Below are 57,671 nucleotides of genomic sequence, written 5' to 3'. Positions count from 1 at the left end.
GATGTTTGATATTTGCAGTTTTTGGTGCACCTCTCAAAATGGCAATTTTGTACTACTGTTTTTAGACCTGTCAGGTTTTGAAAACCTGACAGGTCTGGCTCTTAAGAGAAAAATTATTAAAAACAGCTCAGTTTTAGCCCGATAATTGGCAAATTTCACACGACACTTTAAAACAGGAGCTTATTAACCTTATTGATCTCATCCATCGTAATGGTATGAGGGCGGTCAGGGTAGATTTCCATTTGCACGGAGGCTCCCATTTTCTCTAATATTTCTTTAGATTCCTTGATCCTGGATAACGGAACGTGAGGATCTTTATCTCCCGATCCTATAAAAACTTTCGTTCCGTTAAAATTGCCATTATAGCGTTCGGTTTTTAATTCTTTGCCTATAAGTCCGCCGGTAAAAGCTACAATTCCTCCGTATTCATTGGCATACCTGGTGGCAACTTCCAAAGTAAGACAGGCACCTTGTGAAAAACCCATAACGTAAATCTTGTTAAGCGGAATATGTTCAGCAGTTTCGTCAATAAGCCGTTTTACAACATCTACCGCTGAAGATAACCACGGCTCGTTTGCTTCTTCTTCAGCCATGAAACTTGTGGGATACCATGTGCTATGAGTGGCTTGCGGCGCAGCCAAATAGCAATTTTTAATGCTGAATTCCTTCGCGAGTGGAAGAATATCTTCTGCACTGGCACCCCGACCATGAAGCAGAATTATTGCATGCTCTGCTTCCTGAAGAGCAACTCCTCGTTCTGTAATATTATAGTCGTGCATTAGTCTCTGAATTTTTCGATATTAGCTTCAATAGGATCGAGTCCGTTTTCTATCGCGGCTCTATTTTTCTCTTCCCAGGAAGGCAATTTCAATTCTGTACCCAGTTCTTCTTCAGTTTCGTCTATAGTAAAACCAATATCATTGGTCGCTACTTCAAATAATACTCCGCCCGGCTCCCGAAAATAGATCGAATGGAAATACTGCCTGTCGAGTACAGGAGTAGGTTCTAAGATTCCGTTTTTCAGCAATTTTTCCCTGAATTCAAGCTGCGTAGCGTCATTCGGCGTGGCAAAAGCTACGTGATGCACAGTTCCCGCACCACCTAAACCTCTGGGTGCAGTGGCATCTGTAACAATATCTACATAACTTCCGGCTCTATCTGTAGTTGTGAGTCGTATCCTGTTGTCCTGTTCCAGGATTTGTTTGTGCTCCATTTCTTCAGTTAAAAGTGCTAATGTTGCTTTGGGATTACTTTGCCCAATCGTCACCCCGTAAAATCCCTTTACTGCAAATTCCTGCGGAATTTGTCCGTAGGAAAATCCCGGACGATTATCGTTATTATTAGCAACAAGTTCGATTCCCATCCCGTCATTATCTTCAAAATATATAGAAGTTTCCTTGTTGAAATATTGAACAGGTTTATGATAGGAAACTTTGAATTTGTCAAGACGACGCATCCAGTATTCCAGCGAATTTTCAGGGATAGAGAAGGAGGTAACCGTCACCTGTCCATTCCCTTTGCGGCCTTTGCCAATCCCATTATAAGGAAAAAATGTGAGGATAGTTCCCGGCTGCCCAAGTTCATCGCCATAGTAGAGGTGATAAATATGGGGAGCATCAAAGTTCACTGTTTTTTTAACCATTCGAAGTCCGAGTATGCCGGCGTAAAAATCCACGTTCTTCTGCGGATTGGATGCAAAGGAGGTAACGTGGTGCAATCCTGTAAGTAAATTTCCCATAAAATGAAGTATTTGAATTACGAATATAGTTCATGTTTAAACAATATTTGTATATACAAATGTTATTCTTTTTCTAATTTTTTCTGAAGAATCTTACCACATAAGAATTGGCTAACAGAGTTTAATTTTCACTCCTTAATCCAGGTCTTTGCTGTTTGCTTTTCGTTAATTTCGAAAAATCTAACCTCGGCTTTGGCAAAGGGTTTCATCAATTGGGTAAGGCCTTTTTCCCATTCATCAGCTCCCACCATGGCGATTTTTTCCATATTCTCGTTATACTCAAAATCGAATTTTGCGTCCCGCCACATAGCACTCAAAGACCAACCTTCAAAATCCTGCATCTCAAAGTACCAACGTATTTTCCCAAATGACCTGATTTTTTCCTGAAGAAAAGGAATGATCTTATTGTAATCCTCATCGGTTAATTTTTCTTCTGCAATCGTGTATACTACGTTCTCTTCTGCTGAAAGTTGAATCATTTTTATTGGCTTTTAATTAAACTTCTTTTCTTCAATTTCGTGATAATCCCTCAGGTTCACAAAAAGATACTCTGAAGCTTTCTATAACAACATGTTAATTTTGGTATGCTTCTGGACTTTTAGTAATGTTATTTTGAGGTTTTAATAATTCCTGAGCAAAGTGTTTCTATTTTTTTATTCCTTAGCATTGTAAAAAATGAAAATGAATATCTCATGTGGGAGAAGGCAATTGAAGCCATAAAAACTTCAGATAAAAAATGGATAAAGGACAATCAGCATGCGTTTTCCTTTTTCTTCCGAAGGGAAAATGAAAAACCCCAGGGTAAATTAAATGCTGAAGCTTTAGCGGCACATTACCGTGCCGATTTATTTAAAATGTTCCTGGGGAAACCCTATAACGGACTCGCCCTTCCTTTACCTGAAGGCAGCAAATGGATAGAAAATGCTGCTGCTTTGGACGGAAACTGGGGATGGCTGCTGGCAATAGGAGTGGGAGGGGCGTATTTTGCAGATTACATGCATCCTGAAACTGCCGAAAAATATTTTAGTCCGAAAAATGCGCTGGTTGCGGGTAGCGGAAAACCAGTCGGAAAAGCTTTTAAGATGGATAACAACACCTACAAAGTGAGCGGCAAATGGAGTTATTGTAGCGGCAGTGAACAGGCATCGATGTACACCGGAGTAACAAAGAAGGACGGTGAGATTTCAGCTTTTGTTGTAGCCCGAAAATTGGCAAATATCGACCCCGACTGGAATGCAGTGGGATTGCCGCTTACCTGCAGTCATTCTATAATCCTTGAAGAGGCTGAAATTCCTTATTCAGATTTTTTCAATCTTGCTGAAAATCCGCGACAATCAGGTTACCCCTTGGCTTCTTATCCTTTTTTACTTTTTGCGAGGGCATGTTTTGTGCCGGTGGTTTGTGGGATAAGTGAGGCGGTGTGGAATTCAATTTCAGGATTACTCGAAGAGAAAAAGGAGCTTTGGCAACAGTTTCAGCCGGATCGCTATAAATATGTAGCAAGAAAAATAGGAGAATTTTCAGAACAGAAATCGGGATTAACCGAAGCTTTTTATCAAAAACTGGAAAAAAGCTGGGAGAATCATCTCGACGGAAAAGATCCTTTAGAAAAAGAGGTAAGTAGCATTGGCTTACAACTTTCAGAATTTTGCTATCACTCTGTAGCGGCAATTATTCCGAAGTTGGGTATGAAGGTTCTGGAAAAAGGTGAGCCACTTCAGCAAAAATGGCAAAATTTACAGACGGCTTATCAGCATATGTCTTTTCACGAATACTAATCTTTTCTTCTTTTTCTAAACTGTTTAACTTTTTTAATTGGCCTGCTTTTTTGAATTGCAGCAAGGCCTGCAGAAACTAAAACGGAAATACAGGCAGTTGTTCCCAAAGCGCCTCCAAAACCGGCGAAAAACTGACCTGAATTTAGGTAAATTAAAGAAAAAATAATTCCCGAAATAACCAGTAGTACAATATTTTCCATCACTTTTCTTGAAACCATTCCTATAAAACTACTGCCCATAAATACCAGGGGAATATGTGTTGTAAGATAGGAAGAAAGAAGGTTGGGAAATACATAGAAAATTAAAGCCACCACCAGGGATAGCAGGGCAGAAGCTCTTACCGCACCCATCCTGAAGCGGTGATTTGCCAGGTATGTTAATGTGGCCCCGGCGGCTCCTGTTAGTAGTATAGTGAAGGTGTTCATGCGGAAAAAAAGAATAAAACTGATGAGGTTATTACTACTCCGCCAAAAGCGACTGAACCTAATTTGCCACCGTAGCCCTGAAAAATATTTTTTGAAAAAATGTAGAAAACTCCCGAGATAACGGCAGCAGGAATAATGAAGATCCAGCTCTCGCTTACCGCCGGACCTGTCATTCCCAAAAATGCGCCGCAATAAATTGCAGCAGGAATTTCTTTTATAAAGTTCGTTTTCCGACTAAAGAAATTGGGAATAAAAGAAGCGCCAGTTCCTGTTAGACCAGCGGCCAGAACCGGTCCTAATTGAATCTTCTGATTCAGGAAAAATGTAATTATACAACCTATAACAACAAATACAATGTTATAGAGATCTTCAAAAAAATGTTCTTCATCTTCCCGCGGAGCCTTGAAATAGGCAACACCAATTAAAACGGAGATTATTAAAAGCAGCCCTGTCCAGAGAAAAAGATTGGAATCGTGATAAAAATTAACCATCAGAAAGGAGAAATGCAGAACTATAAAAAGAAAAAATGCTATTCTCCGGGCGATTTTCATTATGGCTTTTGAAAATTTCGGCGAAATTAATAAATATGATGCGGAAGAAATAATCTTCTGCTGTTTCTATTTTTTGTATTTCAAACAGTCTGATTTCATTTTTCATTGAGGATTCAGCATTATTTATTCAGTCTGTTCAACAATAAATTGCTTTAGGTCATTTCAAATTTTTTCCTGGAGAAAAAGCTGCTTTAGTATATTTTATAATTTGTTTATCAAATTTTTGTGATTTTAACCTTATTTTAAAGGACTTTAAACCAAAAAAACAAGTTATGAAAGACGTTAAACTTGCTGTGATTTATTACAGCTCTACAGGAACAAACCATCAAATGGCCAAGTGGGCGGCTGAAGCCGGGGAAGAAGCCGGTGCAGAGGTGAAGTTTCTTAAAATAAAAGAAACTGCACCGCAGGAAGCAATAAATGAAAATGAAGACTGGAAAAAACATATAGAAGCGACTCAGGATGTGCAGACTGCTGCTGTAGATGATTTGGAATGGGCAGATGCTATTATTTTTAGTGCGCCTACCCGTTATGGAAGTCTGCCGTCACAGGTGCAATCGTACTTTGACATGACGGGCGGACTATGGTTTCAGGGAAAACTGGTAAATAAGGTCGTGAGCGGAATGACGAGTGCTCAGAATCCGCATGGTGGGCAGGAAAGTACGCTTTTGGCATTGTACAAAACGATGTTCCACTGGGGTGCTATCGCAGTACCGCCGGCTTACACGAATGAAGTGATGTTTGCAGCAGGAGGTAACCCATATGGCGTGAGTGCAGATGCCGGCAAGGATAATCTGAACCAGGAAATCCATAAAGCCATTAAACACCAGACAAAAAGGACGCTGGAATTAGCAGGATATATTAAAACCGGACTGAACAAGTAGAAGTCTTTATAAAAATTAAAAATGCTGTAAAAACAGGGATATTTCTGTTTTTGTAGCATTTTTTTATGCTCCGTGGCTAGCTCATTTATCGAAGTATCAATTTCAGAAAAATTTCCGGGCTGATTGTGGTTAACAAAATATTAAGAAAGCAACATCCTTTCCATGGTTTTTTAAAAAAGCCCTCTAAGTTCTTTTTGTAACAGTAAAATAATAGCCTGATTTGATCCATTTTATATAAAATTTAAGATTATTTTATATATTAGTCCGATGAAAAAAATTTTATTTTTTGCCGCTTTTGTTGTGGTAAATTTTGTGTCTGCTCAGGAGAAAATACCTTTTAATGATCTGTCCGAGCTTTCTCCACTTGCTATTAAAAGTGCACAGGAAGGGGATTTCAATACAACTTTAGATATTCTTGACAGAATAAATAAAAACGATTCCAGCTATTGCAGTGTTCTGGTTTCCAAATCCTACTATTATCTTAAGCTAGAGCGTTATGAAGACGCATTGACCGCTGCAGAAGAAGGATTAAAGAAAAAATGTCTGGATGACGCTGTTTCGTTGTACACAAATGCAGGTGTAGCTCTACTTAATATGGATAATTATGCAGGGGCGCTTAAGAATTATGAGGAAGCTATTGCGCTTTTTCCGAAGAATGCAATGTTGTGGAATAATAAAGGGATTGTACTTGAAGAGCTGAACAGGGTAGAAGATGCTGTTAAAGCCTATCAAACCGCTATTTTTTATAATCCTACCTTTACTACTCCTCATGCTAAACTGGGAGATATTCTCTATCGGCAAAAAATGATGACTCAGGCGTTAATGAGTTATAACATGTACCTGCTTCTAGCACCAGATGGTGAAAATGCATACAGTACCCTGGAAGCTCTTAATAATATTGCAGCAGCAAAAAATCCGAACATTTCTGATCCCGACCTTCAGATAGCCGGTAAAGAACTCTTCAGTGAAACCGACCTTATTCTGAATAACAGGATCGCTTTAAGTGACAAATATGAGATTGATAATAAGGTAAATATCGCTTTGGCTAAACAGAATCACATCATGTTGGAGCAGCTCAAAAATATAAAGAGCAAAGATGGAGATTTTTGGTCTGATGTATATTTGCCGGCTTATCAGTGGATCGCAAATAATGATCTTTTTGATGAATTTATTTATACCCTCGCTTATTCTATTAAAAATGAAGATTACAAAAAGGTAATTAATAAGAACAGCAGTGATGTTACTGAATTTTTTGAAGCTTTTGTACCCAAGTGGACTTCTTTTTTAGCTGATGCTCATGAAAAACCAGGTGAAGGAGAAACCGGAATGAAGTATTTCTATGAAAATTCTGCTATACAATCTGTAGGCGAAATGAATAAGGAAAAGAATGTCGGTGAATGGAAAATCTATAGTGAAAATGGGCAATTATCGACCATTGGTTCTTTTGACAAGGATGGTCAGAAAACCGGAAAATGGTCCGTTTACAATGCTGAAGGTAAGCTGCAGGAAACTGCATATTTTAAGGAGGATAAACTTAGCGGAGAGAACGTCACCTATTATCCAAACAACCGGAAAAACATTGTAACCGGTTTTGCAGAAGACGAACTTGATGGGGAATATTTATATTATAATGAACGGGGAGCTCTGCTTCAGAAAAAATACTTCAGCAAAGGAAAGCTTGAAGGTCTTTTTGTATCGTATTTTGATGTGGGCGAGGAACTTCCGGAATTTAAAATTCAGTATAAAGATAATGAAGTAGCAGGAGCTGTACAGGAATTCTATGCCAACGGGAAATTATTTTCAGAAACCGCTTACGCTAACGGAGAACAAAACGGTTCCGAAAAAAAATACCATCAAAACGGACAGCTGTACCTGGAAGTAGAATATAAAGAAGGAAAACCAATCGGAGAGTATGTGAGTTATTTTCCCAATGGAAAGATAATGGAAGAAGGCCAGTATGATGACGGGGAATTAAATGGCCTTTTTACTACATACTATGATAATGGCAATATTGAGAGTATCGGGAATTATAGTAGTGGCTTACTGGAAGGAGAGTATAAATATTTCGATAAGGATGGAGAACTTTACTATGACTACGATTATAAAAAGGGAGAAATAAGAGCTTACAGGTTCTATGACAAGAATGGAACTGTTATTAAAGAAGACAAGAAAAAAGGCGGTGAATTCATGTACATGGCATATTCTCCTTACGGCAATCAAACTACAGAAGGAATTTATAATGTTTCCGGAGGAAAAAGCGGTGTATGGAAATTCTTTACAAAAAATGGTGTTTTACAATCTGAAGGGAATTATGAAAATAATGAATTACAGGGAAAATATGTGGAATATTATAGCGACGGCAAGGTAGCTAAAGAGCAGTTTTATAAGGATGATGTTATAGAAGGTTATGCTGTAGAATATCATCTAAATGGAAAAATGAAGAACCAGGGTTGGTATAAAGATGGAGAAGCGCAGGGAGAGTGGCGTTTCTATTATCTCGATGGTACACCAGAATCTGTAAATTTCTTTCATAAAGGAGAAATGCACGGCAGGCAGGAATATTATGGTGTAGACGGAAAATTGTACAGGAGTATGAATTATGAATATGATAAGCTCCATAATGAGGCCTATTACACAGTTGACGGTGAAGCATACGAAAACTTGGATTACAACCTTAAAGAAGGAAAGTACCTTGTCGTGGATAAACACTTTAACGGAGAAGTGGAAATTGAAATATCCTTTGTTAATGGCGTAAAACACGGGGAGTACAATTCCTTTAATTTTTATGGTGGAAAGAGAGGTACAGGTGCTTATCTCAATGGAATGGAACATGGGGAGTGGAATTGGTATCATGAAAATGGGCAAAAACAAAGGACCACCACTTACGAACTTGGGAATCTGAACGGGAAAATGACAAATTATTATGATGATGGCTCGATAGAGGATGAAGACTACTACGATTACGGAAAAGCTTCAGGTACATGGAAAAGTTATCACAAAAATGGATCTCTTGATGTGGTGACTACGTATGAAAATGATGCGGAACATGGCAGAAAAGAGTTCTATAGCCAAGCAGGTGAACTTCAGCTGGTAAGATTTTATGAGCATGGAAGACTGGTTGGTTATTCTTACCTGGATAAAAATGGTGAAGAGTTGCCGATGATCGCACTGGAAAATGAGACAGGCAAGATTGAAGCTTTTTACAGAAACGGAAATCCTTCCCGCATCATGGAATACGATAACGGAAATCTTGTCAATGATTATAAGGAGTATTTCTTTACCGGAGATTTAGAAAGGGAGATGTCCTATCATCATGGGTCATACCACGGAAAATCTACAGCGTACTACGCCAACAAAAATGTGAAGGTAAAGGAGAATTATCAATATGATACGAGACAGGGATCCTATCAGGAATATTTTGAAAACGGAAATTTAAAGGAGGAAAGCAATTATATTAATGGTGAAAAATCAGGGCTCTCCAAGACTTATAATTCTGAAGGGGAATTAATTAAAGAAGAAATTTATTTTAATGGAGAAGTTCATTCTGCGAAGACTTTCATCTAGAAAGCTTCTTTTTTTTATTGTTGCATTAACGACATGTACAGGGTATTCCCAGTATTCACCGGAATTTGATACTTACAAAACCAAATATCCCAATGCCAAACTTGTTAGGCTGAATCAGGAGACTGCAATAGAGGTAGGGCTTAAAAATGGGGAAATTGAAATCTTACAACACTTTGTGGAGGAGGATTTGTACCTGGACGAATCTGCCACATATAATTCCGGACAGGATTTAAGTTTTTCTGCCTTTTTTGAAATGCAGGAGGTTGAAGCTTATTCCCTCAATTTCGAAAGAGGAAAGTACAGGGAATACAAGGTGGAAAACTATAAGGAAAAAGACGATCTGGACCGTTCTTTTTATGATGATGCAAAGTCACTGAATTTTATTTATCCGAAACTGGAAAAAGGATCTAAAACGAAGCTGGTTTATTCAGAAAAGGTGAAGAATCCTCGTTTTTTAAGTCCGTTCTTTTTTGCTGATTTTACGCCAATCGTAAACAATAAATTTACGATCACAGCAGATAAGAATATCAACTTCGAATTCCGAAAATTTAATACCGACAGCCTGGAAATAATTTTTTCTGAAGAAGAAAAACGCGGGAATAAAATCTATACCTGGGAGGTAAAAAATACAGAAGAATATGATTATGAGAGCCAGGCTCCCAACTACAAATCGATTCTTCCGCATATTATTCCAATTATTACTTCATATAACAATAACGGGCAGACGGTAAATTTACAAAATGATGTTGCAGATCTTTACGACTGGTACTACTCACTGGTGGAAAATATTAACAAGGAAGAAGATGATGAAGGTCTTGTAAAGCTTGTAAATGATTTGACAGCCGGTAAGGAAAGCGATTTTGAAAAGGTAAAGGCGATCTATTACTGGACCCAGAATAACATAAAATATATAGATTTTGAATACGCCCTGGGAGGCTTTATTCCGCGGGAAGCAAATGATGTGTATCAGAAAAAATACGGCGATTGTAAAGACAATTCCAGTATCTTACTGAAGATGCTTTCCATTGCCGGTCTGCAGGGGAACCTAACCTGGATTGGCACACGTGACATTCCTTATTCCTATAGCGAAGTGCCAACTCCAATGGTAGACAACCATATGATCTTATCTTTTACAGATCAGGAAAAAACCTATTTTCTTGATGCTACAGGAAGGTTTATGCCAATGGACCTGCCATCTTCCTTTATACAGGGAAAAGAAGCTTTAATTTCTGAAGGTAAAGGCAAATTCAGGATTCAGGAAGTGCCTGTTATTCCTGCGAAAAGGAACGCTATTGTCGATACCACCCATATTACGCTCGCAGGTGATGCTCTGGAAGGGAAATCCCGCACAAAAATTTCAGGTTATTATAAACTGGATTACTTCCACAACCTGGAAAATATTTCTACAGCCTCCAAAAATCAGGAATTTTATAACGCAATGTTTCAGAAAGGAAACAACAAGTTTCTGATTAAGGATTTTTCAGAAAGCAACAAGTACAGTTACGACGAGAATTTTGTTGTGGATTACAACTTTGGGATAGACGGCTACGCCAAAAATTTTGGAGAGGAGATTTATTTAAACCTGAATCTGAATAAAGAGTTGTCCTTCTTTAAAACAGAAGATGATCGTAAACATGAAATTGAATACGATTATAAAAGTGCTTACAACTACACTACAATTCTGGAAATACCTGAAGGTTACGAGCTGGAGTACCTGCCGGAAAATGTTCAGCTTTCCAACGACTATGTAACAGCTTCGATTAATTATACTAGAGATAACAATCAAATCATCTATAACCATAAAGCCGATTTAAATTTTCTAACTCTTGACCTGAAACAACAAAAGGAGGTAAATACCCTTATAAAAGAGATGGACAAAGCATACCAGGAAATTATAATCTTAAAGAAAATCAATTCAAAATCATGATCAAAAACATCCTATCCATCAGTTTCTTTTTCCTTTTCACTTTAATTGTTCAGGCGCAGAGCGAGTCATTTTTCAATAGTTATAATTGGGATAAAAATCCGGAATATTCTGTAAATCCGGATAGTACAGAAACTATAATTGAAGTTAAAAACAAAGTAGTTACTGAGTTTCTTTTTGATAAAGAGGACGATTTAGTAGAGTTTACTATGGAACATCGGGTTCTCTGGCTAAATTCTGATGAAAAAATTGAAAGTTTTAACAAGGTCTACCTGCCGTATTCTTTAACTTCAGAACTTCTGGTTAATAAAGCCAGGGTAATTACAAAAGATGGAGTAGTAAAGGAATTGAATGATTCTAAAATTCTGTTGGCTACAGATGAAGAAACAGGAAGAAAATATAAGTATTTTGCCTTTGAAGGAATTGAAAAAGGAAGTTTTATTGAATACTATTATGTAGTAAAGCAAAATCCTTCCTATAGAGGGAAAAGAGTAACGTTCCAGTCTTCATTTAAAAAGGAGAATGTAGAGTTCGATTTATTCGCTCCTTCGAACCTTGTATTCAAATTTAAATCTTACAACGGAGCCCCGGAAGTTGAGCAGGATACATTAACAGAGGACAAACTTCACTGGAAGTTAAGAATGAGTGAACTTGAGGGTTTGGAGGAAGAAGAACTTGCCGCTTACGATGCTTCAAAAGCCTTTATAGTTTATAAGCTTGACAAGAACCTCGCAGGAAACGTAAGCGGAATATCTTCTTACGGAAATGTTTCGCAGAATATCTATGCCTACTACTATCCTGAACATTCAAAACGAACACAGAAATCTATAGATAAGTTTGCTTCTGAAGCCACAAAGGGTGCGGAGAAAACAGAGGAAGCCTTGGTAAGGAAATTGGAATTTTATATAAAAACCAATGTCTACATTGCTGATGGTGGTGGAGAAGAATTAGAGGATCTGGACAAAATTCTTGATCAAAAAGTGGCTAATGGAACAGGAATCGTGAAATTATATGCAGCGGTTCTTAAATCTCTGGAAATCCCTCATGAAGTAGTATTTACCAGCAACCGGCAGAATATTAAATTCGACAAAGTATTTGAAGCCAACAATTTCTTAACCGACTGCATGTTGTATTTCCCAAATACCGGTGCGTATATTTCTCCTGAAGAAAATTCTTCCAGGTACGGTTTTCCTCCCGCATATCTTACCGATAACTATGGCTTGTTTGTAAAGGAAGTTACCGTGGGCGACTTTACAAGTGCTGTTGGCGAAATAAAATATATTGAGCCTGTTTCTGCAGATCAGACTATTGATAAAATGACAATAGATGTAGATTTTGAAGAAAATGACCTTTCTACGACCAACATCAAACTGGATCGCGCCCTTAGCGGGTACTACGGTATGTTTATTCATCCATTTATCCATCTTGTAAAAGAAGAAGATCTGGATAATTTCGTGGAAAGTTTTGGAAAGAGGCTGAATGAAAATGTGGAGATTATCGATAAAAAGCTGGTCAACGACGATCCTGAGCTATTCGGAATAAAGCCTCTGAAACTTGTGCTGGATATAAAATCCAATGCTTTTATCGAAAAGGCAGGCAACAGGTACCTCTTTAAAGTGGGAGAGCTTATTGGTCAGCAAATCCAGTTGTATCAGGAAAAAGAGAGGGTACTGCCTTTGGAAAATGAATTCAAAAGGAGCTACTATAGAAATATTAATATTGAAGTGCCGGCAGGCTATCGCTTTGCCAATCTGGACGACATCAATATTGATAAGGAATATTCCAAAGATAGAGAGGAAATCCTTTCGTTTAAATCTTTTTACAATGTTGAAGATGGCATAGTTCATATTACGGCAGACGAGCATTATAGAATCAACATTATTGAAAGTGAACGTTACGAAGAATATCGCGATGTAATAAACAGTGCTGCAGATTTTAATAAACTTACCCTAATTCTTGAACCTGTGGAATAAACCTGCATGTTTATATATGATATTTCTTATTTTATGACTCCGGATTCTCTTTTGATCCGGAGTTTTTGTTTTTATAATGTGAGTTGTCTTTTTATCTTCGGAAATTACCGCTGAAATAGTTAAATTGAAGAGATGAAAGACGACTACAAAGTACCTGCACAAACCCGGATTGGTCATATTCATCTGAAGGTTTCTAACATCGATAATTCGCTGACTTTCTATCACGACCTGCTGGGTTTTGAAATCACAGAGAGAATGGGTGATCAGGCGGTTTTTCTTTCTGCCGGTGGATATCACCACCACATTGCACTTAATACCTGGAACAGTAAAGATGCACCTCATGCTGCGAAAAAAGGAGTCGGACTATTTCATACCGCTATTGTTTATCCTTCAAGAAAAGATCTCGCTGAGGTTCTGAAACGTCTTCTGGAAGTTGATTATCCCTTGACGGGCGTGGCAGATCATGGAGTTTCTGAAGCTTTATATATGGACGATCCAGATGGTAACGGCGTAGAGCTTTACTGGGACAGACCACGGCAGGAATGGCCAAAAAAACCGGATGGTTCTGTAAAGATGTACACTCATAATCTTGATCTTCAGGATTTACTGGCAGAATTGGAGAAGTAGTTTCTCGTTTGTTACCAATGGTTTCTTCAGCTTATAGCAGCTTGAATTTTTTCAACTTATTTTATTCGAACCTCATTCCCCAGGACCAAGCGCCTTCTGAAAAAGGTCAGGGACGAAAATTGCCAATTATCGTACTTCTTTCCGAAGCACCTCCAAAGGCGGACTTTTTATTACACCTAAACTATTGCTCAATCCGATGATCAACACCAGTAAAGTGATTCCCGGGAACAGGATTAAAAATGGGATCCACGAAGGTGAAAAAGGTGATTCAAAAAGAAAATAAGCCAGTAATTGACTGCTCACCAGGGATAAAATTATTCCCGATAAACTTCCCAAAATGCCCAGGTATAAATACTCGAGTGCAGTAATCTTCAGGATTTGAGTATTTTTAGCACCAATAGTCCTTAGCAGCACACTTTCCCGTATTCGCTGGTACTTGCTTGTTCTTACTGCACCCAGCAGAACAATAATTCCGGTAAGAATACTAAAGAATGCCATAAAATTGATAAGCCAGGATATTTTGTCGAGGATATTTTCAATGACACTAAGCACCTGCCTTACGTCAATTACGGTAACATTCGGAAAATTTTGCACAAGTTGCTGCTGCAGTGCTGCCGAAGATTCCTGGCTGGAAGCTTTTGTCGATAATACCCGGAACTGGGGAGCATCTTCCAGCACACCTTCAGGAAAAACGATGGAAAAATTCAACTGCATCCGTGCCCAGTCTACGGTCCGAACGCTTCCAACAACAACAGGTAACAGCACACCCTGAACATTAAAAGTGAGTTCGTCGCCGATACTGACCCTGGCATCTTCAGCAAAATTATCGCTTATAGAAATTGGCACCGGTCCTTCCTGTTCAGACACCGTGGAGGTCCATTCTCCCTGTTCCAGCATTTCTGAAGCAATAAGAGAGTCGCGGTACGTCACCCGGAATTCATGGTGCAGCACCCAGCCATTTACCCGGGAAGTAGTATCCTCTCTAATTTCATTTACAGATTTTCCCTTTATGCTTTGCACCCGCATAGTCACAATAGGAATATCGCTCAAAACCGGAAGCTCATTGCCGATAATTGCCTTTTTCACGGCCTCTCTTTGTTCACTCTGGACATCAAGAAGAATTATATTAGGACTTTCAGATTGTGATTCTATTGTTGCCTGTGCCAATAGGAGATCTTTACTGAAATAGAGCGTGCTGATAAGAAAAGTGCCTACACCAATAGCTAAAATGAGCGTCAGCGTCTGATTTTGGGGCCTGAAGAGGTTAAGCAGGCTCTGTCTTGATACAAATCCCCAGGAAGCAGGAAAAAATTTCTTAATTCCTTGCATAAACAGGTGTGCAATTCCTCCCAGAATGGAAAAAGTAACAATTATGCCTGCTACAAAAGCAAGGGAGTAGCGCCAGTCCTCCAAAAGCCAGTAAGAAAACAGAAAAACAAACAGGAAGATCCCAAGAGCTACCAGAATACCTGCTTTTCCCGATTTTGATGCACCTTCAGCCTGCACCCTCAATGCCTGTAAAGGCGATACGTACAAAGTACTCATCAAGGGATAAAGTGCGAACAGAACAGACATGAATATTCCGAGGAGAATTCCCATAAATATAACCTGGGGCGAAAATGCCATTTCTACGTCTACAGGTAAAAGATCCTGTAGAAATAGCGGAAAAAGCTGCTGAAGAAGCAGCCCTGCGGCAGTACCAATAATTCCGCCTAAAAGTCCCATTGCAGCTATTTGTACAAGGTATATTAAGAAAGTTTGTCTACGGGAGGCACCAAGACATTTTAGTACCGCAACAGCGCGTAATTTTCCTTTTATATAAATATTAATGGCGCTGGCAATACCCACACAACCCAGTAAAAGTGCAATAAATGCCACGAGGTTAAGAAATTTTCCGAAGTTTTCGTAGCGGCGCCCTAATCGTTCACTGGTGGAGGTATGGGTGTCTAGATCTGCATCATTATCATCAAGAATAGGATCCAGCTCATCATCCAGTTTTTCCATGTCGGCTTGTGGGGCCACGAAATAATATTTGTAGTCTATACGGCTACCCGTTTGTACCAGTCCGGTTTCACTTATATACTTATACGGAATAAGTACAGGAGGTGCTACAGAACTAAAAAGGGAGGTACTTCCGGGAACAGACTGCAGGGCACCCGCAATAGGCAGTGTAGCGTCTCCGACTTTTATACTATCCCCAATCTGAATCCCCAACTGAAGCATTAAAGTTTCATCTACCAGGGCAGCATTTTCTTGCTGATATGCATTTGCTGCAGATGAAGGTTCTGTTTCCACCATTCCGTAAAAAGGAAAACCACCCTCAATTCCTCTTACCTGTACCAGTTTAGTGCCCTGGTTGCCTGGAAATGCAGCCATAGAAGCAAAGCTTATTTCCCGGCCATCTGCACCGCCCAGGGAATCAATAATACCGGTCACCCGTTCGTTAAGAGGATTATCACTATCGATAATAAAATCTGCACCCATTAGCGATTTAGACTGGAGGGCGATATTTTCTTTCAGCGTTTCGCCAAAGGATTGTATGGAAACCACAGCAGCGATTCCCAGCACGATAGAAGCCATAAAAAGACTTAACTTCTTTCCGCTGGCTTTACCGTCACGCCATGCCATTTTCGCGATCCAGTTAAAATCTGCTTTTTTAGAATTGCTGTTTTCCTGATTACTCATATTGCAGAATTCTGGTTTTCAACAATTCTTCCGCCTTTCAGCTTTAGAATACGTTCTGTTTTTTGCGCCAGTTCCATGTCGTGAGTAACGATAACAAGAGTTGTACCTGCTTCACGGTTCAATTCAAAAAGCAATTGTTCTACCTTTCCTCCGGTTTCTGCATCCAGATTTCCCGTAGGCTCATCGGCAAAAAGAATCTTCGGTTCATTTGAAAAAGCCCTTGCTACCGCTACCCGTTGTTGCTCCCCACCAGAAAGTTGTGAGGGATAGTGATTAAAACGATCTATGAGTCCCACTTTTTCTAAAAGTTCCTTTCCTTTTTCAGCAGCATTTTTTGCACCCTGCAATTCTAATGGTACGGCAACATTCTCGAGCGCCGTAAGGGTGGGCAGCAATTGAAAATCCTGAAAAACAAAACCAATATTCCTGTTGCGCAGTAGCGCCCGCTCATCTTCATTAAGAGAATCGAGCTCGGTACCGCAAAGTGTGATATTCCCAGAATCTGCTCTGTCCAGCCCGGCACAAAGGCCAAGCAACGTGGTTTTTCCGCTTCCGGAAGGGCCAACAATGGCAAAAGTTTCCCGTTCTTTAATATTAAAACTGATTTCGTGCAGCACCGTGAGGTTTTTAGAACCGCTGGAATAGCTCTTAACTAAGTTGTGAACTTGTAATATATTTGCCATCTTTATTTTTCTTTTCTGAAGAAAGACAAAATAAGGAAATGATTTCGAATTAATACGCCTGCTATGAGAAACTTGATGCTGATTTGCCCGATGTTCTTTTTTATTTTTTTTATTTCCTGCGGGGATTCCGCTCAAAAGGAAAAGGAGAATGAAGCAGGGGAGGAGACGACTTCTGAAAACAATGCTGAAAAAGAAACTAAAACAATCCTTTTCTTCGGAAACAGTCTTACAGCGGGAATGGGGTTGGATCCCGATGAAGCATTCCCGGCTTTAATTCAGCAAAAAATTGATTCTTTAGGCCTGGATTATGAAGTGGTAAATGCCGGACTTAGTGGCGAAACAACGGCCGCCGGACGAAACCGGATAGATTGGGTATTAAATCAAAATGTGGATGTCTTTATCCTTGAACTTGGTGCCAATGACGGTTTGCGGGGAGTGCCGCTGGAAGAAACGCGGAAAAACCTGCAGGCGATAATAGATACTGTGAAAGAAGAAAACCCGGATACCGAAATTATCCTTGCCGGAATGCAGATTCCGCCCAATTTAGGTCAGGACTATGGTGCCGGATTTCGCACGATCTTTCCGGAACTTGCAGAAGAAAATAATGTAAAGCTTATTCCGTTTCTGCTTGATAACGTAGCAGGTATCCCGGAGCTGAATCAGCAGGACGGGATCCACCCAACGGCTGAAGGCCAGAAGATTATGGCGCAGAATGTTTGGGAGGTTTTGGAGCCGATAGTTACAGAGTGATTTTACGAGGCCTAAAGTTGAAAATATCCCGGTTTGGTTTTAGACTTGTTACGGATTTTGGAAAAGTCGTAAAAGATGCTGAAAGAGTCAAATCAAAAAAATTTTATTAGAAAAAAGGTAAATTATAGTTTACCTTTAGGGTCTGGAAAATATGGTGATTCTAAATGAAATGTTCCCAACTTTATCGAATACTGGCAAATGACGGTTGGTATGCAGTATCGCAAAAGGGTTCGCATGTGAAAATGCGACACAATACAAAAAAGGGAACGATTATTTTTCCAAATCACGGAAGCCAGGAAATGGGTAAGGGACTGGAAAGTAAAATATTAAAAGACGCTGGAATTAAAAGATAGGGTTATGACTAAGAAGAAAAAAATCATTATGACAGTGGAAAAAACCGATACGGGATTTTCAGCATTTTCAAACAAATATCCAATCTTCACGACTGGACAATCTATTCCCGAATTGATAAATAATACTTACGAGGCGACCGGGTTTTACTTTGAGGAAGAAAAGGTGAAGGTAGGACCCAACGACATTAAATTTGAAATTGATTTTCAGCAATTTTTCAAATATTACAAAGTGATTAACGCAAAATTCCTGGCCGAAAAAATCGGAATGAACACTACCTTACTTTCTCAATATGTATCAGGCACCAAGAAACCTTCAGCGAAACAAACTGAAAAGATATTAAATGGAATTCACCAAATCGGGCAGGAACTTTCTGGAATTAATTTGTTGCAGACGGCATAACAGAATTCAGAAATGCTTGCTACATCACAAGATAACCGCAATTGTTTGGGATAACGAAAAGAAATTTTGTAAACTGACCTATAATTGGGACTAGCAAACCCACAACTGCCGGTTATGCCATATGTTGAAAATGCTGAATTCAGTAATTAAAATTACTTGTGCTTCATTTTCTTTCAAATTGGGTGATGCCTCAAAATTAGCAATTATCGATCTTTAATTTTTTGTGTCACGAATTCACAAATAATTTCAATTTGGTGAGCTTCAAACGACCAGACCTGACAGGTTTTTAAAACCTGTCAGGTCTTATTTAAAGCACCATTTCCCTGAAAATTCGTTCAATGGTAGTGTCGAGTTCACCACACATCCCGGGATGAGGTCGGGAAGTTTGGATTACAGAACTCCGCACCGCTGTAAGCCATCGGAAGCGTGATGGAACATCCAGTTGCGCTATAGGGCCGCCGTCTTTTGCGCCCTCACTTATTTTTTTCAGGGATTGCAGATTTTTTTCGATTTGATCCAGGTCAATATCTGCTGCAAGACATCTTAAACGAGCTTCATCAAGTTTGTAGATCACCTTCAGAAATTTCTCTCTTTTACAAAAGAAGATAATGCCCACATTCAGAAATTCCTCCCTTTCTACTTTTGGCAAAACCCGGATCACCGCATATTCATATAAGTGCCTATCTTGCATTTTGTGCTTCTTTTATAAATATTTCGGAATTTTCGAGACGAATCTTCAGGAACTGAAAATAAACTTCTTTTATCTCCTCCGGACTTTCTTCTGCGCCTTCCCACTCAAGCCATTCTGCCGGAATAAGGTTCACAATGCTCCTGATTTTTTCTTCAGTAAAAATCGCTCGGCATTCCTTGTCAACTTCCTGCAATCTGGAGGCTTGCGGCAATAAAACGTGATCTTTAATCAGGTTAAAAGGAGTTTTTGCACTTTTTTTCATATTCGTCCAGGAATGATGAAAATAAAAGGAGGCACCATGATCGATTAGCCACAATTCTTTATGCCAGATTAGCATGTTAGTGTTCCGGTAGCTACGGTCCACATTGGTAATAAACGCATCCAGCCATACAATCTTTGAAGCCAGCAATGGATCTACTTTGGTGACAACAGGATCAAAATTTATAGCGCCGGAAAGAAAATGAAGTGCAAGATTTAGTCCCTGACTTGCCTTTAGAAGATCCTGAATTTCTTCGTCTCCTTCAGTTCTTCCAAATGCTTCGTGTAAATTTGCAAATACCAGCTCCGGAACTTTAAAACCTAGCGCCCTGGCAATTTCACCTCCCAGCAATTCGGCTATTAAAGCTTTTACTCCGTGTCCCGCACCTTTAAACTTCAGCACATATTTAAAATCGTCGTCAGCTTCAGCAAGGGCAGGTAACGATCCTCCTTCGCGCAAAGGAGTGATATATCTTGTAACGGTAACCGTTCTTAATTCGGGTTTCATTTGTTATTTCTGAAGGTGGACAAATTTAGAAACTTATTTAGCCTCACCAATGGAATAGTTTTTTATCTCTTCCAAAACCTCCTGAACGCTCTTTTCAGTTTTGAAGAGCTTGTCTTTACAAATTTTCAGAAGTTCTGAAGCTCGTTTTATTTTAATGTCCAGTTCGTCTATACTAATTTCAGAATTTTCCATTTCTGAAACAATTTCCTGTAACTCGCTATTGGCACTGGTATAATCTATATCTTCAGTCATTATCAGGTTCTTTATTTATTGTTTCTATTCGGCTGTGGATTTCTCCGGAATACAACTGCGTCTCAAGCAAAATTTCTGGCTGAAGTTCTTCAGCTTTACGGATAATTTGTCCGTTTTGGCGGGTGATGCTGAAGCCTCTTTTCAGAATATTCTCCGGTGATAACATTCTGATTTTTTCTTCAGCAAAATTAAGGTTTTTTCGCTCTTCTTTAATTGGCTTTTGAGCTAGCGAAATTATTGCTTTTTTCGTCTGAAGTAACTCACTTCGCTCTTCACTAAAATTGCGCCGGGAAAGATTTTCGAGCTGAAATACATACTGTTTCAAATCTGCTTTGGAATGATCCAGTGCCCGTTGCGTAAAGGAAGAGAAAAGCCGTGCAGTTTCTTTTATGTTGTTCTTATGATCTTTAAATAGCCAGGTGGTGTGATTCTTGATTTTTTGTTCCGCATCCTTTAACGGCATTGCAAAATCATGGTACTTCTGAAGCAGAAATTCTGCAATTTTAGTCGGAGTAATAAAGCTTTGGTAGCTTACCAGTTCACTCACTGTCTCATTGGTAGCATGACCTATTCCCGTCAAAACCGGCAGGGGGAAAGTGGCTATTTTTCTTGCCAGCAGGTAATTATCAAACGAGCTTAAACCAATTTCGCCGCCACCGCCACGAATAATTGCCACGGCATCAAACACTTTGTTATAGCTCTTTATATTTTCCAGTTGATCGATAATCATCTTTATAGACCGCTCTCCCTGTAAAATGGCCGGGAAAAGAAGAAGATGAAACTGATAGCCCCAGGGATTCTTTTCAATCACATTCAGGAAATCCTGATAGCCTTTACTTGTTTGTACAGAGATTACCGCAATAGTTTTAGGGAGTACAGGAAGGCTGGTTTTTTTGTTTTCAGCAAAAATGTTTTCTGCTCTGAGTTTGTCAATAGTTTCCGCTTTTTCCCTGGCAAGTTCGCCGAGGGTAAACTCTGGATCAATGTCGATGATGTTTAAAGCGATTCCGTGGACTGGATGATAAGTAACAGAACCCTGTATGACCACGGTCATATCATTTTTTAGTTCTTCCTTAAGTACAGATTTAAACTTGGTATTAATTGTTTCAAAATGTGAGGCCCAGATATTCCCACGAAGTTCAGCGATCACTTTTCCGTTCTTTTTTTCCACCAGGGTGGGGTAGCAGTGGCCACTTTTTGGGTAATGATTAAGTTTAACGATTTCTGCTTTTATCCACACCACTTTACTGCACTGGGTGTTGATCACTTTTTCAATGGACCTTGTAAGACTGGATAAGGAAAATATTTTCTTTTCAGACATTTTTAAGCTGAAGTTAGCTTTTTAAAGGTATCAAATTTTTAGAAAATTCTGCTGAAAATAACTGACTGTAAAAATTACTTAAATTCTTAAAACGAGTCATAGATTACGTACCATGGGATTTGCTTTCTCAATTTTTTCATCTGCCCATTCCTGTTCTTCCTCGTCTGCTCTTTCAGGTTTTTCCTGAATATTTTCTGCATAGGATTCGTAATTAAGCCGAATGAATATCGGGAAATGATCAGAGCCTACGCTTTTGAGTCTTTTGATAGCTACTAAAGAAAAATCTGAAGTGTGAAAAACGTGGTCCAGGGGCCAGCGAAAGATGGGATAACCGGTATGAAAAGTATTGAAAAAACCTCTTCCTATCCGCGGATCCAATAATCCGCTAAGGTTTTGGAAAAGCCGGGTGGTCCTTGACCATGCTACATCGTTAAGATCACCAAAAACCAGTGTGGTTTGATTATTATCCTTCACTTCTCTTCCAACCAGCAAAAGTTCGGCATCACGATTTGTAGAATCAGGATCTTCAGAAGGACTCGGAGGTTTAGGATGTAAACAATGAATTTTCACTTTTTTTCCGCTCTTCAATTTTACCCATCCATGTATAGAAGGAATTTCTTTGGAAATTATATATTTCACCTGAATATCTTCAAGTTCCAGTTTGGAATAGAGATGCATTCCGTAGAGATTGTCCTGCGGAATTTTAACTGTGTGAGGGTAATCTTTTTCTATAATCTGCAGCTCTTTTTGCCAAATTTCATCGGTCTCCAGAGTAAGGACGATATCCGGTTCTAAATTATGAACGTGGGAAATTAATAAGTTGTACTTTTCATTACTTGTAAGTACATTGCTTACAAGGATCGAAATGAGGTTTTTTTCATCATTGGGTAAAGATTTCATGACCTGATTTTTGGCAAAAACGGTGTAGGGGAAAATTTTTATAGCCTGATAGAAAAAACTACATATCAAAAGGGCAGTGATAACGAACTGCCAGGTATCTTCAAAGGAATAAATAAACAGCGAGTAGATAATAACCGCCAGGATGAATACACTAATCTGCAACCGGGGAAAATCAAAGCCCCTAATCCACCATTGGTCAAACGTTGTGAGGGAAGCAATTGTTGGTACTAGCGCCAGGGTACCAAAGAAAATGGCTGCTATTTCAGAGAAAGTCATATTACTTTAAGCATATAAAAATCACCAAATATACTGTTTGTTTTTATTCAGAAGTACCTAAAATCAGAATGATTTGAGGGCATACCAAAAAACGCCAGTTTTCATACTTCTATTTTTCTTAATATTCCTCAAGGATGAAAAACAGATATTATAATTTTATGAAATTAGAATAAAATTAAGAACTTCACAAAGGTATTCTCGGGAAATTCTCAATTTCTTTTCTTCTTCGTTCCGGTGGCTTAGAATTCTGCTGGGTCGGTTGTTCTGGGCTGCCTGATGTGCTTTTCTCAAAGCATCACCTTCATTATTAAATGACTGCACAAAGTTATTTCTAGATCTGGAACATGGAATTTTCGTTTTTTGTCATTCCAGTGAATGCGGAAAGTTTTCGCCTTTATGATAGACCTTTTGTTCCTTATTAAATCAAGGATAACTTTACCATCACTGTAGTTACCATCGGGATAATCCATTGGCAGTAAAGCAAAAAATATATAGTATAGAGAAAATTAGGTGAACTGATAGGTTACTATATTTGGCTCCAGCATTTTGTTTTCTATAAGAATAATTACTGCAATTGCTCCCAATGAGTTGAATAAAGCGCCACCAAGGAATATGAAAGTATTGCTTAAACGTTCATTGCGCTTCAGGTTCTCAAAAGTGCAGAGTCCGTACCAGAAATAGTACTTGCGTACTTCAAGTATTACCCATCTAAATAGGACATTACCCGTGCCAATACTAACTCTAATATTCCTTCCACCCATGGTCCAGGCAAAGAAAACATGACCGGCTTCATGCAATAAATATATTACCGGAAGCACAAGAAAAAAGGCAAAGAAAAATTTATGTATATCGTTTAATCCAAACATAGCTTCGCAAGAAAGAATAAGAATCCGGTGGCCTATAGACCATCCATCTTATACTGGAAAAATTTTAAAATTAGCTGCGCAAGTTAGAAAGTAACGAAGCCTTTAATTTAAAGGAAGTCTTAATTGGATTCAGATTTAACGAAAGACCCGGGGAAAAGGGAGGTAATTAATTTTTTTTAAGGGTCATTCCTTACCGGGTAAGAAATTTCCAACGAAAAATTAACGAAAAGATAATCGGCAGGGATGCACTTAAAGTCCGGGAATTTTTCCTGTTCCGTGGTTCTTTCTTGTCGCAGAACCTTCTGGAGGATAGGGGCTCTGGTCTTTAAGTTCGGTAATATGCTCGGGATCAAATTTCGGAATTTGCAATTCTCCATTCTCTTTCCATTTCCTGACTTTCTCTTCTGCCGTTCTGGATTTTTCCTGAGATAATCCCTGATCTTTGGCAAAATAAATGGTTTGAGAAGGAAAGGCAAAACCGGTACCACTTTTTTCGACAACATCCATAAGCTGTAAAAGCAAATCTTCTCTTACCTCAAGGAATTCATCAAAAGTCTTTACGGTAACATAAGCGAAAACTTCAAGGTTTATAGAATCTGCACCCAATTCTATAAAACGGACCCTTGCCGGTTCTGGAGAAACCATAGGATGAGCATAAAGTACTGCACGTAATTCTACCAAAAGATACCTAATCTGGTCCGGAGTTGTTTCATATCTTAAGCTCAACACCGTTTGAAACCAAAATTGGTCACGATGCGCATAGTTCTCGATATTTTCTGAAGAAAACTGTCCGTTTGGGATGGTCACCACCGTTCTGGCAAGCGTACGAATTCGGGTGGAGCGCATTCCTATTCTTTCCACAGTTCCTATGGTGTTGCCTACTTTACAAAAATCCCCAACCCGCACAGGCTGGTCGCTAATGACAGTAACGCTTCCTACAAAATTTTCGATTGTTTTTTGCGCACCTAAAGCCAGAGCTATACCTCCAATTCCAAGGGCAGCTAATCCTGTTGTGACATTAACCCCCAAAGACCCTAAAATGGCTATTACCCCAAAGATGACAATGGCTACTTTGGCTACCCGCTGCAGGAAAAGAACAACCGAAACACCAGACACACTGCCCCGGTGGCTCATCTGGCGCTTGCTAAATGAACCTATGATTTCTGCAAGACTCCACAGAAGGATTAAAAAGGCAAGTATTGCGATAATCAATGTTATTCCACTAAATTTCTGCCTCAGAATAATTGAAATTCCTATATTTTGGGAGATAATCACAAAAAGAAGTACTGCAAGATAAAGCTTGACAGGTAGCGCAAACGCTTTAATAACATCAGAAGTGGGTTCTGTTCGTGCTTTTTTCCAGGATAACCGAATAATGAATCTAATGATAAAAACAATACTCCAGGAGATTAGATAAGACAGGATAGCCAGGAGTAGGCCTGCAATCCATTGACCAATAGGGACGCCACCCCAAAGGTTGTCATGTAAAAAAGCAGGCATAACTCTTTCCAGGAGCAGTGGATCTTCAATAGAAACATTAGCAATAGTCTCCACTGTTTCAGAAGCAAATAACCAAATTGGACCACCTTTAGGTCCTTCTGTTGCTTCAACATATAACTTTATTTCATCGCCCCCCACTGTAACCGTACCCACCTCGTCTACTTCAGATGGTAAATTTTGATCTTCTTTACCGCTGTTTTCATCACTAATCCATGAGTACGGCATAATATTTCCACCACGATCTAACAATGTTTGAAGAGTGGCTGCAAGTCTTTTACCTTCCTGTTCACCGGAAATTTCCTCCAGGTTAAGATATTCGCTGGCCAGGGAATAATCCCTTTCAGAAACTGCGTTTATAAATCCGCTCACAGCCCCCCGCGGAGTTCGCCTGCCTAAAGGGTCTGTGGGCCATTCTGGCGTGACAGCTTCCTGGTTTTCAGTTTGGGTTCCGGGAATAATTTGCGATTTTCCTTCAAAAGGAATAATCAATGTCAGGCTGGTAATGAAACTCACCAGAAACAGTTTTTGGCACTTAAGATAGGGACTAAAAATCATGGCGGCTAAGATAAGTTTTAATGTTTTTTTTACACCGTTAAAAATCAAAAAAACCTGTAAAACAATTGTTGTAAAATTGCCGATCGTAAAACTCATCTTCATTGCTAAAGAATTGTTCGGTAAACCCAAAGAGATGTCGTTTTATTCTTAATATATTGATTTGGTCAATCACTCAAATTGGAAATTATCGGCATATTGCGCGATTTATTGTATTAGAGAGAGGTGCTAGAAGTAAGAGGGAATTAGCTTTTTCTGAAAAAATTCTGCTCTAACCAGTGCTATTCAGTCCACAATTTCCCAATAGAATAAGTTCGTGCATTTCCGCAAATAGCTACCCGGTCACCATTGTTTTTGCAGAAGAGTTTACCTCCCCGTTCAGAAATTTGATGAGCAAGCATTTCAGTTTTATCAAGCTTTTCACTCCAGTAGGGGATAAGGGAACAATGAGCAGATCCTGTAACAGGATCTTCAAAAACCGAAGCACCCGGTGTAAAGAACCTGGAAACAAAATCGCAATTTTTGCCCGGTGCAGTAAAAATAACTCCGCCTGAGCCCAGTTCTAGTTTATCAAATTTTAACCTGTCAATTTCCAGGTTTTTAATGTCTTCTTCAGAATTGTAAACCAGAACAAAATCTCTCGCTTTCAACACCTCCTGTGGCTGGATGTTTATCGATTCCTGCAACAGCGAAGGTAAGGGAGTAGTGGAAGGTTTACGGGAAGGGAAATTCAATGTATATTCAGAATTTGCTGTTTCCACTTCAAGTTCTCCGCTTTTTGTTTCAAAAAGTATGGTTTTCCTGGAATAGCCACGAATTTCCTTAAGCGCATGTGCTGTGGCAAGGGTGGCATGGCCACAAAGGTCAATTTCAGCTTCAGGAGTAAACCATCTCAGGTGGATTTTTAAGCCATTGTCTACAAAAAAAGCGGTTTCTGCAACTGCATTTTCCCTGGCTATTTTCAGCAGTAAATCATCAGGCAGCCATTCAGATAAAGGTACGACACATGCTGGATTTCCGGAGAAAAGCTCGTCTGTAAAAGCATCTATTTGATAAAGGTGTAATTGCATTTTGCTTTTTATGTAAAGTTAAAAATGTTTTTTGTAAAAATCATTTCAATAATAAGAACTGAAGGTCGATAACTGGCAAATTTCGCTCCTGACTTAAAAATGAAGATCATTGAGGATTATGAAATTCTAATCTTCCGGATAAATTAAAAGATCTGGATCCTAAAATGGGAATTTTAGGCCTTTTTTAGCTTCTGAAGCACGTTTTTCTTCAGAAGTAACCATAAAAGCTGCTTTATTTCAATAAAAATTGTCTCTTCGGAAGGATTTCAAAGGTGAATTATATTGTTTCTGAAGATTCAGTGGCTCTCTTTATAATAGGAGATCGAAAATTGGCAATTTCGGCATCTGCCGTTCGTTTTATCCGAAAAATTGATGATTTTATTCAAACCCCGGATTTGAAAAAATTGGATTTATTCCAATTGTAGGAAATATTCCTAAATTTTGTATATTTGTCTGGATGAAAGATAGAAAATTTGCTGTTATAGACGTAGAAACCACCGGCGGTGGTATAAGTGGTAACCGGCTTACCGAAATTTGTATTGTATTGCTGCAGGGCTCAGAAATCCTTGATAAGTATACGACGCTTATTAATCCTGAAAAGATTATTCCCAATTACATTACTTCCCTTACGGGTATTGATAACGAGCTGCTTGAGGATGCGCCAAAATTTCATGAAGTGGCAGATGCTCTTGAGGAATTTACTAAAGGTGCTGTTTTTGTGGCCCATAACGTGAATTTTGACTACAATGTGCTTCGGAATGAATTTAAGGCGCTTGGCAGGAATTTTACACGAAAGAAACTATGTACCGTCCGCCTGTCCCGAAAACTTATACCCGGACTTTTTTCCTACAGTCTCGGCAAATTGTGCAGCTCGATCAACATTCCGCTAACCAACAGGCACAGAGCTGAAGGGGATACCGACGCCACTGTGATTTTATTTCAGAGATTGCTCGCACTGGATGAAGATGGCGAGGTGTTGTCATCTTTTTTACATCCGCACTCCAAACACGCTACTTTACCGCCACATATTTCTGCAGAGCAAATTGATGAGCTGCCGGAGACTCCCGGTATTTACCTGTTTAAGGATAAAAATCATGCGATTATCTACGCCGGAAAAGCAAAAAATATTAAAAAGCGTGTTTGGTCACATTTTTATGACAAGAAAACAAAAGAATATCAGCTTGGGCAGGAAACCTCTTACATAGATTTTGAAACTACCGGAAACGAACTGCTGGCGCTGCTTCTGGAATCTGATTATATCAGGAAAAAATATCCGAAGTTTAACCGTGCGCAAAAGCGACCAACCTATACTTATCAGATTATTAATTATAGAAATCAAAGGGGAATTATTCAGCTTGCGATAGGAAGAACGAAGCAAATTCAGGATTCGGCAGCCACTTTTTATAACCGTGCCCTGGCCCAGGAAATGCTGGAAAATCTTTGTGAGACTTTTAATCTATGTCCTAAATATTGTACTCTTCAATCTAATGTAAGCCAATGTTCTCACTACCGCATCAAGAATTGTGAGGGTGTTTGTGATGGATCAGAATTTGTTGAAGATTACAATGCGAAAGTGGAAGCAGCGATTACTTCCCTCAAAAATGAAAAAGAGACGTATGTGATTACTGAAAAAGGTAGATATAAAGATGAGCAGGCTTTTGTGCTGGTTAAAGAAGGCCGCTATCACGGCTACGGATTTGTAGACGCCGATGTGCAAATAGAAAACTTTGAAGATTACGAGCCTTTTCTCAAACTTCAGGAATCCACATTTCATACCCACCAGATTATAAGCAGCTACCTGCGGAAGAAGGGAACAGATAATGTTATTCGTTTTAACGAGGTGCTTATGGCAGGGTAGGAGTTGGTTTTGTTGTAAAAATACAGGACAACGACCGGAGTTGTTCATATATCATTTCTCCATTCTTTTTGATGGATTTTCTTTTTTTTTTTTTCTGCGGCTTCAGCTTTATGAGCCTGCTTTCTGACTTTTACAATGGTATAAATAATTACAACAAGCAGGACTAAACCCATGATTATTGCAAATCCGGCACCCCATCCAAAACTAATATAAGACATTGCTGTTAGTGTTTAATTGGCAATTTTCGTCCTTCCGGATCTGTTTTGAAATTACGGTTTTAATGAGTAGCACAAAAATCTGAGGACAAAAAATGAAAGCCCCGGGCAATTGTAAAACAGCTTTTCTCCTGTTTTTTGCAGCCGAGGCACTTTTTATTTTTCACCGGTAACTATTAATGTTTCTCTTCAGCTCTTTTCAGTAAAACTTCCGGTACAGCGTCGAGATACATTTTTTGATATCCGGCATTGTACATTCCGCTTTCACCTACCTTCCGGAGGTTTTCATTCCCTTGTTTGTAAGCAACCTGAGCTTTACCCAGAAGATGATTTAACGCCGCCTGAAGTAAAGGTTCGGAAGGATCACCCAGGGTTCCAAGGTTGCTCACCTTTTCCGAATATTCTATATCGGGAACCAGTCCATCTTCATAATCTGATTTTCCTTCAGCATTGGCAGATTTAAATACGAGCGGCTGGATGGCGTAGGTGTGATTTTCATTTGCGCCCTCCTTCTGAAAATTCGGACTATCATAAAGAGTAACCGAAGCCTGAAACTTCCCGGTGGTATTCTCCCCAATTTGTACCACATCTATGTAAGGCTCCAGCCCATTTATCACAAGTTCGCTGGCAGAGGCGGTACTGTTAGAGGTAAGTACATAAACCTTGGAAAGGTTAAGGCTGTTGATGGCTTCGCCGGTCCTTATTTTACCATTAAACCGGTTTACCAGCCTTTCAGAATTATTGGTTTCGTAATATTCCTGGTACTCCTCGTTCCATTGTTCCTTCATAAATATTTCTCCCTGGAATTGCCCGGTAATCATACTTGCAAGGTCTATGGCAGATTCTACCGAGCCACCACCGTTGTAACGAAGGTCCAGGACAAGTTCTGTAACTCCTTCACTTTTTAGCTGTGCAAAGGCTACGTTTAATTCTTCGTCAAAATCGGCAATAAAGGAGTTGTACATAAGGTAACCTACCTTTTTACCTTCAACATCCAGGGTTTTTACCAATTGTACGGGGTTGGAAGTATAGGAGAAATTTTCTAATGTAACACTCTCATCAGAAGGTTTAAGATATCCATCTTCAATTTTGGCAATTTTGATACTAAAGGATTCCGCCTCCATTAATTCCTGGAAGTTGTTAAGAGTCATCTTTTGTCCGTCAATTTCAGTAAAAATGGTTCCACGGGTAAGTCCGGCGTCTGCCGCAGAAGTTCCGGGAATCACGTATTGAAGAAAGCCAAAGATGTTACTGGAACCGCTTATACGGCCCAGGCCAAACTTCATTCCGGCGGTACTGCTGGTAATTCCGTTAAAGCTATCTTCCAGTTCCTTATAGTCGGCGGTAATAAAACTGAACCTGTCCCGGGAAGATTTTAATTCTCCAAACAATTCTTCGGGAGAACCAAAAGTTTCGAGATATTCAGATTTTTCAATATTTGAAGAAAAATAATTATCACTTAATTCAGAAATATCTTCTTTATATAAGTAAATGTCATTTAAGCCTTTCCAAACAAACTCCTCAACCTCAATTTCACCAGGTTCGGTTAATTCTTCAGCTTTAGGATCAGTATCCGTTAAGCTTTCCTCTAATCCTTCATCATCTTTAGAACAGGAGGTGAAAAGTATTACAAAAAGAGCGATAAAAATATTTAAGTTGTTGATTTTCATAGTTATAACTTCAGAATTTCGAGAGCAAGAAAATGCCAATTTTGCTCTTGCTAAGTTGATTTGTCAAGTATTTAGCAGCAATTGTGCCAAAGTGTAACGGAATTTTTATAATACAGGTTCTCCTGATTACTGTTTTTCTTTATTTTTCGATCTGATCAATTTTCAGGGATGACTTCGGTACAAGCTTAGGTTTGAAAAGGTTACAGCAGGAGGGAAGTATACAGATGCACGATATTTGCGATTTTTTGGTGTGCCTCCTAAAATACCGGTTTTCGTACTGCCGTTTCTTTTTTCATTAGGAAGTAGATCTCTTATGCTGAAGATTTGCCTATACTAAAGTAAAAAAGGTGGCTTTTTGAAAACCACCTTTTTATCAAAATTAGAGCTGTATAGCTTCAAATATACTTCTAATCACGAAGATCGAAGCGATCCAGGTTCATCACCTTATCCCAGGCTTTTACAAATTCCTGAATGAACTTCTCCTGTGCATCGTCGTAAGCGTATACTTCAGAAAGTGCACGTAGTTCAGAATTAGAGCCAAAAATAAGGTCAACCCTGGTTCCGGTCCATTTCACTTCGCCTGTAGCGCGGTCCCGGCCTTCAAAAACGTCCTGAGCATCTGATGTTGCTTTCCAGGTCGTATTCATATCCAGCAGGTTTACGAAAAAATCGTTGGTAAGCTGCCCGGGGCGCTCTGTAAACACTCCGTGTTCTGAACCATCAAAATTAGCATTTAATGCACGCATCCCACCAACTAAAACAGTCATTTCTGGTGCAGTAAGCGATAGCAACTGGGCGCGGTCTATCAATAGCTCCTCAGCCGAAGCAGATAAGCTGTTTCTCTTTTTCATATAATTTCTGAAGCCATCCCCGATTGGCTCCAGAGGATCAAATAATTCAGCATCTGTTTGCTCTTCCGAAGCATCCATGCGTCCCGGCGCAAAAGGAACTCCTATATCGAATCCTGCATCCTTAGCTGCTTTCTTTATTGCAACACAGCCTCCCAGCACAATAAGATCTGCAAGGGAAACTTTTTTGTTACCTGACCGAGAATTGTTGAAATCTTCCTGAATCTCTTCAAGTTTGTTTATTACTTTCTGTAATTGAGCAGGATTATTTGCTTCCCAGTGCCTTTGCGGCTCTAAACGGATTCGTGCACCGTTGGCACCACCCCTTTTATCGGAGTTACGGTAAGTTGAAGCAGATGCCCATGCGGTCGTTACAAGTTCTGAAACAGACAATCCTGATTCAAGAATTTTTTTCTTTAGTTTTTTAACGTCGCTCTTATCTATTAGTTTATGGTCCACTTTGGGAATTGGATCCTGCCACAACATATCTTCTGATGGTACTTCAGGACCAAGGTATCTGGATTTTGGACCCATATCACGATGTGTTAGCTTATACCATGCTTTGGAAAAAGCTTCAGCAAATTCTTCCTGATTTTCGTGAAAGTGCTTTGAAATTTTACCGTAAGCCGGGTCTTCCTTTAAAGCAATATCGGATGTTAGCATAAAAGGAGCGTGCTTCTTATCGGGATCATGAGCGTCAGGAACAGTACCTTCACCACCTCCGTTTTTAGGCTTCCATTGAAATGCACCGCCAGGTCCTTTATGGCATTCCCATTCATAACCAAATAAGTTGTCAAAAAAGCCGTTGCTCCATTCTGTAGGTGTGTTTGTCCAGGCTCCTTCGATTCCGCTAGTGATCGTGCTGCCCGCATTTCCAGTTCCGAATTTATTTTTCCAGCCAAGGCTCATTTCTTCCATGGGCGCACCGGCCGGTTCTGCTCCTACGTACTCATTAGCATCTGCCGCTCCGTGTGTTTTTCCGAAGGTATGTCCACCGGCGATAAGAGCTACTGTTTCATAGTCGTTCATGGCCATTCGCCCGAAAGTTTCCCGGATATCCTTTGCAGATCCCAGCGGATCGGGATTCCCGTTAGGTCCTTCAGGGTTTACGTAAATCAATCCCATATGTGAGGCTCCCAGAGGTTGTTCCAGGTTGTTATCATCGGCATAGCGTTCTTTATTTCCAAGCCATTCTCCCTCAGATCCCCAGTAGATATCTTCTTCAGCTTCCCAGATGTCTTCCCGGCCACCTGCAAATCCAAAAGGTTCCAGTCCCATAGATTCAAGTGCAACATTTCCGGTAAGAATCAGTAGATCTGCCCAGGAAATTTTCTTTCCGTACTTCTTTTTAATTGGCCAGAGAAGTAATCGGGCTTTATCAAGATTCGCATTATCTGGCCAACTATTTAAAGGTGCAAATCGCTGTCCTGCTGTTCCTGCTCCACCACGGCCGTCACCAATACGGTAAGTACCGGCACTATGCCAGGCCATACGTATAAACAATCCGCCGTAATGTCCGTAATCTGCAGGCCACCAGTCCTGGGAGTCAGTCATAAGATCATGAAGGTCTTTTTTAACTGCGGCAAGATCAAGACTTTTAAATTCTTCAGCATAATTAAAATCTTCTTCCATAGGGTCAGATAGATTCGAATGCTGTCTCAGGATGCGTAGATTTAACATATTTGGCCACCAGTCGCGGTTTGTGGTACCACTACCGGCAGTTTTATCAAGTGCCCCGCCTAAAAAGGGACATCTGCTGGATTCGTTTACTTCCCAGGCCTTATGTGTGCCGGGGGAATTTCGATGTTCGTTGTTTTCCATGTTGGATGGTTTTAAAATATTAACAGAATAAAATTACTATAAAATTTAGCTATCGATTTTATAAATCGATATAAATAGTCTATGAAAAATAAGTGAAAAACTATTGTAGTAAGATAAAAAATAAGTTGGAAACAATCCAGGGAAATCACAGGATGTTCTTTTCCCTGATATTTTCACTCAAGATTTCCTCCAATGCTGAAGAAGAGCTACAAAATTTGAGAGCTGTCATCTTTTCATTATAATAGATCAGGAAAATTTTTTCAATGGCTGAAGGGGAACTACGGAAACTGAATATTCAGGTAGTCATAAGCGTCATTTTTTTATCAATTACCGGTTTTCTTAATTCAATTTGAGTAATTAAGGTCGATAATTGCCAAATTTGAGAGCTGTCTTCTTTTCATTATAATAGATCAGGAAAATTATTTCAATTGCTGAAGGGGAACTACGGAAATTGAATATTCAGGTAGTTATTAGCGTCTTTTTTTTGTCAATTACCGGTTTTCTTAATTTAATTTGAGCAATTAAGGTCAATAATTGTCAAATTTCAGAGCTTTCTTTTCCTCATTATAGAAAAATCAGGAGAATCTTTCAATTGCTGAAGGTGAACTACTGAAACTGAATATTCAGGTAGTTATAAGCGTCATTTTTTTCCCAATCAACGGTTTTTCCAATCCAATTGGAGCAATTATGGTCGATATTTGCCAAATTTTAAAACCGACCTTTTCTACATGTATTCTCAGTTACTACACCTCTTCAGAAGAAATAGATATTTCAGATCAACTTTCAAATTTTTGATGCTTCAGAATAAACAAGCCGGCATTCTGCCAAATAAAAAAAGTTGCCGAAAATGTACCGGTAACTTTTTTTTACTCAATAATCGAGATTTTAAACTCCGAGGCTTCTCTCGAAATCGAAAATTATTTCTTCTTAATGCTTCATGGGCTTACACCGAAGCAGTTTAATTCCGCAGAAAATCCAAAAAAGTTGGAAATTCTGATTATTTCTTTTGCGGTAATTCACGGGTTAACCAACCCCGTCTATTCGCAGTGGCCATAGCATAAGGAGTTATCCAGAACAACCCGAAGGTATAGAAAATGCTATATGAATATGCCCAGAAAGCTTCCGATATATTATACTTTTTTGCATAAAAGAAAACCGGAAGACTTGAAAATATTAGAATACTTAAAAGTGTAGAGCTAATAAACAAAACGGGATGTAATACCAATAAGACGATCATAACCAGGAACAGCGGATAGGCTGTTAACATATGCATCCATTGATTCACAAGTAAAAGACGGGTACCAGATTTTGATCCGTTTCTAAAAGGTTTAAAAGCAAATTTGGACATCATCAGGTTTTCACGAACATTACTTCTCTCCCAGCGGGTAAACATTTTGTGTAAGCTGCTAAACTTTTCAGGAATATTGGTAAGTACATAAGCGTTTCGCTGAAACAGTACATGATAACCCTGTTTAAGGATCATATTAGTCATGGCACGATCTTCACCAATATCTGTAGGTTGTCCCATAAAAGTCTGATTGATCCACTCCGGCAGGCAGTTCATTACCGCCGCACTGCGATAGGCCGCCAACGCACCGGGAGTACACAATACAGATCCCAGAACGCTTTGTGCAGATCTTATAAATTCAAAACTAAAAACAAAACTAACATTCAGCATTCGTGGTATAATTGCTTTTTCGTTATTTAGAACGCGAACGTTTCCTGCAACAGCACCACAATCTTTATTGGTGACAAAAGGAGATACCAGGTTGCGCAGAGTATCTTTTTCTACAATAGAATCACTGTCCACGGTAACGAAAACATCACCGGTGGCTAAATTAAATCCACGGTATAATGCGTGTCTCTTTCCCTGGTTGTGAGGCTGCTGATAAATTGAAACACGGTCCCCCAATTGCTCTTTTGCTCTTTTCATCCATTCCCAGGTATCATCCTTGCTACCATCATCTATAGCAATTAATTGCAATTTTTCTGCAGGGAAGTCACTGTTAGTCAGGCTCAGTAAAGTTGCATAGACTTGTTTACCTTCATTATAAGCAGGAACAATAACCGTACAGGTTGGTAATTCTTCATCTGTAACAGAATTTACAGGCTTATACTGAAAAAACAACTTGGCAATATACGCTAAAAAGCTCATTCTGAATATTAACAGGAAACTCCCAACGATTAGCAGGATCATTCCACCAATGGTATTCATTCTGCTTAGGTTCATTTCCTCAAATTGCGGCTGCAACATATAAACTGAAAAAGCTCCTCCAATTAAGAGTAAAAACGTACCTGCCAGAGTGAAAAGATGTCGCTTGGTAAAGATCGCTTTACGGTAATTATCTGAAACTTCTTCCTTGCTGTTAGTTCTAGGAGATGTAATTTCTTTCTGTTGAATATTATTATTAATCTTTAGTTTTTTAGCCGAAGCTGAAGGTGTTAATCTAAGGTCTCGTGTTATCATTTTTTTTAATTTCTTATCTGTTTCATTTCTACTTATGTGTTTCCGCTTTTATTCAATCAGCCATAAGTAGTTCATCATTTTTCCGGAAGGGCAGAACCAATTTCTATACCGTGTGCAATGACCTTTGGAAATCAGGACTTTGAGCAAAATGATGTGGAAAATAATATGGTAAAACTGAAATAATTGTGGATTTAATCCACAGTAAAACCGTTCCAGTCAGTTTCATCAGGAGAGTTTCAGAAGTAGTATCAATTATAGATCTATAAAATCAGGACGATTAGGATATTTCTTTTCTTAGCAGGGGAGGTCATCAGGAGATAATTTTTTTCAGACTAAACAATTTCTGTTCAGAAGGTTAGAACTTAAGAATAAAAGTTGTGAATATTTAATATTCAAATAGTAAAGCCGTGCCTGTTATAAATGATACTTTTGCCTCCCAAAATAATATAACATGAGCGCAACCTGGTATGAATGTAAGGTGAAATACAGAAAAACACATGATTCCGGAGAACAAAAAATGGCGACAGATACTTACCTGTTGGACGCGGTATCTTACACGGAAGCAGAATCCCGGATTACTGAAGAGATGATGGCTTATACGAGCGAGGAATTCAGGATTATGAATATAAAAGTTGCAAACTTTGCAGAGGTACATCCCTTTGAAAATTCTGATCGTTGGTTTAAATCAAAAGTTTCTCTGATAGCTCTGGATGAGGAAAGTGGGAAAGAAAGAAAAACAAATATTTATTTGCTTGTGCAGGCCAATGATGTAAAAGAGGCTTTTGAGAATACTGTTGTTGCTATGGAAACTACCATGGGTGATTATACGATTCCTTCTATTACAGAATCTCCTATTTTGGATGTATTTCCATATTTTACAGGAGAAGAAGAGCAACTGGAGAAATTTAAAATCCTGGAAACTTCTGAAACCAAAGCATCGCCCAATGCTGAAGTGGTAGAGGAGGAAGACCACGGTAAATAGCATTGTTTACGGTTTATTTATTGAAATAATAGACATCCTTAAAGTACACCTCTTGATAAGAGAGAGGTGTATTTTATCTAGAAGTTGCTTGAGGCAGAAGCAGGGCACTGAAAAAGATGAGGATATATGGGGTATAGGTTTTAAATGGCCAGGCTTGACATCGTTATTAAAATCTTAGCTGTCAACTTGTGAACCACAGTACAAAACAAATTAAGCCAGCCATAAAAATAATTCCGAAGATCAACTGAGCTTTTGAAAGAAGCCAGTCCCAGTTTATCTGAGCCACATAAGTCTGGTAAAATTCATTCTTTTTGAATTTCTTTCTTTTTGCTTCCATGATTACCGGGTTTTAAAATCTACAGTAAGAGAAACAAATTTGACACCAAAGATTCTTACAATTTTCCTACAAAGGTGGAAAATCAGATCAAATTTGTGAAAGATTTCCAAAGGTGTAGTATGAAATATAGACTTTCAACAAGCTGAATATAAGTCGTTTAAATATATTATTTTAAGGGGTGACAGGAGAAGCGAGCCCTCTTCTTCTTACAAATTTTTATCATTAACAGGAAATATAAGGAGACATGTAAGGCTTTAAAGTTGTCCATATTCTTCACAAAAGGCTTTACCTTTCCACACCTTCCTCTCAGAAATAGAATCTTCTTTTAAAATGAAAACTTAAATGTAAGGTCGAAAATTGACGTTTTCAGGAGGTCTCTATTTTTCATAATCCTCTACCTAGAATTAGCCTTTTTTAGTCTGAACAAATACTTGAAGCCGAAAACTGACATTTTGTAGGAGCCATTAAAGGCTGGTGAAATCTTATGTTGTGATTTTCAGCAGAAGCGAAGCTCAAAATTTTCTTTACTTTACTGAAAGTTCTGAATATCATAGGATTATGAGACAAATTCAGCATGAATAATCCGGTTTTAAGCTTCTTTTGAGGTTAATTTTTGATAGAAAATTGAATTTAACTTATACTCACGGTCAAAAATTGCCATTATTGGTTTGTCGTTTTTTTTATAGTTCTAAATCTGAACCCAATTGGTACTTTTTAGCCTGTGCAAAGACTACAGCTCGAAAATTGGCATTTTAGAGTACCATCTTTTATCACAGGTCAGTGGAATCCTGAGACAAATTCAGCATAATAACAGATCTTTTTGAATTTCGGTTCTTCTGAAAGCGATTTTTAAAAATATGAGCTTAAACCACCTTACAGGTCGAAAATTGCCATTTTAGAGAAGTTTTACTTTAGTCTAATTCGCAGTTTCCTTCAGTAGATCAAGGAGTAATTTTAAGTCTGAAATTACCTTCAGAAACTTGTCTGGAGCTGTTTCCTGTAAAATCATGACCTTCAAAAGAAAAATTTCCTGCAATATAGGATCCGTCATCCTCTGTGATTTCCACATAATTCAATAAGCTACCCGTAAAAAACGAATCATTTGCGGTACTCCAAAATTGACCGGTGCTGGCTTCAGAATATTTGCACCAGTTACTGTTCATGAAATCCCCCGGTGTTATAGATGACCTGTTGCCTATAGCATAATTGTCCTCTCCATAATAATAAAGAACCAGGAATTCTATGTTCTTGCCTTCGTGAGTTTCACCACGCACGAGCAGATTAATAGTTCCATAAGAGGATAATTGCTTTTTAGCACTAAGTACCCCACTTTGCCTGTCAACATTAAAATTCTCCCCATTGATCTGTGCACTCAGGAACTCCTCTTGAATAACGGGACTGTCGTCCTCACTACAACTACTTAAAGGTAGCAGCATAAGAAGACAAACAGTCTTAAGAAGTATTATTTTTTTCATTTTTAGAAGGTTTGGTTAGTTGTTTCTAAAGATAACTCTTAATTATTAAGAAAAAGGGGGTGTTTTTCCCTATTTATATGTCTGAATTATCTGACTTACAGGTTTTTAAGACTAAAAATGGTGTGGATGAAATCTGGAGATCGGGAGTATAATATTTGTTGTAAAATCTACGATGAATAGTGAAAATACAATGTTCTTGCGCCGCCGAGTAACTAAAACGAGTAAAGCGCCTAATATTCACAAACGACGATAATTATATGTTGGCAATGTTCCTGAATTTTATGAAGTAATAAAGGGCTAAGTACTAAGTAAATATAATCTTCGACGTACTTGTTGCGGCGCCTTTTATGTACTCAAAGGATTTACTGCGGCATGAACTTTAAACTTGGTTTAAATGTTGACGAAGGAATTTTTAACTGTCGGCGCCTTCTGCATAATAAGTCCGCGGTTTGTACTTCCTTAGCCCCGGGCAGGTTCTGAGACAGTCAGAACTTTTATCTTCTAAATTTTAAGGGCAGTATAGGAGCCCTATTCTGCTATTCATTTCTGAATCACTTTTGATCATCGAAATTTCCATACACAGCATCCCGGAATTTTTTGTGCAGCTCACCATCAAAAGGAAATTTCTGAACAAAAAGAACCGCAGTAATTTCATTTACGGGATCAATCCAAAAGAGCGTACTAGCGGCACCGTCCCAGAAGAATTCACCTACTACACCGTTGTTTTCCTCAGCTGTTAAAGGAGGGTGAATACGCACCGCAAAATCGATTCCGAAGCCCACCTGGCCCTTGGTGGGTAGCCACATACGCTCCTCTACATCCTCGTCCAGCTGGTTAGTGGCCATTAATTTTACGGTTTCTTCTCTTAAAATCCTCTTATTTTTGAATTCGCCTTCGTTCACCAGCATACGGGCAAAATTCATATAGTCGTCCAGGGTAGAGGTTAAACCCCAACCTCCGGGTTTTAAAGGCCAGGATTGCCTGTTAAAGGCATTTGCTTCTTCATCTGGAATTCTGCCCAGCTCTCCGTTTTCATCCATCCTATACATGGCAGCCATTCTTTCAGGTTTTTTAGGTACATAGCTGGTGTTTTCCATCTCCAGAGGATCGAGAATGTTTTCTTGTATATATTCATCAAAAGCTTTTCCCGAAAGGAGTTCCACAAGATACGCCTGAACGTCTACACTTATCCCATACGCCCATTCTTCTCCAGGCTGAAAAGCAAGAGGCAAACCGCTTAATTTTTCTGCCATTTCAGAAAGAGTATTTTCCCTGTTCAGAACATCAGCATTTGTAACCATCTCTCCAAGGACAGGATGTTCTTTACGTGCAAATCCGGCGGTATGGCGGGTGAGGTCGCGAATAGTAATGGGCCGGTTGAGTGGTTCGGTTATAATATTTCCGGCAGCATCCACACCTGCAAAAACTTCCATATCTGCAAATTCAGGAGCGTATTTGGCAAGAGGATCGTCAAGCTTAAAAGCGCCTTTTTCATACAACTGCATTAGGGCGGTACCGGTTATGGGTTTAGTCATAGAGTAGATCCTTAACACCGTATTCCGGTCCATTTCCTTTTTTGCCTCACGGTCTGCAAAACCAAATGCGTTTTAGTAGACTTCTTTGTCGTTTTCATAAATAAGTGCAGATACACCTGCGATTTTTCCCGACTGCACCACGCTTTTAAGGGTAGAGTCAATTCGGGTTTCTGCCTTATCATTAACGACAAGAGATACAGGTGGAATATTATTGTCCCCGTCCTTTACATCTTTCGACTTCCCGAATTGGCAGGCTGTAGTTGATATTATCAGGAACAGGAGGACATAGTTTATTTTTGTCATATTTAAGTTTTTATCATCTGGGCCGTTCAGTTTTCTGAGGCTTTAAGGTTTAATCAGAATACGAACAAAAATCTTAAGTGTTTAGCAGACGGAAGTGAAATAAACGATTTTTTTCATTCCAATATTTCTGATAGGTTCTATTACTATGTCATTTTTATTTGAAGAGCTTGTTACAGCAAACCTTCCATTTTTTTTGCTTTAGAATTCTCCTGTAATGAAGTTGAACCTGATAATGGTCATTTTTTGAGCTTTTTTTTAAAGATGTCCTTAATGTACTAAAAGATCACTTCTGAAGAGAAATTTTTAATTGAATCTAATACTTCTCACCATGAAAAATATTTTAATCCCTTCGATTTTTCCAGTGTTTCTAAAAATGCTCTGGATTATGCTGTGAAATTTTCCAGAAATGATGAAGATATTACTTTGTTTCTTCTTTATATTGTTAATGAGGAAAATAAAAGGAAAAAGCCCTCACGTAAATTTCAAAAGGTTATTTCGAAATACGATATCCCTTTAAGCGCTAAAATTAAGACGATCGTAAGGGAGGGGGAACTTATTTCTTCAATTTTAGATATTCAGGAACAATTGGAAGTGGATCTTATAATCATGGGAACCAAAGGTATTGAAGAAAATAATGAGGCCATAACTAAAAGAACTTCAAAATTTGTACAGGCAGCAGATCTTTCAGTATTGGTTGTTCCTGATACTGCTAATTTTTTCAAGCTCCACAATATCATTCTTACCCTTGGGATGGAAACACCGTACAGTATTTCCTTGAGAAGTTTTATTCTCACCACTTCTTTGCAGAAAATAAAGATATCGAAAAAGGTATAAAGGATTATGTGGAAAATTATAATATTGATATGGTGGCAGTGATGCCAAATCCCCATTTTGAAAATGGAGAAGCTTCAGAGGGAAAGCTAACCAGACATTTAACCCTCCATAGCGAAATTCCACTTTTAGTGCTGGATTAATTATATTCATATATCCCGGCGCAATAGGAGAACGTCCTTATCCACATGAAGTTCATCCGGAATTCGACTTAGTCAAACTTCCCGACGCTCATTGTTCCTTCTCATTTACGGCAGGTGTGAGGTTGTAGGCCTTAAGTAGCGACAGATGTTGCGAATAGGAGAAAAGAAATTCTGCCTAAGAGCATTCCCACCTTGCCATTACAAGAAATTGCAACTTGAAGCTTCAAACCTTTTGCACTCTCATTCATTAAGGATTACAGTAGAGTCGTAAAGTTGTAAAGCAGGCACATTAAGATTAAAACCTACAACTCACAACTGACAACAGTTTCAAGATCTTGCTTCAAAAATGGCCATTATCGGCTATTACAAGTTCGGTGTTCGGAGTTCGGAGTACGGAGTTCGTAGTGAAGTATTGATCGTAATGCAAAAAGATGACAAAATGTGGATGCAAAAGGAAATTACAGCGAAATTGTTGCTACAGATGTAAGGGCAAGCAATGGTGTTATTCACGTGATAGACACAGTAGTAATGCCGAAATAAATTACAAATTTCGATGCACTGACAGAGCCCGGTTAATCCTGGGCTTCTTTGCGCCTTATTTTTTGCAATATTTTATTATTACTAATGTCATAGGGTTATTTACAATTAACCTATGTTATACGATATAATTTCTTTTCAAATTCTTGAAAGCATTTATCAGAATTTGAATCAGAAAAGACTAATCAACCCAGTCGCTCCTTAAAAAATGCCACAGTACGTTGCCAGGCGAGCTCCGCAGCAGCTTTATCATATCTGGGGGTTGTTGTGTTATGAAATCCATGGTTTACGCCTTCATAAAAATGAACAGTATAGTCTACATTATTCGCTTTTAGTGCCTTTTCATAATCAGGCCAGCCCTCATTAACCCGGGTGTCAAGTTCCGCATAATGAATCAACAGAGGTGCTTTGATCTGTGCGGTTTCTTCGGAAGTAGGCTGTCCGCCATAAAACGGCACTGCTGCTTTTAATTCGGAGACTCGCACCGCCATCATGTTTGATATCCATCCACCAAAACAGAATCCAACCACGCCAATGTTGCCGTTGCAATCCTTGTGATTTTTAAGATAATCAAAGGCAGCTATAAAATCCTCAAGCATGTCGTTGCGATCGCGTTGTTTTTGCAATTCCCGGCCGGCATCATCGTTTCCCGGATAGCCGCCAAGCGGCGATAGCGCATCAGGTGCAATGCTAATAAACCCATCCAAAGCCGTCTGCCTGCCCACGTCTTCAATATAGGGGTTTAATCCACGGTTCTCATGCACAACAATGACTCCAGGCAATTTTGCTGACTTTTCTTTTGGACTGGATAACAGCGCCTTAATACTTCCGCCACCTTTGAGAGAATCATACTGAATATATTCAGAGTCCAGACGCGGATCGTCTTTGCTAACCAACATTGTAGATAAATAATCAGGAGACATAAAACTTAGCAGAGATCCTACCGTCAGTCCGCCAACGGCGTACAATGAAAGTTTCTCAACAAACTGGCGTCTGTTGAGTATATTGTGGGCGTAATCATCATACAGGTCAAATACTTCTTGACTGATATCTTCTTTTTTAAGGTTCTTCATGAGGGTAATTATTTAGTGATCAACAAGATATGAATATTTAGTGCCTAACTGTCACTTTGTTTTTGAAATATTAATAATTGCATGAATAAGGGGTTCTTTATGAATATTCAAATCTTAAAAGTGTTATAGCAAGAATGTTTGTTAATTATATAAGTTCATTAGAAGCACAATATTCTCTGTTAAAAATCAATGAAATGATCTAATTTCAGGAGAGATGAAAATTATGCTGTGTTTTCCTGAAAAACCCATGGTAAGCCCTAATATCTACTTATATTTATTTTTTTGAAAGAGAAAAAATAAAGCCTTTATGCGCATCACTAATGCCCACCAGAATAACCTCAAAAATATAAACTTAAACATTCCTGAAAATCAATTGATTGTCGTTACCGGATTATCGGGTTCCGGAAAATCGTCCCTGGCAATGGATGTAATTGCAAATGAAGGTTACCGCTATTTTTTAGAGAGCCTTCCTGCATATAACCAGCAAAATGCACAATTGATTCCCACCGCTGAAGTGGATGATATCGAAGGGCTACCGCCGGTGATCAAAGTAGAGCAGTCAAAACGCTTCCAGTCAATAAATGCTACTTTTGGAACACTCTCTGAACTTACTGCTGTCTTCAGGATATTGTTTGCCCGCTATGCCGGCGCAGAAACTATGAGCAAATCTTTATTTTCTTTTAATCATCCAAGAGGGGCCTGTGAGCGCTGTCGTGGAATCGGGGAGGCGGAATACATCGATCTTGAAAAATTAATTGGTGATGAAAATAAAACACTAAGAGAAGGTGCGATCACCACTACTTTGCCCAATGGTTACATCGTCTATTCCCAGATCACGGTGGATGAATTAAACAAAGTATGTGGGGAACACGGTTTTAATGTGGACGTCCCCTGGAAGGAACTATCTGAAGAACAAAAGGAGGTAGTTTTAAATGGAAGTGAAAGGATTAAAGTTTTTTATGGAAAACATACTATAGAGTCCCGACTGAGATGGAAGGGCTTTAAAGCCAAGCCCCGGGAAGAGGGTTTTTATAAAGGCATACTGCCTATAATGAATGACATTCTTAAAAGAGATCGTAATCCCAACATTTTAAAGTTTGCAAGTTCTAGTATTTGCCCGAGTTGCAAAGGCGCCCGAATCAAACCTGAACACATGAAATTTAAATGGAAAGGATTAAACTTTCAGGAGTGGATGGATCTTTCCTTAAACGAATTGTATGACAGGCTGAGAAGTGAGGCTCTTACAGCCGGTGAGCAGGCGTTGGCAGATAAAATTTCTGTGCAATTATTCGACCTCATTCGGCTGGGAATGCAGGACTACAGGCTAAGCACACCAAGTATTGAAATCTCTTCCGGGGATGCACAGCGTGTAAAACTGATCAGGCAGGTGAACAGTAACCTGCAAGGGATCCTTTATGTGTTTGATGAACCATCCATCGGGTTATCTGAAGATTACCAGCACTATTTACATCATATTCTCCATCGCCTGATAAGCCGTGGAAATACCGTGATGGTAGTAGAGCACGACTTAAACTTTATAAGATCTGCAGATTGGATCATCGAATTAGGTCCCGCAGCGGGAGCGCACGGAGGGGAGGTTGTTTTTAACGGACCCATCAGTGAATTTCTGAATAATGAAGAGCTATCTACTCCCACCTTAAACGAGCTGCAAAATGGCAATTTTCGGTCTGCTAAGGAATCTGAACGGAAGACAGCAGCATCATTTCAGCTTCAAAAAGAAGCCCTGACGGTAGTGAGCAGGAAAACGTCTCAAATCCTGAAAAAGCTTTCAGAATATATAGAAAAAGAAGATCTAAAACTGCTTACGGTATCAGATCAACCCATTGGCAAAACTCCGAGGAGCAACCCTGCCACCTATACCGGTTTGGCTGATAAAATACGTGACCTGTTGGCCAAATCTCCGGAAGCAAAATCCCTGACTTTAGCCAAAGGAGCCTTCTCTTTTAATAACAAGAGCGGAAGGTGTGAAACTTGCGAAGGGGCAGGGGTGATCACCCTTTCTATGAATGTGATGGGGACAATTAATCAGGTATGTCCCAGGTGTAATGGCAAACGTTTTAAACCTGAGGTATTGCAAGTGCATTGGAACACAAAAAATATTGCCGAGATCTATAACCTTAGTATTTCCGAAGCTTATGTTTTCTTTAGCGAAAAGAAGAAGATTACTGAAATTCTGTCTTTGATGCTGAAGCTGGGGCTGGGATATATAAAACTGGGACAACCCTCTAATACCTTATCAGGGGGTGAAGCGCAGCGGATTAAACTCACCAAACATTTCGCAAAACAGTCGAAAAAAACATTCTTACTACTGGAAGAACCCAGTATAGGGCTACATCAGCAAAATGTCAGACAACTTCTGAAAGCTTTGCAGGAGTTAAAAAAGCAAACAGCAGGTATTATTTGCTTTGAAAATCATCCGCTTTTTCAGACTTCATGCGATGTTCTGGTGGAGAATGCACCAAAAGTCCAGGCACCAGAAATAAATGAATTGGAAGATCAACGCTGGGATATGATTTCAATGAAAGGAGCTCGAACCCATTACCTCAAAGATCTTGATATAAATTTCCCCAGGAATCAATTATCGGTGATCACGGGCATTTCGGGTTCGGGAAAATCTTCTTTGGTGATTGACACCCTGCATGGTTATGGCCTTCAGGAAATGACCAAACAATTTTCTAGCTATCAGCAGTCAAGGGTAGGGGTGAATTTTCAGTTTGAGGTTGATCAAATCGAAGGGCTTAGTCCCACTATTTGCATTACACGTAAAGAAAGAAACTTTACAGAACGTTCGGATATTGCCAAACAAACGGGAATAGATAAAATTTTGAGGTTTGCCTTTTCCCGAAAAGCGCAATACGACGGAGAGGATTTATCTGCCAGCCATTTTTCCAATAATCACGAACTGGGGAAATGTGCGATCTGTGATGGGATAGGTCAGGAATTACTCCCTGATGTTGATAAAATAGTGCTCAATGAAGGGAAAGGCATCGCTGACGGATTGTTTGAGCACAACAAATCCCTTGCTTATTATGGGCATGCCGGGAGTCAATATATGGCTATTGTAAACGAGATAGGCGCAATCCACGGATTTAGCCTGGAAACGCCTTTTAAAGAATTGACAGACCAGCAAAAAGACATTCTGTTTTATGGTACTGGTGAAACGGTATGGAAGACACAATGGGTTTTTAAAACCAAAACAAGACAGGGGTTACAGGATATAAGTATGACATGGCAAGGACTTTTCCATTACTTAAAAGAAGAATATTATAAGACCCGGAAAAATAAACATATCGGCAAGCTGAAAGCACTTTTTTCGCTGGAGGAATGTAGCCACTGTTCGGGAAGCGGATTAAAACCGGAGCGTTTAGCGTTTCAAATCGGAGGAAAATCCATTCATCAAATCAGGTTAATGGACTTTAAAGTTTTAGAAGAATGGCTTTCTTCTGATTTCCAGCAAGAGGTAGTAGATCAAAAATTGCTTTCCAGGCTACGGCCTCTTTTAATCAATACCATCAAAAGAGCAAAGCAATTACACATAGATCACCTGCAACTCAATCGTAAATCATCCACCCTTTCCGGCGGAGAAAATCAACGGGTTGCACTTATTAAACAGCTGAACAGTCCGCTGAAAGGTATTACCTATTTACTGGATGAACCTTCCGCAGGATTATCCAGTGACAATATCCCGGATCTGATCAATATTCTGAAGGAGCTCATTGCAAAAGGCAACACAGTTCTGGTCATTGAACATAATAAAGAAATTATTCTGGCAGCCGATAAGTTGGTGCAGCTGGGACCTCAGGCGGGGAAGTTAGGTGGCTATATTACCTTTCAGGGTACGCCCAGGGAATTTTTAAATCAGGAAGATTGTCATCCATATTTAAAAACATCTTCAAGAGCGGTAAAATTGAAGGCAGGAAAGGATTCTATAGCCATCCAAAACCTGTCCAGGCATACTTTAGCAAAGGAATCGCTGGAGGTTCCCGTAGGAGGAATAACAGCTATCAGCGGTAAATCGGGGATAGGGAAGACTACTCTGGTGAAAGACATCCTCATTCCCAGTATAGAAACCGGAAAGCCGGTAAATTGCGAAAGCATAGAGTTACCGAAAAAATACACGGAGGTGCATTATTTTGAGCCTAAAAAACTCCGCGCACATGCGAAGACCTTATTGGTATCTTACCTGGACCTGCTGAAGGATATAAGCAAAATTTTTGCAAGTGAAACGGGCTTAAAATCAGGTGATTTTTCTTATAAAACAAAAACAAGTCAGTGCCCAAACTGTAAAGGTAAAGGCTATTTGGAAACCAGTCTGGATGTAACAGCCAATGCAATAGAGAAATGTGAAGTGTGCAAGGGGCAATGGTATCAGCCGCATATACTTGAACGTACTGTTGGTTCAAAAAATATCGCTGAGGTACTCGCACTGAATATCTGTGAATTAAAAGAATGGTTAGCGAGATATAAGGTATCTCACAAAACCTTTGAATTCCTGAATCAGTTAGCGGAAATAGGATTGGAACATCTTAGATTAGATCAGCCGGTACAAAGCCTTTCCTCAGGGGAGAAGCAACGATTATTGTTACTGAACTGGCTGCAGGATCAAACTAACGAGGTGCTTTATATATTAGATGAACCTAGCACCGGATTGCATTATGCTGATATTGATTTGTTGTACGAGATCCTAAAAAAACTAAGTCTGGCCAATGATATTCTAATTATTGATCATAATCCTTACTTGCTACAGAAAATTGGAGTTGGAGTAGTTTTGAAATGAGTTGGTTTTTGCCAAAAGATAACCCGACCACATTAGTTCTTGTTAAAAATATCTATCTCCTGCTGCTCATATTAAATTTTTATATATTATATTTAGATTGCTGTTTTACAGTTGCTTAAGCTCCTCAAATTTACTGCACCTATTTACCTCCCGTATGGAAGAGTCTGTTTTATGATTCTAATTTTATTTGAATTAATCAACCTTAAAATTATAAATTATGAAAAACTATTCTATTAAAGGGATTCTGTTCTTAGTGGCCATGGTCTTGTCGGGATGTTCAAATGAAGATTTTCCAACAGAAAAAGCTGAGGACGCAAAAGCGGAGCAAAAAGAAGGTCCGGCTTTTATGAAGTACGCAGAAGATTCTGACGGACCATTATTTGATTTGGCAACATTACCTAACAATGATATTCTTGTAGCAGACGCTTCTTTAGGTATAACTACTATTAATGGAAATTTGTTGACATCACTTCCAGGCATTACTTCAATTGGAGTTGTAGGGAAAGGTAGTTTATGGGCTACTACAGGACCTGCAGGGGCTGCGACAGAAGATAGCGGACAGGCATTATACCAGGTTCATAACAAACGCACGGAAATGGTAGTGAATCTTTTCGCTTTTGAAGAAAAAAACGATCCAGATGGTGCAGGTGCAGATTCCAATCCTTATTCAATTATGGCCCTTAATGCCAATAAAGCGCTTGTAGTAGACTCAGGTGGCAACGATTTGCTGCGTGTGGATAACAAAGGAAATATTGAGGTAATGGCTATTTTTCCCACTGAGCTGGTATCAACACAAAATATTAAAGATCTATCCGGATGTCCCGGTTCTGGCGCACCAGCTTGTAACTTTCCGGATATGATACCTACGGAGGCTGTACCCACTGCTGTAGTTGTTGGTCCAGATGGCTACTATTATGTTGGTGAACTGAAAGGGTTTCCGGCACCTGTTGGGGAATCGAATATATGGCGTATATCGCCTGATGCTTCAGGTGCAATGTGCGGATCTACCCCTGATTGTGCAAAAGCATTTGACGGTGGATTTACTTCAATTATTGACATGGTCTTCGATAAAAATGGAATGTTATACGTGGCTGAAATGGATGAAAAAGCTTGGTTAGGAGCAGAATTGGGATTGGGTGTAGGAGGCACTATAAATGTATGTGATCCTGTAACGCTGCAATGTCAGGAGGTAGCTACGGGTATTCCTTTACTTACTGCAATAACTATTGATAAGGATGGGAATTTATGGGCTACCCGTAACGCTTTGATCCCGGGCATAGCCGATATTGTGCAAATTCCCTTGTAGGAATAAAAAGAGTTTTTTTAAGAAGAAAGCAACCGGGTGGTAGTGTTTTACGATCTCCCGGATGCTTTATTTTTAATAGCATCAATTTCTTAAATCTTAAGATGCTAATTTCCTTAGCCATTCTTGTTTTATTAAGATCTAAAATGTAGATCTTAATGTTTCGGCAGAGAACCACCAGAATAAGATCATATTAAAACGAGAAAATGTGGATTTGATATTGAAATATTGGATGGTCCTCTGTGCCCTTGAAAAAGTCAATCTAAATTCTCATTTATAAAATGTAGTAAAGTGGGATTTGGACCTTTAAAATTTCCTATGCACAGTTGATGGCGTGTAAATTAATTTAAGAAAATATTCTTTACTAAATTTAAAGGATGAGGTGCTGGGTTTTCATATTACTATTTTTATTTGCAGAAAATCTTTTTTCTCAGACAGTATTTAACTCCTACTTTACAGAATCCTATCCTTCAATATTCACCAGCCAGACAGATAATATAAATCGCCGCATTACTTTCGGTTCTAATCTTATTACAATTGCAACAAAAATAGAGGGTGGTAAAGAAATTGAAGTTCTCACGGTACAAGAGGTGCGTTCCCGGGAAGGTACGCTCACCTTTATTTGTACTTCAAGCAATGGTCGAAAAGTCACTATTGATTTACCAGAACAGGAACAGGTAAATAAGATTAACTACTATACGCGAGAACCAGGAATGAAAGAAGAATATCAATTAACGTTCTATGTAAAACAGATCTACTGAGAAAATAAAGATTAGCGAAGCATACTCTTATTTGCTGCTTTTAAGTGGTAAAACAGTTAAACTTTTTTGCTGTTGTAACTGAAATTTTCACTTCTGCCGGTATTTCAGGAACTTATCCTATTGTAAATAAAAATATTGCACAATGTACAGGAGCGGCATGGAGTTTTAGCCAGTAAGATATGAGGCAGGCAAAGATTCTTATTAGGCTCAAAAAGAGATTAGCTTTTTGGAGGCTTTAGATTGATTTATAGGCTTTTAAAACAAACAAATGATCACTTATTACCTTTATAACTTTGTATTTTTTTGCTAATTTTAGCGGTGTAGAATCTGAAAGAGAAGTTTGTTCTGGTAAGGCTATGATCTATTGACGTTTCACGTTTGTCTGCCGCCGGAAAAAGAAAATTTCCTTACTTTCAGGATTAAATCCGGTGTTCTGGTGAAAAAATCAAAGAAGAAGTACATAAAATATTTTCCTATTCTGGGTTGTATTTCCACCGGCCTCATCTATACAGCCATAGGGGTGATTGCCATGCTTTCCCTGCTAAGGCTTAAGGAGGGCGGCGCTTCCAAAAACAGCCTTTTGGCCTATGTGCAGGATTTAACGGGAGGGAAAATTATTATCTGGGCCATCCTTCTGGGAATGCTCTGTTATATTGTATGGCGCATCTATGAATCCTTTCATGATCCTTACCATTATGGAAAAGGCTGGAAAGGACTTGCCCGTCGTACAGGGATTGGTCTCAGCTCCCTTGCTGATGCATTTATCGCTTACTCTGCGCTGATAGTCTTATTGGGTTCAGCGAATTATTCTGAACACGGCACCCCTGAGCAGAAGAGGGAAATGACGGCTAATATGCTGGATTATGGTTGGGGCAAATGGCTGGTTGTAGGTTTAGGTGTGTTATTAACTATAACTGCCGCAGTGCAATTGTTCTATGGAATAACCCGGGGTTACCGGGAGCGTCTTGATATTGTGCGATTCAGCCGGAGAAAAAAGGCAACCATCTTTTTCCTGGGATTTACTGGCTATGTTGCCCGCGGAGTCATCCTGGGCATCATTGGTTTCTTTTTCATTAAATCAGGCATTCTTAGCGATCCAGGTTATGTAGTCAATACAGATAAAGCCTTTAACTTTATTGGCGATCACATCGGCAAGGTTCCTTTTGCGATAGTGGCTTTTGGAATTATTTGCTACGGATTATTTATGTTTGCCCTGGGTATCACCTACGATTTGGATAATGATCCTTCAGACCCCAATTTTTCTCCGAGGAAAAGCTGAAGCTAGGTAGGTTTGTATGCACAGCTATGACAAATTACAAAGACTATAGTAAAATTTTTTTTGCTAGAGCAAAAAATAAAAGCCCTTTAAAATTAAGGGCTTGTGAGGTGTTTTAAATTTTTTTTGAGTCAAATCATTTGCCAATACAGAAGTTTCCATTTTAGATGGTTACTGGTCTTACCGAATTTTGAGGTACAAACCAGGTACAATCCCTTTTCCACATCTTAAAAAGAAGTACTAAAATCTTGTCAAATATTTAGTCTTAGTAATTTCGCCGGTGAGCTCACCAAGTTAGAAATTTCTCGGATAATCTTACAGTTTTTCTACTGAAAGATTCATTCTATCTAAAGTATAATATCCCTAATTGCAGGACTGGTGGGAGTTATGCCGCTGTTGTTATGAAATCAGAAAAAAAAGTTGAGCCATTTGTATTTAATCCTTTTTGAAATAAACTCAGTGATTTCGCCGGTAATTTCGCCTCTACATCATTTTAAATGTCAGTATAGTGTCTCAAACTGTACTGCTTTTGATATCATTAAAATTTTCTCCTTACTTTTCTTAAGGGCGTGCTTCCATCTAGAGGAAACAAGTCACTTATAAAGTAATGGGATTTGCCCCGTATGTGGAAATGATCCCAGGAGTGGTGATTATAAATCAGATCCATCCGTTTACTCCATGTTTTATGACAAATAATGGCCTTAAAGTTTTTGCTATTAATATGGAGGAACTAAAAGGAAAGAAAAAGTTCGAAAAAGAAGATTGTAGAACAGCTACAGAAATTGCTCGCTGCTCATAGCTGAAAATTGGGAACGTAGGGAAGGAGCATATTGATAAAAAGTTGCAGTTTTGTTATCTTCTCCAAAAAATGTAAGAATATTTACTCCAGTTTTGAACAGGACACTTTAAATCGCTTAAAACTGATACCTCCTGAAATTCATAGGATAGCAAAAAAACTTATTTTTAATTTATATCTTTCTAACAAATTATATAATCCTTATCTGAGGTCGTGCCTATGGAGTACCAAATATTACTTATTACCGATTTTTCTAAGGCCTCCTGGAATGCCTTGATTTATGGGATGGAATTTTATAAAAAAACGAATGCAAAATTTTTCATTCTGCATTGTTATAAAGATGAACTGCTAAAGCGGGATAAAAAGCAGGAAAAATCTGAATCTGAAATTGGTTTGCAACGAATTATGCAGGGAATAAGTTTTCGGAAGGAAAACGTTGCGCATCAATTTGAAACTATTTCTTCTAAGAAAAAATTCAGGATGCTGTTCGTGATATTTCTGATTCTTTTAAAATCGATATCATAATATTAGGCTCACCGGGTGACTCTGCGGGTATTAATTATGCATATCATAACCGGGTTTCAGAAATACTCGAAAGTCTGGACAGTTTTCCCATATTTGTAATTCCTGAAAGCAGTATGTTTGATGAAAAGGAATTTACTGAAATAGTATTTCCAACCCCTTTCAATAATAGCTATAAAAGCCAGGAATTGAAAACTATTATCCATCTAGCAAAACTTACAAACGCCAGCATAAGAGTATTAGAAATTCAGGAATCCAATGGGACTTTAAATAAAAAGCAATTAGATAATAAAGAAAATCTAAACGATTTACTGCAGGGGGTAAAATTTACTTTTCATAAGCTCACCGACACTACAATTTCCACAGGGATCAGAATTTTTATCCAAAGTAGAAGTAGCAATATGTTAACTTTATACCGTCGAAAACAAGGTTTCTTTACCCGTCTATTTAAACAAAGTATGGAAAAAGATATTGATTTCGATCCGTCTGTTCCCGTACTACTTCTCCCGGAGCTAAATAAAAACGAGTGACAAAAACAAAATAGAAATATCCTGTTTTTAAAGAGAAGAATAATTAGTCCTGAAGGGGCGTAATATAATGCACCTTTACATTTCAATCCAAAACATACTCTCCTCATATTCTACATTATTCTTATCCAAAAAAGCCCGGTATTCTTCCTTAATGTACTCTTACGATGATGCTTAGTAAGTCCGAGTGTATTTTTATCCTGCGAGAGCAGGATAGAAAAATGTATCGAGAACGACGAAGGGAACGAGAATATTTCTGAAAAATTCGCCTCTGTTCTCGATACAATTTTTTCTTTCGCTTTGCTTCAGAAAAAATCACTCCTTTAGTTAAGTGGGCTTTAGCTTTTTTTTAATGAAAAATATTTCAGAAAAACTTTTTCGCGGAAAATATCTTTAAAATTTGCAGAGGAGATATCTATTTCAGTAGAGACATGGCCATTCGTTGGAAATTTTATAAAAAGGTTTATATATCCTCCTCATATTTGACATCATATAGAAGTTTATTTCGCAGTTATGCAACATTGTTAGACTTCCTTAGATAACTGAAGAGACTAAAAATTAAATTGTAAACCTATATATGGCTTTGGAGGCCAGGAAAATTGATATTTGAGATCTTCTTCAATTTCTGCAGTTCCGGAAACCGGATCTCCTACTTCAAGATTATTTAACTCTTCAATCCAGGTCGCAGCTATTCCTGCAGATATAGAAAATCTTCTAATACCTAAGGCACTTCGTAATCCAACTCCTGTTAATAGAGTTGGAATTCCCTCATTAACTCCAAAACCTAATTGGTAGAAAGGATGGAGGGGTGAGTCGGGTATGTAATAATTAAAATTTACCATTGTAGTAATGTTCAAATTCCTCAATTCCTTTTCAACCGGGGAACCGACAAAATTTTGACCTGTGGAATCTGTAACAGTTCCATAAGTTTGATATTTGAAAAAAGTAAATGCTGTTCCAACTGAAACTTCAGGAATAAATCTTTGAAATCTTCTTACGCGTATAGTGTTTTTAAGAGTATCTTTAAGAACTTTTGCTACAATTTCTTCCTTTTCATTTATTGAATATCCTCCTTTTTTAATATTTATAGTAAATACTGATATTTTATCTCTTGATGATGAAATAAAATCTAGTGGATATAGCCACCTCAATCCATCTACCCCCCCTCCAATACTCGCTTTTTCCTGATGTTTTTTCACCAAATCAAAAACCTTATTAAAGGCTATGAATTTCTGTTTTTCTATTTCTTTTATTTCATTTAAATCCTTAACAAGATTTCGTGAGAGTAATTGATAAACTAATTTGTCTGCAGTAGATTCGCATTGTAAAGTATCAATTTCATTATTAATTAATTCTATTTGCTCACTAAGAGAAGAAAATAAAGAATCAATGCCCTTTCTTACGGAACTAATCTCATCTAAACTTCTTATAGTTATTGTTTCATCCTGAAAAGTCAAAGCAGAAAGAATCTTAAAATTTTTAGAAATTTTATTTTCTTTTTTGTAATCCTCAATTTTCTTCTTCAATTTTTCTAAAGATGAATTTATTTCTTTGAATTTTTTATCACAAGAAGGAGGTGGGTCAAAAACGGGGGTTCCACCTTTTAATATAGAATTTAAATTACTATTAAAGCTTTTTAAACTTTGTACTTGTTGATTTATAATACCCATTGCTTCACCGGCATCTTCATTTATCTGATCTTTAATAAAAACCATATCTGTGGATGTAGAATAATTTAAAGGATTAAAAGGAAGAATATATACCGGAACTTCAGAGTGGCGGCTTAAAAAAATAGTGGAATCCAATAAAGATATAGGTTTAATTGGTCTGGTAATATCTTGACGGCTATAAGCAGTTGCATAACGAAAGGCATTTTTCCTTTCATCATATTTTAGAAAAATAGCTTCATCTTTTTTTAATGGAATACCATTTTCAATGATCTCATCTACTGTTTGAGCTTGCATTTGATAGATAAAGGTGGAAATAATCAAGATTAGTATAAAGTTTTTCATTGTAATGGAGTGATTATAAGGTTTGGAATGAAATGTTTAAGTGGCTTCTTTTTATTGCTGTCATTGATTAAAGATTTCCAGTAAAGTTTAATTCACAAGATTTTTTTAAATATTACAGATTTCTATTTCACAATGAAATTATTCCCTTAATTTAAATACAGCAATACCCATTAGTGGGTATAAATTTGGTATCATTTCTTAGAGGTTTATTTTAGGCACTCTTCGCCCTTACCGTCGAGTCTTCATTCTCAAAAGACAAGTAGTATGGGCAGGTCATTAGAAAATAAAGCACTTCAAAAAAAGATCAAGGATTTTACTCCGTATGCGGAGATGATACCCGAAGTGGTAGTTATACATCAACTCCATCCGTTTACTCCCTGCTATATGACGAGTAATGGACTGGAACAGCTGGGAACCTATTTAGAGGAATTAAAGGAAATCGGAGCCGATTATCACAAACGCTTTTTTAATAATGGAGATATGGAGGGGTTTGTGACTAAACTGAAAAAATTAATTTCGTCTGGAGATGAAAAAGGAACATTTACTTTCTTTCAACAGGTAAAACTTAAGGATAGGAATGATTGGGTATGGCATATTGCTTCTGCGAGAATCTTCCTTAAAGATAAAGGTGGAAATCCTACACATATTATAACTGTTGCTATTCCTATAGATCAGCTGAAGCACATTCCGAATAAGGCACAAAGATTTCTTAATGAAAATGATTTTTTTCAAACAAACAACGTAAAATTTTTAAGCCTTGGCTTTAGAGCCAAAGAAGTGCTACGGCTGGTGGCGCTCGGCAAAAGTTCTTCCGAAATAGCAGAAGAGTTGTTTATTTCTGTGGAAACAGTGCAAACTCACCGTAAGTTAATTAAGCAAAAACTGAGCATTTCCTCTTCTTATGAGTTTACTCTTTACGCTCATGCTTTTGATTTGATTTAAAGTTGCATTTTGATTTTTTCATTAATTTCTGTCCTTCTCCTGTCAATCCCTAGATCCTCTTTAATTATAGCCCTTTTTGTTTTAAATCGCGTGTCTTGCAAATGTTCTTTAAACGGGCCAATATATCCGCTTCAAAGGTATGAGAGATCTTGTGTCAGGATCAAATTGATCATAGTGTTGCACTATAAGATGCACCAGTAAATCAAGATCAATTAATGTCAATGGATTATTAGATCGTTCTGCTTCGTACTTGGCATCTTTTGAAAAGCCTCCGGTTGAAACATAAAGTCCTTTATCATTTGGTCTAAGCCCTCCAATAAAATTTCTTATTTCGGAAGCTCCCATAGCATTTTGGCGATGTTTTACTTCTACTTTAATTCTAGGATTCTCTAGACCTAGTCCATCTGGTGAGGCCACTATATCTACTCCTCTATCCGGACCTTTAGGAGTCAAGATTGTTTTATATCCCATTCCTCTTAAAATCCCGGCTATTAATTCCTCCATTTCTTCCCAGTCCAATGCCTGCACTTTGTCTTTTATAAACTCATGGGATTTAGCTTCAAAATTTTCCTTTAACAAATCAAGAGTTTCTTCAACTTCCTCCTCTGCATCATCCTCTATACTTCCACTAGAAGTTGCAGTTCTGGTTTTACCGAGAATCTCTTCCCAGGCATTCCCTGTTATTTTAAAAATAGTTAATACTGAACCTAGAGTATTTTTAGTTCTGGTACTAAAATTATCCCTTGGAATAGTTTTTTCCCAAGCTACCTCCCGGTAATGGTTAAATTCTTTTTCAGCAGAATATTTATAATTTGAAGTTATTTTGCCTAAAGTATAATGACGGGTTTCAGGATTATACGTGATCACGTTGTCTCCTTTTTTGAACTCATTTTTAAACCTAAAGATTTGACCAGCAAAATTATTAACCTGGCTTATTTTATAAGTGGGATAACTCGTTTGGATCTTATGCTTTAAATCTTCGAGGTCAAGTTTTTTGGTGATATCACCAATTTCATTCCATCCTATGGCTACGATATTTTGTTCCATAAATTTCTCAAAGAGATATCCGCTTTCGCCGGACCTAACCATCCATAAATTATTTTCCATTTTTTCTATTAATCGTGGTGAGTTCATAATGGTTAGGATTTCAATTTGATCTTAAAATTCCATTTTATATCCATCATATACAATATTCTATCTGCTTATGTGAGTTTGTTTTTACTATTTTATAAACTTCTTGTAACTTTTCAAGTTAATCCAGATATCTTTTAGTTGCTCTTCTATATCTGTAACTTTATATTTAAAAACTCATTAAATACCACTTTTCATTTCTCTTTATCAAATTTGCTTTTTCAAGTCGATCTGAATTTGGTCCATATGCAAATTCTATTTCAGCTCTATCATTTTCTATTTTTGACTCACCGATAATTCTTCCATTGCTGAAGTTTGCAATCAATTCCTTTTTTCCTTGTTCCAATAATATTTCTGCGTAGCAAATATAATTTACGTCTGAATCATTTTCTGAATATGGATCACATAGGTACTTAAAATTAGAAATGTCTTCTTTTTTAGCAGCTTCAAATATATGATTCATGACACTCTCAGGACTGCTTTGAAATTCAAAAGTCTTTTGGTATTCCAATTCTGCTATGGTATTTTTAATCTTTTTGATGTAGGAGGCAAGATCATTTATTTTCTTCCTTTGATTTCGTAATTCGTATTCCTTAGTAGCTGAAGAACGGCCTATTTGAAATTCATTTATTTGAGTTCGTTCCAATTCCGCGGTACTTAAAGCGGTAGATGCTTCCTGTAATAGATCATTTAATTGCGTTACCTTTTTCTTCTTACCCACGTTCCATTTTTGTTGGTGTTCTTCCTCTTTTTGGGCTAGCTCTAATTGTTTGACTTTTTCTCTTTCCTCTTTTTCTTTAAGAGTGAGTTGATTTTTTGCCAGCTCTAATTCTTTTTTTACGTTTTCTAATTGCTGCTCTTTTGCACTCTTTCCACAAGATGCTATTAGCAACGCGATAAATAAATAGGTTACGTAAATTCTCTTCATAATTAATAGGTGTTAAATTTTAAATAAATTTGAGGTGTATAAATTTCTTTG

At 38.4% G+C, this 57,671-nt stretch carries 48 protein-coding genes and 1 pseudogene; 22 read left to right on the top strand and 27 right to left on the bottom strand.

Annotation, left to right across the window (positions count from 1 at the left end; translation table 11 throughout):
* Window positions 1–167: 167 nt before the first annotated feature.
* The 3 genes from RM545_RS14010 to RM545_RS14000 form a co-directional block, all read right to left on the bottom strand.
* Window positions 168–779 carry an alpha/beta hydrolase gene (locus RM545_RS14010; RefSeq protein WP_311495911.1) on the bottom strand — a complete coding sequence of 204 codons (612 nt, stop codon included), beginning with the start codon at window positions 777–779 and terminating at the stop codon, window positions 168–170.
* On the bottom strand, window positions 779–1,738 hold the full coding sequence (locus RM545_RS14005; protein ID WP_311495910.1) for a VOC family protein: 960 nt from the start codon (window positions 1,736–1,738) through the stop codon (window positions 779–781). The genes RM545_RS14010 and RM545_RS14005 overlap by 1 nt, the downstream gene beginning before the upstream one ends.
* Before the next feature lie 128 nt (window positions 1,739–1,866).
* Window positions 1,867–2,217, bottom strand: a complete 351-nt coding sequence (locus tag RM545_RS14000; protein ID WP_311495909.1) for a SpoIIAA family protein — start codon at window positions 2,215–2,217, stop codon at window positions 1,867–1,869.
* A 213-nt stretch (window positions 2,218–2,430) separates the two neighbouring features.
* Here RM545_RS14000 and RM545_RS13995 point away from each other — a divergent pair, with 213 nt between their 5' ends.
* Window positions 2,431–3,516, top strand: a complete 1,086-nt coding sequence (locus RM545_RS13995) for an acyl-CoA dehydrogenase family protein (protein ID WP_311495908.1) — start codon at window positions 2,431–2,433, stop codon at window positions 3,514–3,516.
* On the opposite strand, the gene RM545_RS13990 is transcribed toward RM545_RS13995, so the two are convergent.
* Complete coding sequence (locus RM545_RS13990) at window positions 3,513–3,941, bottom strand: hypothetical protein (RefSeq protein WP_311495907.1); 429 nt, start codon at window positions 3,939–3,941, stop codon at window positions 3,513–3,515. The two genes, RM545_RS13995 and RM545_RS13990, sit on opposite strands and share 4 nt — an antisense overlap.
* The gene (locus RM545_RS13985) at window positions 3,938–4,492 is read right to left on the bottom strand and encodes a hypothetical protein (protein ID WP_311495906.1); all 555 of its coding nucleotides are present in this window, start codon (window positions 4,490–4,492) and stop codon (window positions 3,938–3,940) included. Before RM545_RS13985 ends, RM545_RS13990 begins: the two co-directional genes overlap by 4 nt.
* Before the next feature lie 272 nt (window positions 4,493–4,764).
* Between RM545_RS13985 and wrbA the strand changes: the two genes are divergently transcribed.
* The 5 genes from wrbA to RM545_RS13960 all read left to right on the top strand — a co-directional run bounded on the left by wrbA (window position 4,765) and on the right by RM545_RS13960 (window position 13,464).
* A complete protein-coding gene (gene wrbA, locus RM545_RS13980; RefSeq protein ID WP_311495905.1) occupies window positions 4,765–5,376 on the top strand; it encodes an NAD(P)H:quinone oxidoreductase in 612 nt (203 codons plus the stop codon).
* 267 nt (window positions 5,377–5,643) lie between these two features.
* Window positions 5,644–8,940, top strand: a complete 3,297-nt coding sequence (locus RM545_RS13975; protein WP_311495904.1) for a tetratricopeptide repeat protein — start codon at window positions 5,644–5,646, stop codon at window positions 8,938–8,940.
* On the top strand, window positions 8,906–10,867 hold the full coding sequence (locus RM545_RS13970) for a DUF3858 domain-containing protein (RefSeq protein ID WP_311495903.1): 1,962 nt from the start codon (window positions 8,906–8,908) through the stop codon (window positions 10,865–10,867). Before RM545_RS13975 ends, RM545_RS13970 begins: the two co-directional genes overlap by 35 nt.
* Window positions 10,864–12,837 (top strand): DUF3857 domain-containing protein, encoded by a 1,974-nt coding sequence (locus RM545_RS13965; protein ID WP_311495902.1) that lies wholly within the window; start codon window positions 10,864–10,866, stop codon window positions 12,835–12,837. The genes RM545_RS13970 and RM545_RS13965 overlap by 4 nt, the downstream gene beginning before the upstream one ends.
* Window positions 12,838–12,969: 132 nt before the next feature.
* Window positions 12,970–13,464, top strand: a complete 495-nt coding sequence (locus RM545_RS13960) for a VOC family protein (RefSeq protein WP_311495901.1) — start codon at window positions 12,970–12,972, stop codon at window positions 13,462–13,464.
* 126 nt (window positions 13,465–13,590) lie between these two features.
* Here the strand turns inward: RM545_RS13960 and RM545_RS13955 are convergent, their stop codons facing one another.
* On the bottom strand, window positions 13,591–16,149 hold the full coding sequence (locus RM545_RS13955; RefSeq protein WP_311495900.1) for an ABC transporter permease: 2,559 nt from the start codon (window positions 16,147–16,149) through the stop codon (window positions 13,591–13,593).
* Window positions 16,146–16,832, bottom strand: coding sequence for an ABC transporter ATP-binding protein (locus RM545_RS13950; protein WP_311495899.1), 687 nt, complete (start codon window positions 16,830–16,832; stop codon window positions 16,146–16,148). The genes RM545_RS13955 and RM545_RS13950 overlap by 4 nt, the downstream gene beginning before the upstream one ends.
* Before the next feature lie 63 nt (window positions 16,833–16,895).
* Here RM545_RS13950 and RM545_RS13945 point away from each other — a divergent pair, with 63 nt between their 5' ends.
* The 3 genes from RM545_RS13945 (at window position 16,896) to RM545_RS13935 (ending at window position 18,335) form a co-directional block, all read left to right on the top strand.
* On the top strand, window positions 16,896–17,582 hold the full coding sequence (locus tag RM545_RS13945; protein WP_311495898.1) for an arylesterase: 687 nt from the start codon (window positions 16,896–16,898) through the stop codon (window positions 17,580–17,582).
* A gap of 164 nt (window positions 17,583–17,746) precedes the next feature.
* On the top strand, window positions 17,747–17,935 hold the full coding sequence (locus RM545_RS17645) for a type II toxin-antitoxin system HicA family toxin (protein WP_311483360.1): 189 nt from the start codon (window positions 17,747–17,749) through the stop codon (window positions 17,933–17,935).
* 4 nt (window positions 17,936–17,939) lie between these two features.
* The gene (locus tag RM545_RS13935) at window positions 17,940–18,335 is read left to right on the top strand and encodes a helix-turn-helix domain-containing protein (protein ID WP_311495897.1); all 396 of its coding nucleotides are present in this window, start codon (window positions 17,940–17,942) and stop codon (window positions 18,333–18,335) included.
* A 307-nt stretch (window positions 18,336–18,642) separates the two neighbouring features.
* Here RM545_RS13935 and RM545_RS13930 read toward each other — a convergent pair whose 3' ends face one another.
* From RM545_RS13930 to RM545_RS13895, 8 genes are all read right to left on the bottom strand, one after another.
* On the bottom strand, window positions 18,643–19,026 hold the full coding sequence (locus RM545_RS13930; RefSeq protein ID WP_311495896.1) for a DUF3037 domain-containing protein: 384 nt from the start codon (window positions 19,024–19,026) through the stop codon (window positions 18,643–18,645).
* Window positions 19,016–19,792 carry a HipA family kinase gene (locus RM545_RS13925; RefSeq protein WP_311495895.1) on the bottom strand — a complete coding sequence of 259 codons (777 nt, stop codon included), beginning with the start codon at window positions 19,790–19,792 and terminating at the stop codon, window positions 19,016–19,018. Before RM545_RS13925 ends, RM545_RS13930 begins: the two co-directional genes overlap by 11 nt.
* A 33-nt stretch (window positions 19,793–19,825) precedes the next feature.
* Window positions 19,826–20,044 carry an exodeoxyribonuclease VII small subunit gene (xseB, locus tag RM545_RS13920; protein ID WP_311495894.1) on the bottom strand — a complete coding sequence of 73 codons (219 nt, stop codon included), beginning with the start codon at window positions 20,042–20,044 and terminating at the stop codon, window positions 19,826–19,828.
* Window positions 20,037–21,365 (bottom strand): exodeoxyribonuclease VII large subunit, encoded by a 1,329-nt coding sequence (gene xseA / locus RM545_RS13915; RefSeq protein WP_311495893.1) that lies wholly within the window; start codon window positions 21,363–21,365, stop codon window positions 20,037–20,039. Before xseA ends, xseB begins: the two co-directional genes overlap by 8 nt.
* A 96-nt stretch (window positions 21,366–21,461) precedes the next feature.
* On the bottom strand, window positions 21,462–22,541 hold the full coding sequence (locus RM545_RS13910; protein ID WP_311495892.1) for an endonuclease/exonuclease/phosphatase family protein: 1,080 nt from the start codon (window positions 22,539–22,541) through the stop codon (window positions 21,462–21,464).
* 506 nt (window positions 22,542–23,047) lie between these two features.
* Complete coding sequence (locus RM545_RS13905; RefSeq protein WP_311495891.1) at window positions 23,048–23,407, bottom strand: site-2 protease family protein; 360 nt, start codon at window positions 23,405–23,407, stop codon at window positions 23,048–23,050.
* 249 nt (window positions 23,408–23,656) lie between these two features.
* A complete protein-coding gene (locus RM545_RS13900; protein WP_311495890.1) occupies window positions 23,657–25,420 on the bottom strand; it encodes a mechanosensitive ion channel family protein in 1,764 nt (587 codons plus the stop codon).
* Between the two features lie 320 nt (window positions 25,421–25,740).
* The gene (locus tag RM545_RS13895) at window positions 25,741–26,529 is read right to left on the bottom strand and encodes a PhzF family phenazine biosynthesis protein (protein WP_311495889.1); all 789 of its coding nucleotides are present in this window, start codon (window positions 26,527–26,529) and stop codon (window positions 25,741–25,743) included.
* Window positions 26,530–26,986: 457 nt separating this feature from the next.
* Here RM545_RS13895 and RM545_RS13890 point away from each other — a divergent pair, with 457 nt between their 5' ends.
* On the top strand, window positions 26,987–28,387 hold the full coding sequence (locus RM545_RS13890; protein WP_311495888.1) for an exonuclease domain-containing protein: 1,401 nt from the start codon (window positions 26,987–26,989) through the stop codon (window positions 28,385–28,387).
* A 44-nt stretch (window positions 28,388–28,431) separates the two neighbouring features.
* Here RM545_RS13890 and RM545_RS13885 read toward each other — a convergent pair whose 3' ends face one another.
* The 4 genes from RM545_RS13885 to RM545_RS13870 form a co-directional block, all read right to left on the bottom strand.
* A complete protein-coding gene (locus RM545_RS13885) occupies window positions 28,432–28,605 on the bottom strand; it encodes a hypothetical protein (RefSeq protein ID WP_311495887.1) in 174 nt (57 codons plus the stop codon).
* Window positions 28,606–28,778: 173 nt separating this feature from the next.
* Window positions 28,779–30,272 carry a GFO_1087 family putative carboxy terminal peptidase gene (locus tag RM545_RS13880; RefSeq protein WP_311495886.1) on the bottom strand — a complete coding sequence of 498 codons (1,494 nt, stop codon included), beginning with the start codon at window positions 30,270–30,272 and terminating at the stop codon, window positions 28,779–28,781.
* Between the two features lie 407 nt (window positions 30,273–30,679).
* The gene (katG, locus tag RM545_RS13875) at window positions 30,680–32,941 is read right to left on the bottom strand and encodes a catalase/peroxidase HPI (protein ID WP_311495885.1); all 2,262 of its coding nucleotides are present in this window, start codon (window positions 32,939–32,941) and stop codon (window positions 30,680–30,682) included.
* Between the two features lie 997 nt (window positions 32,942–33,938).
* The gene (locus tag RM545_RS13870) at window positions 33,939–35,408 is read right to left on the bottom strand and encodes a glycosyltransferase family 2 protein (RefSeq protein WP_311495884.1); all 1,470 of its coding nucleotides are present in this window, start codon (window positions 35,406–35,408) and stop codon (window positions 33,939–33,941) included.
* Between the two features lie 451 nt (window positions 35,409–35,859).
* Between RM545_RS13870 and RM545_RS13865 the strand changes: the two genes are divergently transcribed.
* Window positions 35,860–36,390 (top strand): DUF4494 domain-containing protein, encoded by a 531-nt coding sequence (locus RM545_RS13865; protein ID WP_311495883.1) that lies wholly within the window; start codon window positions 35,860–35,862, stop codon window positions 36,388–36,390.
* A 181-nt stretch (window positions 36,391–36,571) separates the two neighbouring features.
* Here the strand turns inward: RM545_RS13865 and RM545_RS13860 are convergent, their stop codons facing one another.
* The 4 genes and pseudogenes from RM545_RS13860 to RM545_RS13845 all read right to left on the bottom strand — a co-directional run bounded on the left by RM545_RS13860 (window position 36,572) and on the right by RM545_RS13845 (window position 40,040).
* Entirely contained in the window at window positions 36,572–36,727 is a 156-nt protein-coding gene (locus RM545_RS13860) for a hypothetical protein (protein ID WP_311495882.1), read from the bottom strand.
* A gap of 941 nt (window positions 36,728–37,668) precedes the next feature.
* On the bottom strand, window positions 37,669–38,202 hold the full coding sequence (locus RM545_RS13855; RefSeq protein WP_311495881.1) for a hypothetical protein: 534 nt from the start codon (window positions 38,200–38,202) through the stop codon (window positions 37,669–37,671).
* Window positions 38,203–38,753: 551 nt separating this feature from the next.
* Window positions 38,754–39,794, bottom strand: a pseudogene (locus tag RM545_RS13850) (serine hydrolase domain-containing protein); the annotation flags it as partial.
* A gap of 15 nt (window positions 39,795–39,809) precedes the next feature.
* Window positions 39,810–40,040 carry a hypothetical protein gene (locus RM545_RS13845; protein WP_311495880.1) on the bottom strand — a complete coding sequence of 77 codons (231 nt, stop codon included), beginning with the start codon at window positions 40,038–40,040 and terminating at the stop codon, window positions 39,810–39,812.
* A gap of 282 nt (window positions 40,041–40,322) precedes the next feature.
* On the opposite strand from RM545_RS13845, the gene RM545_RS13840 reads away from it, so the two are divergent.
* The 3 genes from RM545_RS13840 to RM545_RS13830 all read left to right on the top strand — a co-directional run bounded on the left by RM545_RS13840 (window position 40,323) and on the right by RM545_RS13830 (window position 41,554).
* Window positions 40,323–40,874 (top strand): universal stress protein, encoded by a 552-nt coding sequence (locus RM545_RS13840; protein ID WP_311495913.1) that lies wholly within the window; start codon window positions 40,323–40,325, stop codon window positions 40,872–40,874.
* Between the two features lie 8 nt (window positions 40,875–40,882).
* Complete coding sequence (locus tag RM545_RS13835) at window positions 40,883–41,014, top strand: hypothetical protein (RefSeq protein WP_311495879.1); 132 nt, start codon at window positions 40,883–40,885, stop codon at window positions 41,012–41,014.
* Between the two features lie 441 nt (window positions 41,015–41,455).
* Window positions 41,456–41,554, top strand: coding sequence for a fasciclin domain-containing protein (locus RM545_RS13830; RefSeq protein ID WP_311495878.1), 99 nt, complete (start codon window positions 41,456–41,458; stop codon window positions 41,552–41,554).
* A 182-nt stretch (window positions 41,555–41,736) separates the two neighbouring features.
* Here the strand turns inward: RM545_RS13830 and RM545_RS13825 are convergent, their stop codons facing one another.
* Window positions 41,737–42,624, bottom strand: a complete 888-nt coding sequence (locus RM545_RS13825; protein ID WP_311495877.1) for a dienelactone hydrolase family protein — start codon at window positions 42,622–42,624, stop codon at window positions 41,737–41,739.
* A 307-nt stretch (window positions 42,625–42,931) separates the two neighbouring features.
* On the opposite strand from RM545_RS13825, the gene RM545_RS13820 reads away from it, so the two are divergent.
* The 7 genes from RM545_RS13820 (at window position 42,932) to RM545_RS13790 (ending at window position 52,610) form a co-directional block, all read left to right on the top strand.
* Window positions 42,932–47,422 (top strand): ATP-binding cassette domain-containing protein, encoded by a 4,491-nt coding sequence (locus RM545_RS13820; protein WP_311495876.1) that lies wholly within the window; start codon window positions 42,932–42,934, stop codon window positions 47,420–47,422.
* A gap of 217 nt (window positions 47,423–47,639) precedes the next feature.
* Window positions 47,640–48,728: a ScyD/ScyE family protein gene (locus tag RM545_RS13815; RefSeq protein ID WP_311495875.1), complete on the top strand. Its 1,089-nt coding sequence runs from the start codon at window positions 47,640–47,642 to the stop codon at window positions 48,726–48,728.
* Between the two features lie 374 nt (window positions 48,729–49,102).
* Window positions 49,103–49,486 carry a hypothetical protein gene (locus tag RM545_RS13810; protein WP_311495874.1) on the top strand — a complete coding sequence of 128 codons (384 nt, stop codon included), beginning with the start codon at window positions 49,103–49,105 and terminating at the stop codon, window positions 49,484–49,486.
* Window positions 49,487–49,922: 436 nt separating this feature from the next.
* Complete coding sequence (locus RM545_RS13805) at window positions 49,923–50,765, top strand: DUF1206 domain-containing protein (protein WP_311495873.1); 843 nt, start codon at window positions 49,923–49,925, stop codon at window positions 50,763–50,765.
* 604 nt (window positions 50,766–51,369) lie between these two features.
* Window positions 51,370–51,561, top strand: a complete 192-nt coding sequence (locus RM545_RS13800) for a hypothetical protein (protein WP_311495872.1) — start codon at window positions 51,370–51,372, stop codon at window positions 51,559–51,561.
* 216 nt (window positions 51,562–51,777) lie between these two features.
* On the top strand, window positions 51,778–52,083 hold the full coding sequence (locus tag RM545_RS13795) for a universal stress protein (RefSeq protein WP_311495871.1): 306 nt from the start codon (window positions 51,778–51,780) through the stop codon (window positions 52,081–52,083).
* A gap of 185 nt (window positions 52,084–52,268) precedes the next feature.
* Window positions 52,269–52,610: a hypothetical protein gene (locus tag RM545_RS13790; protein ID WP_311495870.1), complete on the top strand. Its 342-nt coding sequence runs from the start codon at window positions 52,269–52,271 to the stop codon at window positions 52,608–52,610.
* A gap of 548 nt (window positions 52,611–53,158) precedes the next feature.
* Here RM545_RS13790 and RM545_RS13785 read toward each other — a convergent pair.
* Window positions 53,159–54,619, bottom strand: a complete 1,461-nt coding sequence (locus RM545_RS13785) for a hypothetical protein (RefSeq protein ID WP_311495869.1) — start codon at window positions 54,617–54,619, stop codon at window positions 53,159–53,161.
* 264 nt (window positions 54,620–54,883) lie between these two features.
* Here RM545_RS13785 and RM545_RS13780 point away from each other — a divergent pair, with 264 nt between their 5' ends.
* On the top strand, window positions 54,884–55,561 hold the full coding sequence (locus RM545_RS13780) for a LuxR C-terminal-related transcriptional regulator (RefSeq protein WP_311495868.1): 678 nt from the start codon (window positions 54,884–54,886) through the stop codon (window positions 55,559–55,561).
* Between the two features lie 108 nt (window positions 55,562–55,669).
* On the opposite strand, the gene RM545_RS13775 is transcribed toward RM545_RS13780, so the two are convergent.
* Both RM545_RS13775 and RM545_RS13770 read right to left on the bottom strand, forming a co-directional pair.
* A complete protein-coding gene (locus tag RM545_RS13775; protein ID WP_311495867.1) occupies window positions 55,670–56,695 on the bottom strand; it encodes a restriction endonuclease in 1,026 nt (341 codons plus the stop codon).
* A 166-nt stretch (window positions 56,696–56,861) separates the two neighbouring features.
* The gene (locus RM545_RS13770; protein WP_311495866.1) at window positions 56,862–57,620 is read right to left on the bottom strand and encodes a hypothetical protein; all 759 of its coding nucleotides are present in this window, start codon (window positions 57,618–57,620) and stop codon (window positions 56,862–56,864) included.
* Window positions 57,621–57,671 lie beyond the last annotated feature (51 nt).

Source organism: Autumnicola lenta (assembly GCF_031846515.1).
GTDB classification, from domain to species: domain Bacteria; phylum Bacteroidota; class Bacteroidia; order Flavobacteriales; family Flavobacteriaceae; genus Autumnicola; species Autumnicola lenta.
This window is presented reverse-complemented; position numbering and strand designations above follow the sequence as displayed.

Bases quoted from the DNA above. Each gene is read 5' to 3' on its own strand.
- RM545_RS14010 (WP_311495911.1), bottom strand. From the start codon at position 779: ATGCACGACTATAATATTACAGAACGAGGAGTTGCTCTTCAGGAAGCA.
- RM545_RS14005 (WP_311495910.1), bottom strand. From the start codon at position 1,738: ATGGGAAATTTACTTACAGGATTGCACCACGTTACCTCCTTTGCATCC.
- RM545_RS14000 (WP_311495909.1), bottom strand. From the start codon at position 2,217: ATGATTCAACTTTCAGCAGAAGAGAACGTAGTATACACGATTGCAGAA.
- RM545_RS13995 (WP_311495908.1), top strand. From the start codon at position 2,431: ATGTGGGAGAAGGCAATTGAAGCCATAAAAACTTCAGATAAAAAATGG.
- RM545_RS13990 (WP_311495907.1), bottom strand. From the start codon at position 3,941: ATGAACACCTTCACTATACTACTAACAGGAGCCGCCGGGGCCACATTA.
- RM545_RS13985 (WP_311495906.1), bottom strand. From the start codon at position 4,492: ATGAAAATCGCCCGGAGAATAGCATTTTTTCTTTTTATAGTTCTGCAT.
- wrbA (WP_311495905.1), top strand. From the start codon at position 4,765: ATGAAAGACGTTAAACTTGCTGTGATTTATTACAGCTCTACAGGAACA.
- RM545_RS13975 (WP_311495904.1), top strand. From the start codon at position 5,644: ATGAAAAAAATTTTATTTTTTGCCGCTTTTGTTGTGGTAAATTTTGTG.
- RM545_RS13970 (WP_311495903.1), top strand. From the start codon at position 8,906: ATGGAGAAGTTCATTCTGCGAAGACTTTCATCTAGAAAGCTTCTTTTT.
- RM545_RS13965 (WP_311495902.1), top strand. From the start codon at position 10,864: ATGATCAAAAACATCCTATCCATCAGTTTCTTTTTCCTTTTCACTTTA.
- RM545_RS13960 (WP_311495901.1), top strand. From the start codon at position 12,970: ATGAAAGACGACTACAAAGTACCTGCACAAACCCGGATTGGTCATATT.
- RM545_RS13955 (WP_311495900.1), bottom strand. From the start codon at position 16,149: ATGAGTAATCAGGAAAACAGCAATTCTAAAAAAGCAGATTTTAACTGG.
- RM545_RS13950 (WP_311495899.1), bottom strand. From the start codon at position 16,832: ATGGCAAATATATTACAAGTTCACAACTTAGTTAAGAGCTATTCCAGC.
- RM545_RS13945 (WP_311495898.1), top strand. From the start codon at position 16,896: ATGAGAAACTTGATGCTGATTTGCCCGATGTTCTTTTTTATTTTTTTT.
- RM545_RS17645 (WP_311483360.1), top strand. From the start codon at position 17,747: ATGAAATGTTCCCAACTTTATCGAATACTGGCAAATGACGGTTGGTAT.
- RM545_RS13935 (WP_311495897.1), top strand. From the start codon at position 17,940: ATGACTAAGAAGAAAAAAATCATTATGACAGTGGAAAAAACCGATACG.
- RM545_RS13930 (WP_311495896.1), bottom strand. From the start codon at position 19,026: ATGCAAGATAGGCACTTATATGAATATGCGGTGATCCGGGTTTTGCCA.
- RM545_RS13925 (WP_311495895.1), bottom strand. From the start codon at position 19,792: ATGAAACCCGAATTAAGAACGGTTACCGTTACAAGATATATCACTCCT.
- xseB (WP_311495894.1), bottom strand. From the start codon at position 20,044: ATGACTGAAGATATAGATTATACCAGTGCCAATAGCGAGTTACAGGAA.
- xseA (WP_311495893.1), bottom strand. From the start codon at position 21,365: ATGTCTGAAAAGAAAATATTTTCCTTATCCAGTCTTACAAGGTCCATT.
- RM545_RS13910 (WP_311495892.1), bottom strand. From the start codon at position 22,541: ATGACTTTCTCTGAAATAGCAGCCATTTTCTTTGGTACCCTGGCGCTA.
- RM545_RS13905 (WP_311495891.1), bottom strand. From the start codon at position 23,407: ATGTTTGGATTAAACGATATACATAAATTTTTCTTTGCCTTTTTTCTT.
- RM545_RS13895 (WP_311495889.1), bottom strand. From the start codon at position 26,529: ATGCAATTACACCTTTATCAAATAGATGCTTTTACAGACGAGCTTTTC.
- RM545_RS13890 (WP_311495888.1), top strand. From the start codon at position 26,987: ATGAAAGATAGAAAATTTGCTGTTATAGACGTAGAAACCACCGGCGGT.
- RM545_RS13885 (WP_311495887.1), bottom strand. From the start codon at position 28,605: ATGTCTTATATTAGTTTTGGATGGGGTGCCGGATTTGCAATAATCATG.
- RM545_RS13880 (WP_311495886.1), bottom strand. From the start codon at position 30,272: ATGAAAATCAACAACTTAAATATTTTTATCGCTCTTTTTGTAATACTT.
- katG (WP_311495885.1), bottom strand. From the start codon at position 32,941: ATGGAAAACAACGAACATCGAAATTCCCCCGGCACACATAAGGCCTGG.
- RM545_RS13870 (WP_311495884.1), bottom strand. From the start codon at position 35,408: ATGATAACACGAGACCTTAGATTAACACCTTCAGCTTCGGCTAAAAAA.
- RM545_RS13865 (WP_311495883.1), top strand. From the start codon at position 35,860: ATGAGCGCAACCTGGTATGAATGTAAGGTGAAATACAGAAAAACACAT.
- RM545_RS13860 (WP_311495882.1), bottom strand. From the start codon at position 36,727: ATGGAAGCAAAAAGAAAGAAATTCAAAAAGAATGAATTTTACCAGACT.
- RM545_RS13855 (WP_311495881.1), bottom strand. From the start codon at position 38,202: ATGAAAAAAATAATACTTCTTAAGACTGTTTGTCTTCTTATGCTGCTA.
- RM545_RS13845 (WP_311495880.1), bottom strand. From the start codon at position 40,040: ATGACAAAAATAAACTATGTCCTCCTGTTCCTGATAATATCAACTACA.
- RM545_RS13825 (WP_311495877.1), bottom strand. From the start codon at position 42,624: ATGAAGAACCTTAAAAAAGAAGATATCAGTCAAGAAGTATTTGACCTG.
- RM545_RS13820 (WP_311495876.1), top strand. From the start codon at position 42,932: ATGCGCATCACTAATGCCCACCAGAATAACCTCAAAAATATAAACTTA.
- RM545_RS13815 (WP_311495875.1), top strand. From the start codon at position 47,640: ATGAAAAACTATTCTATTAAAGGGATTCTGTTCTTAGTGGCCATGGTC.
- RM545_RS13810 (WP_311495874.1), top strand. From the start codon at position 49,103: ATGAGGTGCTGGGTTTTCATATTACTATTTTTATTTGCAGAAAATCTT.
- RM545_RS13800 (WP_311495872.1), top strand. From the start codon at position 51,370: ATGGGATTTGCCCCGTATGTGGAAATGATCCCAGGAGTGGTGATTATA.
- RM545_RS13795 (WP_311495871.1), top strand. From the start codon at position 51,778: ATGGAGTACCAAATATTACTTATTACCGATTTTTCTAAGGCCTCCTGG.
- RM545_RS13785 (WP_311495869.1), bottom strand. From the start codon at position 54,619: ATGAAAAACTTTATACTAATCTTGATTATTTCCACCTTTATCTATCAA.
- RM545_RS13780 (WP_311495868.1), top strand. From the start codon at position 54,884: ATGGGCAGGTCATTAGAAAATAAAGCACTTCAAAAAAAGATCAAGGAT.
- RM545_RS13775 (WP_311495867.1), bottom strand. From the start codon at position 56,695: ATGAACTCACCACGATTAATAGAAAAAATGGAAAATAATTTATGGATG.
- RM545_RS13770 (WP_311495866.1), bottom strand. From the start codon at position 57,620: ATGAAGAGAATTTACGTAACCTATTTATTTATCGCGTTGCTAATAGCA.